Origin of the sequence: Daejeonella lutea, assembly GCF_900168015.1 — a bacterium.
Taxonomy (GTDB): Bacteria; Bacteroidota; Bacteroidia; order Sphingobacteriales; family Sphingobacteriaceae; genus Daejeonella; species Daejeonella lutea.
Genome location: NZ_FUYR01000005.1, coordinates 115,343 through 173,013 on the forward strand (window position 1 = coordinate 115,343; position 57,671 = coordinate 173,013).

Consider the following 57,671-nt stretch of genomic DNA (forward strand, 5'->3'; position numbering starts at 1 on the left):
ACATTCGATTTACCATCAGCGCTGTATGCGCTGAACACTAAATTACGTTCACCCTCAAAATTCAAATTTTCAAATGCAAATGATCCGTTTTCGTCTGCTTTTACCTGTATCATTGGCTCACCGCTTCCCTGGATTATCAGACTAACCAAAGAGCCGGGCACCGGCCCACCAAATGGACGAACTACTTTTCCTTTGATCGTTGTTCCTTTTTCTGCAGTGAATGTAGGAGATGTATTAATTAATCGGCGCCAACCCTGTGTCATCATTAGCAGATCCAAATGCTGCTCTTTCAACTCACTTCTTTGTAAAAAATAATATTGAGGGCGCTCGACATAGCCCTTCAGTACTGATGTCAACTGCAGATTTGAAACGATCGATACCTCGCTTTCTTCATCGACCTTAACAAGATCCTCATCAACAATTGCAATTGAAAAATTTGCCAGTACATCGACACCGTTTGCGTTTTTTGCATCCAGCTTGAGCGTTAATGGTTTATTTGCTTCGTAACTCGAATTAATTGGAGAAAGTGAAATATTCAGCTCCTGCTGATTATGGACAAAAGCTACTCGTTCGGCTACAGCCCTTTCATTCTCATACAAGGAAATTTCAATTATCCCCGAAAGCAGGACTTCGCGTGGAATTCGTACCACCATCGAGGATTTATTAATTGCAGTTCGGGATAATATCTGGGAATTTCCTGGCTTTCGTACCACTAAAGAAAAATTACCTCCCCCAAACAACTTTTCACTTATACGGACGCGGACTGCCAAATTCGCGCCATCACGGTTAAGGGTTAATACATAGCCCTGAAGAGAAGTCACTGGTAAAGTAATTGTCTTCTTTAAACCATTACCGGTAACTATGTGAGCCGTATAGGTCATATTGGGCATAGGATTAATTCCCACCACTCCCATACCTAAATGTGCTGTTTCAAATTCTGCTATCCGGGAATTAGATGAGTCGACAATATAGCCCGTTGCATCCAGACCAAGTCCATCGGAACCGACGACTTTAAAAGCCAGCCGTGAAGGAATATTTGCAACCAAGTTTCCGCTTTCAGGAAAAAAGGCAACGTGAAAATCCGGAGCCAGCTTTGGTATAGAAAAAGTCTTTGAAACCGTATCAGCACCGTTAATAATGCGACTTGAAATTGTGCGAGATTCATTAATCCGGTTAGTGTCAAGTTGTAGAATCACCTTTCCTGAATCATCCGTTGTACCCTTTTGTTGCCTGCCAGAAATATTATGATATACCTGGCGCCGGGCAAGAGGCTCACCTTTCAGATCCTTGAAACTCAGTTGTGCTTGTACCTCATCCCCGACCCTCTTGTAATCCACTTTAGTCTTTATGTCGGACGACAGAATGTTTACAACAGAAATTTCTTTTGTAAAGAAACCACTGTTATCGTAATTCCTCATCCAGTTGGTGTACGCCCGAATTCGATAACTTCCACTTGCCGTATTAGCTTCCAACGGAATATCTGACCAGCCAAGGCCGGCACTAAGCGGCACTTTCAATGTTCTTATGACGCGATCAGTTGGATCAATTAACTCAACATAAAGGAGTTGGCTGTTTTCCGTGAGGCGATTGTCTGCATCGACAAGATATGCTTTGAACCAAATGGTATCACTTGAATAATAGAATGGTCTGTCAAAGTGCAGATAAGCTTTTTCAATGACTTCCTGCTGCCCTGCGTTTTTAAATTTGCCCTCCGGCGATTTATTGCCGGGTTGGGAAAATCCCTGACTTTCACAGAAAAGGATAGTGAGTACGCTTAAAATAATCGGAAGTATTATGCGCATAAATTTGAGTTACAAATGGTGCGTATGTTTCGCATGCCTACCGGCCATGTCATCAACCCCTCAATTTTACTATTAAGATGCACTTTCTCCTGTTTAATTAAAAGTCAAAAATGAATTTCACCGTTATCGGTGATACACTTTAGACGTGGAATCAAACTAAGTCTGCATACGTAGCTGCATCAACCCAGCAGTGCGCTATAATACTAAATACGAAAATGAAAAGAAGATAAATTATCTAAAAAGACATAATTATTCCGAAATGATCAGGAAATAGTTTTTCTTTCCTTTTTGAGCTACGAGAAACCTATTATTAATAAGGTCGGAAGTAGTTAGCGAATGTGCCGGATCATCGACCTTTTGCTTATTCACAGAAACCCCGCCACCTGTTATCATTTTCCTCGCCTCACCTTTCGATGGAAAGACTGTAGTTTTCTCTGCCAGCAAATCAGTCACATTGATGCCTGCAGCCAACTCAGCTGTAGAGATTGTGAATTGTGGAAGACCTTCAAATACGTCAAGAACCTGTTCTTTATTTAAACCATTAAGAAACTCGAGGGAGCCTCCACCAAATAGAAATTCAGATGTTTTCAATGCTGTTTGGAGAGCTTCCTCAGAGTGGCTTCTCACGGTGATTTCTTCAGCCAGGGCTTTCTGGAGAATTCGCAAATGCGGTGCCTGATCGTGATCGGCTTCCAAATTTTCGATTTCTTGTTGAGATTTCAGTGTAAAGATCCGGATCCAGCTTTTAGCATCTGCATCGGTTGTATTCAGCCAGAATTGGTAGAACTTATATGGCGATGTTTTAGCGGGGTCGAGCCATACAGCCCCGCTTTCCGTTTTGCCGAACTTAGTTCCATCTGCCTTTTTAATCAGTTGGGTTGTAATCGCATACGCAGTGCCTGAAGCTTTACGGCGTATCATTTCCGTACCAGTTACAATATTACCCCATTGATCAGAACCACCCATTTGTACGAGGCAGTTCTTCTCCTTCCACAGATAATAAAAATCATATCCTTGAACGAGCTGGTAGCTAAATTCAGTAAAGGACATTCCGGTTTCACCTTCAAGGCGCTTTTTTACAGAGTCTTTTGCCATCATGTAGTTGACAGTAATATGTTTACCTACGTCGCGGATGAAATCCAGAAATGTAAAGTTTTTAAACCAGTCGTAATTATTAACCATTTCAGCACTTTTTGCACCGCAGTCGAAATCCAGGAATTTCTTCAGCTGGCCTTCCAGACATCTCACATTATGGTTCAAAACATCTTCCGATAGAAGATTCCGCTCAGCAGATTTTCCTGAGGGGTCACCCACCATACCGGTTGCCCCGCCTACAAGAGCAAAGGGTTTATGACCCGCCCGCTGGAAGTGAATTAGGGTCATGATTTGAGTAAGATGACCAACGTGCAGTGAATCAGCGGTGGGATCAAAACCTATATAGCCTGATGTCTGCCCTTTATTAAGTTCTTCTTCAGTCCCGGGCATTATATCATGCAGCATTCCCCGCCAGCGTAATTCTTCTACAAAATTCATCCTTGCAATATTGTTTTTCCTGCAAATATAACAGAATTGGCAAAAGCCAGGCATCGCAAAATTTTCATAAATTTATGTCAGGCGAACTTCTAAAGAGGATCACGCGTATTAGTAACAAGTCTATCCTATTACTATGAACTTCTTGTCTCATTTTTATTTTGACAGACAAACCAGCGACCCAAACATTGTGTTGGGAACTGTATTGCCTGACCTTGTAAAAAATGCCAGAAAAGATTGGAATTTACATCCACATAAGAATGAACATCTTATCACCGGTTCTTTTGAACAAGCTATCCTCACAGGATGGAAGCGTCATCTCATCGTCGACCGGCATTTTCATAATTCAGGTTTTTTCATAAAACACACCAATTCTATCCGAACGGCAATCGCTCCGGTCCTGGAACATTCGCCGGTCCGACCCTCATTCCTGGCGCACATTGCCCTGGAGATTATGCTTGACAGCATTCTGCTAACTGAAAAACTTATCGATGCTGATCTGCTGTACTCGAATCTTCGCGGATCCAACCGCCAAGCTCTTCATAATTTTCTCGAACTTAATAAGATAGACGACACACCACACTTTTTTAAGTTCTTTGATCAGTTTCTTGAAGCAAATTATCTCCATAGTTATCGTGAAACCCACAACATCATGTTTGCACTGAATCGCATCTGTATGCGTATCTGGCCCGATCCGATGAGTGAAACGCAGGTATTACAGCTTAGTTCGATTTTAATCAGCTACCATGAGAATCTGCAAAAATGCTTTATGGAAATTTTCGACGAAATAGAGAAAGTATTGGACAATTGAAATAACCAGTTACACTCCCATACCATCCGTGAAAAACGATTTTAGTATTTTTAGACCCTGAACATAACATTGTCAATTCTAAATTTTCCATTTTGTAATGTCTACTTCCCAAATCAAAGAACGTGTTGAGACCCTTGTACAAGAGCTGAACAACCATAATTATAATTATTACGTATTGGCGCAACCAACAATTTCAGATTTTGAATTCGACAAAAAACTGGAAGAGCTGGCTTCTTTGGAAAAGGCTTATCCGGAATTACAGGACCCCGATTCTCCGACCCAGAAAGTTGGAGGCGACATTACAAAACAATTTGAGACTGTAAAGCATAAATGGCCCATGCTTTCGTTGGGGAATACCTACAATGAACAGGACTTAAACGAATTTGATGAACGGGTCCGCAAAGCAATTGGCGATAACTTCGAATATGTTTGTGAATTGAAATTTGACGGACTGTCGTTAAGCCTTACCTATGAGAACGGCAGGTTACTCAGGGCTGTTACACGTGGTGATGGTACCAAAGGCGACGACGTTACAACAAATGCCAAGACAATCCAGACTATTCCAAAAAACTTAAAAGGTAACGAGTTCCCGGAAATGTTCGAGATCAGGGGCGAAGTTTTCATGCATAAACCCGCTTTTGATCGTTTGAATGCTGAACGTCTTGAAAATAACGAAGTTCCATATGCGAACCCAAGAAATTTTGCCTCCGGAACCCTTAAAATGCAGGACTCGAGCGAGGTAGCAAAACGACCGCTTGACTGTTTTCTCTACTTTCTTTATACGGATAAACGCCTTTACAACACACATTGGGAAAGTTTAGAGGCTGTTAAAAGCTGGGGATTCCATGTATGTGAGCATACCCGACTTTGCAAAAATATAAAGGAGGTTCTTGATTTCGTTCATTATTGGGAGGAAAAGAGGTTTGGTCTGAGCTATGACATTGATGGAATAGTAATTAAGGTAAACAATTACAGCCAGCAACAGGAGCTCGGATTCACGGCAAAATCCCCGCGGTGGGCTATTTCTTATAAATACAAGGCCCAGGAAGTTGAAACGATATTGGAAAAAGTAACTTACCAGGTTGGACGTACTGGGGCAGTTACTCCCGTAGCAAATCTTAAGCCGGTCTTGCTGGCCGGTACAACGGTTAAAAGGGCAACTCTCCATAATGCAAATGAGATTGTGCGACTTGATCTTCATGAAGGTGATACGGTGCTGGTAGAGAAAGGTGGTGAAATCATTCCGAAGATTATTTCGGTTAATACCATAAAGCGCAGATCTGGGGCGGCACCGATAATTTATCCGGAAGTATGTCCGGAATGCGGTAGCAATCTTATCAGGAAAGAAGGTGAAGCAGTGCACTATTGTCCCAATGATGAAGCATGCCCACCTCAGATAATTGGTAAAATGCAGCATTTTATCAGCCGCAAGGCAATGAATGTCGAAGGTTTAGGTCAGGAAACAATCGATTCCTTTTACCGAAATGGCTTATTGCAGCACATTAGCGACTTATACTCGCTTTTTGAAAAAGAAGGCCAGCTAAAAGAACTAAACCGCTTTGGAGAAAAATCAATCAAAAATATGCTTGAGGGAATCGAAAAGTCGAAACAAATGCCATTTGAAAAGGTATTGTTTGGCTTGGGAATCCGTTATGTGGGAGAGACTGTTGCAAAAAAGCTCACAGCACATTTTAAGAACATCGATAGCTTGATGAACGCCACCCTTTCGGAGTTAACTGCAGCAGACGAGATAGGTGAACGGATAGCAGAAAGTATTGTTGAATATTTTAAGGAGCCACGTCATATCGAGCAGATCGAGGTGCTTCGAAGACACGGCTTACAATTCGAAACATCTGAAACTCTAATTGAACTGCAAAGCACCAAACTTGAGGGGCTGTCCTTCATTATTTCGGGCGTTTTTGCAAACTACAGCCGCGACGAACTGAAAGATATCATTGAAGCGAATGGTGGTAAAATTTTAAGTAGTATTTCCGCAAAATTAAATTACCTGGTAGCAGGTGACAACATGGGCCCTTCTAAACTTGAAAAAGCTGTAAAGTTGAAAATCCCAATGATTTCCGATGCCGAATTACTGCAAATGCTTAAATAATGTTTGATAAAACTGCGAATTTTCACGAATCGTTTTCAAATTGCGGCTTATCCTGCTAAATTCGCAAAATAACAGTCGAATTAAAAATACCAGAATGAACAAATTTCACGGCACAGGAGTAGCAATGGTCACTCCATTTAAAGCAGACGGTTCTATTGATCATTCCGGACTAAAGAACACGATTGATTACATTATTTCCGGTGGTGTTGAATATATAGTATCACTTGGAACAACTGGAGAAGCAGCAACGCTTAGCAGTGATGAAAAGAAAGAGGTATGGGACATCACTGCCGAACACACAGCAGGAAGGATACCGCTTATTGCAGGTATTGGAGGCAACAACACTGCCGAAGTTATTCGTGACCTCAAAAAGTTTGACAATAAAGCATATGACGCTGTACTATCCGTTTCCCCTTATTACAGCAAACCTACTCAGGAAGGAATCTATCAGCATTATAAAGCGATCTCTGAAGCCTCCGATCTCCCTGTGATGATCTACAATGTTCCGGGCAGGACCAGTATGAACATCTCTGCCGACACAACCCTGCGTTTGGCCCATGACTTTAAGAATATTTTCGGTACGAAAGAAGCTTCGGGTAGCTTTGACCAATTCAACCTAATTATACGTGACAAACCGGAGGACTTCCTGATGATCTCTGGTGATGATGCTATTGCTTTACCTCTTATTTCGGCAGGTGCCGTTGGGGTGATTTCTGTAGTAGGGAATGCTTTACCGGGTATTTTATCTACCATGGTTAGGATGTGCCTGGATGGAAAATTCATTGAGGCTCAGCCGCTTCATTACAGCCTTGTGGAATTTACTCATTTGTGCTTCGCCGAAGGCAATCCTGGTGGAGTAAAAGCGGCTCTTAAGCTATTGAATATCTGCAGCGATACCTTACGTTTACCCCTTGTGAATGTTAGCGTGGAAACTGCTTCAAAAATTCAGACTGAACTACAAAAGCTAAAACTGATATAATAAAAATACCCGTCCACAGTTAGCTGAGACGGGCATTAAATTTCTTCTGCAAACTATTTCTTAGCTTTAGCCGCTTCTTTGTTTTTAGTTTCCTGAACTTCAAGACGGATAGCCTGCGCAAGGTTTTTTAGATCCTGCATACCTTTTCTTACGCGGGTACCTGCAGCGCTGTTTGCCTTGTTGTAGAATTTGTCAGCATCTGCTTCCAGTGATTCGAATAAACTTTTTGCTTCTTGGAATTTTTTCATGTTTGTACTCCTTTAGTTTTGAGGTTAGTATGATTACTATTACTAATGTAGAATGTTTTTTCTTAAAAAAGAATAATTGAAAAAAATAAAATCATGCGTTTTTAGCGTTTTTTTCCACATTTAAGCAGGTTATCCACAACAAATGTGCTTCGTAAAAATATAAAGCGTTTTATTTCAGTAGTTTACAAATCGAACATAAACAAAAAGTGCCCTTAAAGCTTGTTTAAGGGCACTTTCTTTACAGCGAGCTATCACTAGGCGTTTGCCAGATTTTTCTCTTTATAATGACCTTTTTTAAGCTTCACGGCAAGTTCACTATATGCATCCAATGTCCGATTGACATCTTCAATAGTATGTAAGGCTGTTGGGATAAGCCTTAACATGATCAATCCTTTTGGTATGACCGGGTACACAACAATCGAACAGAATATTCCATAATTCTCTCGAAGATCCATTGTAATAGCTGTAGCTTCAGATAACTCTCCTTCAAGAAAAACAGGAGTAACCATAGTATCTGTCACGCCGATATTAAAGCCACGTTCTTTCAAGCCCTTTTGAAGAGTTGTTGCAACTTCCCAAAGCTTCTCTCTCAATTCTGGTTTGCTTTTCAAAAGCTCTAAACGCTTACGAAGGCCTACTACCATTGGCATTGGAAGTGATTTTGCAAATGTCTGGGAACGCATATTGTAACGCAGGAAATTTGTAATTTCTTCCGTTGAAGCTATGAAAGCTCCGATTCCAGCCATCGACTTAGCGAAAGTTCCGAAATAAATATCAATACCTTCTATACAGCCTTGGGCTTCGTGAGTTCCCGCACCAGTATCGCCCATAGTTCCGAAACCATGTGCATCGTCTATTAAGATTCGAAAATTGAATTTTTGTTTTAGGTCGACCACTTCTTTAAGCTTACCCTGCGCACCGGACATGCCGAATACACCTTCAGTAATTACAAGAATTGCACCGCCCGTATTCTCAACCCATCTGGCAGCACGTTCAAGCTGCTTTTCAAGGCTTTCCATATCGTTATGGGAATAAACAAACCGTTTTCCCTGATGCAAACGAACACCGTCAATGATACATGCATGAGATTCAGCATCATAAACGATCACATCATGCCTGTCAACTAAAGCGTCTATAGCCGACATAATACCCTGGTAGCCATAATTAAGAAGGAATGAATCTTGCTTTCCTACAAATTCCGCAAGCTCTTTTTCCAGGGCTTCATGATTATTTGAATTACCTGACATCATCCGTGCACCCATCGGATAAGCTAATCCAAATTCTGCGGCACCTTCCGCATCAGCCTTTCTAACTTCAGGGTGATTAGCAAGGCCAAGATAATTATTAAGGCTCCACACTAAATGCTCCTTGCCCCTGAATTTCATGTGAGGAGCAATCTCACCTTCCAACTTCGGAAAAGAAAAATAACCATGCGCCATCTTTTGGTGCTGGCCCAATGGGCCCATATTTTTCGAAATTTTATCAAATAAATCCAAACCTTATATTATTAAATGTTAGCGTATCTTTCCCGCAAAGTTAAGATTTACCCGCCTGATTATCAAAAGCTAATTCAACTCGATGTAATTATAATGCCATAAAATCAAAACGCCTTTATCCTAGATGCGAATAAAGGCGTTTATGCTGACTTGGATTATGTCAATCTACATTATCATGCAGAAAAGAATTGTTGGGGCGAATCTCAGTGATTCCGTCTTCAGTGCTTAAGGTAAAACGTGATACCTGGGATTCCGAAGAATGTGGAACATCCTGTAATGACATCTGCTTGCGTTTGTAAGCTGGCTCACTTTCAAGCTCCTGCAGTCCGTTACTAGTACGAAGTTTCATGCTGAGATCCTTCAGGCGGAGAATACGCTCTTTGGATTTCCGAAGCTGCTCTTCTATTGATTCGTCAGTTTTATTTTCATCCGGGTTAGGGATTTGCTCTTCCTCAACCCAAGTTTCCATCACAGGCAATTGCTCTTCTTCCTCAGTTTTTATCTCAAATTCATCTGCCTTCATTTCAAATTCAAACGAAGGTTCAATTTTTATGCTGTCGGCCGGAATTTCGTCGTTCAATGTGTGCCGTACATAATCCGCATCAGGCTTAGTTACTTCTTCTACCTTAGGAGTACTTTGAAAATAGCCGGCAAACAAATCAACCTGGCTTTCTTCTTTCTTTAGCACTGGTTCGCCAACTTCTTCCACCTTTGGCGCTATAAAGGTGTTCTCATGTACAGGTCTAACAAGCGGCGCCTGTTCTGGAGTCAGTAAAGATACCTTCCTCACCTGACTCTTCTCAACTTCCCGCTCTTCCTTGGTTTGAAATCCTGTTGCAATAATAGTTACCGAAATTTTCTCACCCAATGCTTCATCTGAACAGTTACCCCAAATAAGATCCGCAGCTAATCCAGCTTCCTGTTGGATATAATCTGTGATGATGCTTACTTCATCCATCGTGACCTCTTTGTCACCGGAACTAATGTTCAGCAAAATATACCGTGCACCCTCAATCTCATTATCTTTTAATAATGGAGAAGCTAATGCCCCTTCCACCGCGCGTAAAGCACGATTTTCACCCTCCGCAGCGTAGCTTCCCATAATTGCTACGCCACTTTCTTTCATTACTGTGCGCACATCTTTAAAGTCAACGTTGATATAACCAGGTATGGTTATAATCTCCGCGATACCCTTTGCCGCAGTAGTCAATATATTATCGGCTTGTGCAAAGGCAGATCCAAGAGTGAGATTCCCAAAAATCTCCCGTAGCCGGTCATTGGAAATTACCAGGTAAGAGTCTACATATTTTTTAAACTCATCCAGTCCTTCTTCGGCCTGAATTTTTCTGCGTTTTCCTTCAAATGAAAAAGGAGTTGTTATAATACCCACTGTCAGGATATCCATTTCTTTTGCAGCTTTCGCAATGATTGGGCTGGCACCAGTACCCGTTCCACCACCCATCCCTGCGGTAATAAAAAGCATCTTGGTGTTGCTGCCCAGCATCCGCTTGATATCTTCGATATTTTCAATAGCGGAATTCTTTCCAACTTCAGGAATCGAACCGGCTCCCATACCTTCAGTTAGGCTAGCACCGAGTTGAACCTTGTTTGGAATCGGGCTGAGTTCCAGGGCCTGAGCATCGGTATTACAGATGATGAAATCTACACCCGTAATTCCCTGACGATACATATGGTTAACTGCGTTCCCGCCGCCGCCACCAACACCGATAACTTTAATAATCGATGATTTTTCTTTTAACATTTCAAACTGCATATCTCTTATCAGTTAGGTAAAATCTTTGTTTTGACAGTTCCTGCCGTAATATTAGCCATTTATCCACACAGGTTATCCACAATTGTTAGATATGTGGGAAACTCGCCACTTTGTGGATAATTAACGTATATAATCTTCGTCCTTGATATCGTCCTTGATGAATTTTGCTCCTGACTGCAGAATTTTTTCAAACAGTCCAAGGCTCTTTTTAGACTTGTCTGCTACAGGTGCCTTCTCTTCAGGAAGTCCGATGCGTCTGCTCGATTCTTCGATCTGCTCTGCTTTCTGAATTCCTTTAATAAGCAGTCCAATACCGGTGGCAAACATCGGGCTCTTCAATTCATCATATGTAGGCTTGGGAAGCACATCATTTTTCGCCAAATGCTCATTTGGATAGCCAACCCGACTATCTAAACCCGTCACATACTCAACGAGCTGTGGCAAATGCTTCAACTGCGCCCCACCACCCGTAATAACTATACCAGCAATCAACTTCTTCTCGTAGCCGGATGATTTGATTTCATAATAAACATGCTCGATTATTTCTTCCATCCGGGCCTGGATAACAAAAGCAAGATTTTTTACGGAGATCTCTTTAGGCTCCCTTCCGCGAAGGCCTGGCACACAAATGATCTCATTCTCTTTATTTTCTTCCGCCAGAGCAGATCCAAAACGGGTCTTCAACAACTCAGCCTGATTTCTCATTACCGAACATCCTTCTCGGATATCTTCTGTGACACTATTGCCCCCAAATGGAATAACAGCTGTATGGCGAATTATACCTTCATGGAAAATAGCAAGATCCGTAGTTCCACCACCAATGTCAACCAGCACTACGCCTGCTTCCTTTTCCTCGTCGCTCAGCACCGACTCAGAAGATGCAAGTGGTTCCAGTATTAACTCCTGGGTTTCCAAACCCGCGTTACCTACACATTTGATAATATTCTTCACAGCACTTACGTGTCCGGAAATAATATGAAAATTCGCTTCCAGACGCACACCAGCCATACCAATCGGATCCTTAATCCCCGGCTCATTATCAACGGTGAATTCTTGCGGAAGAACATGAATAATCTCTTCACCCGGTGGCATCACCAGTTTGTACATATCCTCGATCAGCTTGTCGATATCCTTTCTCTGGATCTCAGTATTCAGATCTTTTCTGGTAAGTATGCCTCTATGCTGAAGACTTTTTATGTGCTGACCCGCGATACCAACATTCACGATCTTAACATCAACATTCGACTGGGCGCTTGCCTCTTCAACAGCAAGGATTATTCCCTGCACTGTTTTTTGAATATTTGATACCACTCCGCGGGTTACACCAGCGGATTCGGCTTTTCCCATACCCAAAATTTCGATCTTACCGTGTTCGCTTCTGCGACCAACGGTAACGCAAATCTTCGTTGTACCTATATCCAGGCCTACAACTATTGGTGAATTTTTGACTGAAGCTGAGTTACTCTTGTCCATATTATGTGCATTAATTTGTTGTTGAATCTGGTTTTGATGCTAATGTGCTATCAATAGCTGCCTTTATCGTGGCGGTAGAAATAGCTGTACTGTCAATTATGTTGCGTTCACATATAATCTGGTTTGCATATTTAAGATTGATCGACTTATAAGTATCCCATCCCACTTTTGGTATTGCTTTCTTATAAAACACCAAAAGATTCCTAAATTTCGTTTCAAGTGAGTCCGCTGTTCCCAGGATAATTTTATGATCTCCTACGCGAGGCACGATTTCAATGTCACCTTTGAGGCTAACGTAAAGCTGCTCCACCTGATCATTCCATAATGTATCCTGCCTTATGAATTTCGCAGTTCTGAAAAGATCCTTTGCCAGCTGCGATGAGAGTGTATCCACATTTCCTGAAAAATCTTCATCTATCAGGCCATTGGCTACCAGAACCCTTGCTGTATAATTATCGGACATTGGGATTTTAAACCCATTTTCATCGATGTAGAAGTTCACGTTGGCCATGTTTATAATCCGGATCAAAGGTTTACGCTGGCGAATGTCAACGTGTATTACACCATCCATATCTGCGAAAACCTTGGCATATTCTATAAATGGATTTGCTTTTAACACATTTTCCAGGTTATGAATATTAATATTTTCCAGGTTCCTTCCTACCAGCGTTCCGCTGTTTCCTAGCAGAATTCTGTCAACTTCCTCGCGCTCAATAAAATTATTATTGCCTGGAAGCATGACTTTAAGATCAGTACATTTTTGCTTATCTTTTTTGACGCTGATGAAACTCATCAGGACAACCACTCCGCTTAGACACACAATCCAGCTGAAACAGTAAAAAATAAGCTTCCAATTGATCTTCTTAAGCATTCTCTAAAACCTTTTTAAGTGGATCAATTAAAGTATCTATATCCCCTGCGCCTACTGTGAGCAGAAGTTCTGGCTTCTCTTCACGAACGTAGTCAACAACCGCATGCTTAGTCAATATTTGCTTGTCTGACAAATCAATTTTTTCTAAGATCATCTCCGAATCGATGCCTGGGATAGGCAGTTCTCTTGCCGGATAAATGTCGAGCATAATTAATTCGTCCGTCATTCCCAGCACCTCTGCGAATCCGTCCGCGAAATCCCTTGTTCTCGTAAATAAATGCGGCTGAAATATGGTAGTTAGCTTCTTATCCGGGTACAATGTCTTAACAGCCTGAATGCATGCTCGAAGTTCCTCCGGATGGTGAGCATAATCGTCGATGTAAACAAAATCTTTGTTTTTAACTATATATTCGAAACGACGTTTCACACCTTTGAAATTACCTAAGGCAGCACGGATTTTATCCGGCCTAATTCCAAGTTTGAGGGCAACTTCAACAGCGGCTACAGCATTCTCAATATTATGAAGTCCTGGAAGTCCCATCTCAATATTCTCAATCACCAGGTCACTATTTTTAAAATCAAAATGAAAACTGCCATTTTCTACCCGAACATTTACAGCCTGAATATCAGCGACTGCGTTTGCTGCATAAGTCTGTCCGTTTTTCAAATCCAATCCATTTCGATACAGAAGCTTGCCCCCAGGTTTTAGTTGGGATGTAAACTGTTTAAAGGAGTCGACAAGATGACTTTTATCACCATAAATGTCTAGATGATCGGCATCCATTGACGTTACGATGGCGATATCCGGATAAAGCGTTAAGAACGAACGATCGAACTCGTCAGCCTCAACAACCATAGTATTATTTTCGCCAAATAGGACATTGCTGTTGTAATTGCTGGCAATTCCGCCAAGGAATGCTGAGCAATCATATCCACTGTCCTTCAGTACGTGCGCTATCATACTGGAAGTCGTTGTTTTTCCATGTGTACCCGCAACAGCTATGGTAAACATGCCCTTGCTAATGATACCCAGTACTTCAGACCGCTTTTTAAAAGTGAAACCACCCGCTTTGAAATGATTTAGAATCGCAGAGTCTTTCGGGATTGCAGGGGTATAGATTATTAATGTATTAGCGTCTTTTTCGTGAAAACTCACTGGGATATTATCAACTTCGTCGTGAAATACCACTGGTATACCCTCATTCATTAAGGCAGCGGTTAGAGGAGTACAAGTTTTATCATAACCACAAACAACTACCCCCCGTTTCTTGAAATATCTGGCAAGACCGCTCATTCCAATTCCGCCGATACCAATTAAATAAACCCTTTTAATGTTTTCTAACTCCATAACTCTTGTGATATCCTTAGTTAGCAATTTTTAAAACTTCATTGGCAATGACTTCGTCGGCGTCCGGCAATGCCATCAAACCAATATTTTTTGCAAGTTCAGCTTGCTTTTCCTCGTCTTTGAGCAACTTTAAAGCAGAGTTCAGCAATTCATTTTCCGCGTCCGAGTCCTTCACAAGAACAGCTGCATTCATTCTCACGAGCGCCATCGCATTTTGAGTCTGGTGATCTTCCGCCACGTTGGGAGATGGAACGAGGATCACCGGCTTTTTTATAACAAAAAGTTCCGCGATCGTCCCTGCACCGGCGCGTGATATAATTACATCAGCTGCTGCGTATGCGAAGTCCATTCTCTGTAAAAACTCTAGGACTTTAATATTCGCATGGAATTTACCTTTGAGTTGTTCATTCACTGACTGATAGTAGTATTTACCGGTTTGCCAAATGAGTTGAACGTCGTCGGCAATAACTTTATCTATTCCATCAAGCATACTTTTATTCAGCGTTCCAGCTCCCAGACTTCCTCCCGTAACCAGTATAGTTTTCTTAGATGGTGATAAATTGAAAAATTTTAATGCCTCGTCCCGCTTCCCATCAATATCCACAGTTTCTTTTCGAATTGGATTTCCCGTGATAAGTATTTTTTCCGCTGGAAAAAACTTATCCATTCCTTCAAAGGCAACACAGATTTTCCTAGCGTTTTTTCCAAGGTTTTTATTGGTTATTCCGGCATAAGAGTTTTGTTCCTGTATCAAATAAGGAATATTCATCCATGAAGAAGCGAATAATAGAGGCCCCGACGCATATCCACCAACACCCACAACAGCATTTGGTTTAAAATTCTTTATTATACTTCTCGATTTGATCAAGCTCATGATTATCTTATAAGGCAACAGGATATTTTTCACTATGGAATTTCTCTGAAACCCTTGAATATCCAGTCCTACTATTTCATAACCTGCGGCGGGAACTTTTTCCATCTCCATTCTGCCATTGGCTCCGACAAATAAAATTTCAATATCGGGAGAGATTTTTTTGAGTGCATTAGCGATGGCTACAGCAGGGAATATATGTCCGCCGGTACCTCCACCACTTATGATCACTCGCTTTCCCATATGTTATCCCATTGCGGGGATCTCCCCAACAATTACTTTTTCTTTACTTTTTTCTTTCTTTTCATCTATATCGCGGCTAACACTCAGGATAATCCCAAAAGCTACGCTTGTGAACAATATAGATGTTCCACCCATACTCACTAATGGCAAGGGAACTCCTGTTACGGGACCTAAACCAACCGCTACGGCCATGTTCGCAAAAGCTTGTATTGTCAGACTAAAGCTCAAACCTGCGGCAAGCAGCGCACCGAATGCTTTCGGGCTGTGCGTCACGATCAGGGTGCATCGGTAGAGAAATACCAGATATAAAAGGACCAGACCCACTCCCCCTACAAGACCGTACTCTTCAATAATTAATGCGAACACAAAATCAGAATATGGATGGGGAAGAAAATTACGTTGGGTACTGTTGCCGGGGCCTTTTCCAAAAACACCGCCCGTGGCTATGGCAATTTTGGATTGATTCGCCTGAAATGATTTATCAGGGTCGGCCTTTTCCGGATGCATGAATACTTCGATCCGTGACATCCAGGTGGCGCTCCGTCCCTTGCCTATTAAAACAACACTTGTAAGAATCACCAATCCGGCCAGCCCAACAATGGAGATTTGCTTAATACTTATCCTTCCTACAATGAGCAATAATATACTTACACCGAACAACATTACTGCTGTAGATAAATTTGCCGGAAGAATAAGAATGAATATTATACATACTGAGCCCATAATCGGCAAAAAGGCTTTCTTGGCATCTTTGATATTTTCCTGCTTTTTAGATAGCGTCCTGGCCAGAAACGTGATAAGGGCAAGTTTTGCTAAATCCGAGGTTTGAAAGGTTTGATTGATGATAGGAATTGTAACCCACCGGCTCGCATCATTCACGTGGTTTCCGAACAAAAGCGTGTACATCAATAAGGGTATCGTGATAATCATCAAAATCTTTGAAATCCCAGCATAATGGCGATAATCCAGCAAATGCGAAAAGTACATCAGGGCGATACCGCCTATGATCATTACCAGGTGCTTTACGAGGAATTGCTCACTCCCAACCCCCTGCTTATAAGCAAGAGTTCCCGTAGCACTATACACAGCGAGCACAGACCATACCGAAAGCAAGATCACTATCAGCCAGATCCAACGATCACCTTTAGTTTTGTTAATGAGCCTTTCCATTCTTAATTGGGACTAAAGTTCCATTACTGCTTTCTTGAATTGATTGCCTCTATCTTCGTAATTCTTAAAAAGATCAAAACTTGCACAAGCCGGGGACAACAGTACGGTATCACCTTTCTTTGCCATATGATAGGCAATTTGTACGGCCTCACTTGCTGAGAAAGTATTCACAATCACTTCAACATCATCTTCAAATGCTTCGTGAATTCGCTTATTGTCCTTTCCAAGACAAACGATCCCTTTAACTTTGCTTTTAACCAAATCTTTCAGCATGCCATAGTCATTCCCCTTATCCACACCACCAAGGATAAGTACAACTTGTGCTGGCATACTTTCCAAAGCGTACCAAGTAGAATTAACGTTTGTAGCTTTAGAATCATTAATAAAATCAATCCCGGAAATTTTTGCTACGTGCTCCAGCCGATGTTCGATATTATTGAAACTTCCCATACTGTCACGGATAGATTCGTTTCTTAATTCAAGCACTTTAGCCACTATGCCAGATGCCATAGAGTTGTAGATGTTGTGCTTGCCTTGCAGGGCTAATTCGGTAATTGACATGATTAGTGGTTCTTGGTTTTTGTGGTTTGTATTGATTGTTATTTGCTTCCCATCAAGCCAGGCACCTTCAGATAGTACCTTCTCAATTGTAAATGGATAAACTTTGGAACTGATTCCACGCTTCTCTATGCCAGACTGAATTTCAGCATCGTCGGTGCAATAAATAAACACGTCTTTTTCAGTCTGATTCTGTATGATCCGAAACTTGGAATCTGCATAATTCGACATCTTATAATCGTAGCGATCCAGGTGATCTGGTGTAATATTCAGCAATACGGATATATCAGCTTTGAATTTGTACATATTATCCAGCATAAAGCTGCTGATCTCAAGAACATAGTAATCGTATTGCTCGAACGCGACTTGTTTCGCAAAACTCTTCCCAATGTTTCCGCCGAGTCCCACATTCAGACCGGCATCTTTGAGAATATGATAGGTTAACATCGTTGTAGTCGACTTCCCATTTGACCCAGTAATGCAAATCATTTTTGCATTAGTGTATCTGCCTGCAAATTCGATTTCCGAGAGAATCGGGATATTTTTTTCTGTAAGTTTTTTTATAATTGGTGCCTTCTCAGGGATACCAGGACTTTTAACTACCTCAGTAGCAGATAGGATTTTTGCTTCAGTATGGCTCTCCTGTTCAAATGAAATCCCAGCTTCTTCAAGCTCCGTCCTGTATTTATCGGCAATAGGGCCCATATCCGATACAAAAACTTCGTACCCCTGCTTCTGCGCAAGCAAAGCTGCGCCAACACCACTTTCACCAGCACCGAGAACCACGATATATTTCTTTCCTTCCATCAACGCAGTTTTAAGGTTACAATAGTTAGGATAGCCAGCATGATCCCGACGATCCAAAATCTGGTCACGATTTTGGCTTCATGATACCCCTTCTTTTGATAGTGATGATGCAAGGGTGACATCATGAAAACACGGCGTCCTTCACCAAATCTTCGTTTGGTGTATTTGAAATAAGCCACCTGAATCACTACAGACAGGTTCTCTATCAGGAAAACACCACACAACACTGGTATCAGAAGTTCCTTACGAATCATTATAGCGAAGGCAGCAATTATTCCGCCTATAGCCAGACTGCCTGTATCGCCCATAAAGACCTGGGCTGGATAGGAGTTGTACCAAAGGAAGCCGACACAGGCACCTACAAATGCTCCTGCGAAAATTACAAGTTCCCCTGAATACGGGATATACATTATATTCAGGTAGTCTGCAAAAATCGTGTTTCCCGAAACGTATGCAAGTATTGCCAGCGTGATCCCTACAATTGCTGAAGAGCCGGTTGCGAGCCCGTCAATACCGTCGGTAAGATTTGCGCCATTTGAGACAGCAGTTACAATTATTATGACAACCAGCAAAAATACCACCAGGGAGTAACCTTCAAGACCATCGCCGATATATGTTAAGACTTTGGCGTAATCGAACTCATTATCTTTATAAAATGGAAAATTAGTCTGAGTTGATTTAACATCCTGAGTATAATAAACCTCATTGCCCCGTTTATGAACCTCAACAGGTGCGGTAGCTTGTGACAAGTTTCCAAGCTGCTCCCGAACGACTATGTCGGGATGGAAATACATGGTCCATCCGATAATTAGTGCAAGTCCCACCTGCCCCATGATCTTGAACCTTCCAGCAAGACCTTCCTTATCTTTTTTGAAGACTTTTATATAGTCATCAACAAAGCCTATTACTCCCATCCAAACAGTTGTAACCAGCATCAATATTATATAGATATTTTCAAGCCGCGCAAATAACAGGGTAGGAAGCAGGATGCCCAGAAGGATGATCAGCCCGCCCATAGTTGGTGTCCCTTGTTTTTGCATCTGTCCCTCGAGCCCAAGATTTCGAACTGATTCACCAACTTGCTTCGCTCTAAGTATCCGGATCAGCCTGCTTCCGTACACGGTAGTGAGGAACAGCGATAAGATAACTGCCATCCCTGTCCGGAATGAAATGAACTGGAATAATCCAGCCCCAGGGATATCGTATTGCCGATCCAGCCAGGTAAACAGGTAGTATAACATTAGCTCATCAGGGTTAAAATTTCAGTTAAAATCTGTTTGTCATCGAAAGGATGTTTAACACCGGCAGTTTCCTGGTATTTCTCATGGCCTTTCCCGGCAACGAGGATAATATCTCCCGGTTTAGCCAGGTGGCACGCTGTTCTTATTGCCTCTTTTCTATCTATGATTGAGATTGCCTTTTTCTTATTTTGGGGCATGACTCCGGCTTCCATATCGTGAATGATCTGTTCAGGAGATTCACTCCTTGGATTATCTGAGGTTAGGATCACCTTGTTACTCCAGTCGCAGGCCACCTGAGCCATCACCGGACGCTTGGTTTTATCCCGGTCTCCACCACATCCTATTACAGTAATCACCTGTTCGGTACCGGTCCGAATATCCTGAATGGTTTGAAGAACATTCTGAACCGCATCAGGGGTATGGGCATAATCAACAATACCAATAATTCCCGTCGGAGAAACTAGATAATCAAATCTGCCTTCGGCACCGCTCAATCGGGAAAGTGATATTAATACCCTCGCTCTATCTTGCTCAAGCAACATTGCTGTTGAGTACACTGCCAGTAAATTGTATGCATTGAAACTGCCTACCATTTTAAACCAAACTTCCTCACCATCGATGTTGAGAAGCAGGCCACTAAAATGATTTTCGATGATCTTAGCTTTGAAATCTGCGATATTTTTTAACCCGTAAGTTTTTTTATGACCCCGGCTATTTTGCAGCATCACTATTCCATTTTTATCATCAATGTTTGTCAAGGCAAACGCACTGCTTTCCAAAGAATCAAAGAATGCCTTTTTTGCCTTTAGATATGCGTCAAAAGTTTGATGGAAATCCAGGTGATCATGGGTGAGGTTTGTAAAAATACCCCCGGTAAATTGCAAACCCGTGATCCGATGTTGAGCGACAGCATGCGAGCTGACCTCCATAAAACAATAATCACATCCGCTATTGATCATGTCGTTGAGCAAGTTATTCAGCGAAATAGGATCGGGTGTAGTGTGTGTAGCGGGTACAATTACATCATTAATCTGGTTTTGAACAGTAGAAAGCAGTCCGCATTTGTATCCCAGATCACGAAATAATTGAAAAAGCAAGGTCGCAACTGTTGTTTTTCCATTAGTGCCGGTCACCCCTACCAGTTTAAGCTTGGAAGATGGATGATCAAAGAAGTTTGCTGAGATTATTCCAAGTGATTTTGCAGAATCTTCTACAAGAAAATAACTCACTCCTTCCTGTAGAGCATCTGGAAATTTCTCACAGATAATTGCCTTCGCACCTTGAGTTATCGCCGTATCTATAAACTGATGACCATCAGATAAAGTCCCCCGGACAGCAACAAATAATGATCCTAGTTCAGCTTTCCTCGAATCGAAACATATCGAAGTAACCTCCAGACTCGTTGAGCCGGATACTTGTTTCAGCGAAACACCATATAATATGTCCTTTAGTACCTTCATCAGTTAAGCTCTAATACTATTGGATAACCCTTTCCCACTCTGGTACCTGCAGCAATAGATTGCTTCATGACCTTTCCGCTACCTCTCACAATTGGCCTTAACCCCGAATTGCCTAATACATACAATGCATCTTTCAGGCCCATGCCACTTACGTCGGGAACTGATCCTTCAACAATCCTTATTTCCGCATTGACGACTCCTTTGTTTGTATCTACGGTAACATTCTCTGAATTAGCAGCGAACAAAGTTTTAACTCCAAATGCCTTGTATATTCTTTGAGTAGCTTTTTTCTCTCCTGCCTTCGCTGATGGCATTTTTACGTTGCCCGCCAACTTTTGATCTTTCATGGAATCATACATATTGATGTCGGCAGCATATACCCTGTCAGCTATTTCACGGAATACGGGGCCACTTACCTGAGCTCCATAATAACCGTTCTTCGGATCGTTAATCACTACAATCAATGAGTACTTCGGATTTTCAGCCGGGAAATAACCACAAAAGGATGCCTGATATTGTCTTTTTGCTTTATATCCTTTATTGCCATCCGCAACCTGAGCTGTCCCAGACTTACCTGCAACTGTGTAGAACGGGCTCTTGATAACAGTCTTACCTGTTCCATTTGTTATAACGCCCTCAAGCATGGCTCTGATCTTACTAAGAGTTTCATCGGAACAAATTTTTTCGTTAATAACGCGTGCTTTAAACTGCTCTACGGTATTACCAAGGCGCTTGATTTCTTTAACAAAAATGGGTGCTATATACTTCCCGTCATTTGCAATTGCATTGTAGAAGGACAGCATTTTTAAAGGTGTAAGCTGCATCTCGTAACCATAAGCCATTTGTGGCAAGGTCATATTCTTATTCCAGCTCCTGTTATTTGGATTCTTAACTACAGGCTTAGCCTCGCCTGGAATCTGCAATTGCAGCTTTTCCTGAAGATTCCACCTGTATAAATGATCTGTAAACTTAGATTGATTTGACTTATAGGCTGAGTTTACCAGTTGGGCAATAGCAGCATTTGATGACTCTTCGAATGCTCTTTTTACGGTCACTGTTCCTATACTGCCGTGCGAATCAGTTATAACTTTGCCGGGGATTGGATATGTGCCAGTTCCAACCATCGTATTTGTATCTACCTTTTTATCCTCAAGCAGCGCCATATACGAAGCTACCTTGAAAGTCGATCCCGGGTCCTGGTTCCCAGCAATGGCGTAATTAAATTTTTCTTTGTAAACACCTTCACTTTCCTTACTGAAATTTGCTATGGCCCGGATTTCGCCAGTTGCAACCTCCATTAAAACGACTGTACCGTGATCTGCATTACTCAGGATCAACTGTTTTTTCAAGGCCCTTTGAGCTACATCCTGCATATTGACATCAATAGTTGATATGATGTCAGCTCCCTCTTTTGGTGCTATTTCTATATCCTGATTTACAGGCATCCAAATCCCTCCAGCGATTCGCTGCACCAATCTCTTTCCACTCTCCCCGTCAATATAGGATCCGTAAGCTCCCTCAAGCCCGACAGGTTGGACGTTATTGTTTTTATATCCTATAGTACGTGCTGCCAAACTTTGGAATGGCATGATTCTCTTATTTTGCTGCACGGCGATCAATCCTCCTTTGTACCTGCCCATGTTGAAAACAGGAAATTTCCTGATCGCTTTCAACTCCTGGTGAGTCACATTACGTTTGAGAAGCAAATAACGCGCCCTGTCTGCCCTCGCGTTCCTTAACATTCGTGAATACTGCTTGGTTGATTTATCGCCAAAAAAAGTAGACAACTTGGCCGCCAGCGAATCGATTTTCTCGTAAAACACTTCGTCCTTTTCGATACCTCCGGCCATTAAATCCATCCGAACCTCATATTCAGGAACTGAAGTTGCCAGCAAACTTTTCCCATCTGCCGCATAAATATTTCCTCGCGCAGCTTCAACATTTGCAAACCGCGTAGAAAGGCTGTCAGCCATTGATCTCCACTTAGCTCCTTCGACAATCTGAACGTGAAAAAGCTTAAACAAAACCGCGAACGCAAAAAGCACTATAAGCCCAAAAGCTATGTACACGCGTAATATTATGTCGGTTCTGATATTCACCTTGTCTTTGTTGAAAAAATGCCTTTATCTTTATTATTCAAATTCGCCCTCTGCTATCACAATCTTCTTTGGAGGTTCAACCGGCTCTTGCAAGCCCAATGTATCCACTTCCTTCGCTACTTCAGTCTGGGTGCTTTTCATCATAAGATCTGCTTTCAAGGTCTTATAATCCCAGCTTAACTCTTTGACTTCCTTACCAAGCCTATCAATATCACGAATGTTATTTTCAGCAAAATGACGATTGCCTATGTAGATCATCCCGAGAAAAGCTATGAATATGATAAATGGTAACATATCCGTCGCTGCCTCCTTTGATATCACTCCCTCGGTAAACATCATTGTAAAGAAGTTGCGGGGAAGCTCAGCTTTCTCCTTCGGTTCAGGCTGCACTTCCCTTTCAACTTCACCCTCCTCAGTAGTTTCGTTTTTAAATTGGTTACTCATATTTCACAAGTCTCCTAACTTAATTCTTCACAGCTATCCTTAGTTTCGCACTTCTGGCGCGATTATTTTCCTTAACCTCTCGTTCCGAAGCGACTATAGCCTTCCTTGTTAAGCTTTCAAGAGGTTTAATTGCATTTCCAAAAAAGTCCTTATCAACTTCACCGTGAAATTTTCCCTTTGCAATAAAATTTTTAACCAGCCTATCTTCAAGGGAGTGGTACGACATCACCACCAGCCGACCTTCACTTCTTAAAACATCAACCGACTGTTCAAGAAATTCTTTTAAGGCTTCGAGCTCTTGATTTACCTCAATTCTCAGCGCCTGAAAAACCTGCGCGAGATACTTATTCTCTTTGCCTTTAGGAATTAATCCCCCAATCGCATTTTTCAGATCGGCGACAGTGTGTATTGCCTTGTTTAATCGAACAGTAACGATCGTACGGGCCAATGACCTGGCATTCTTTATTTCCCCGTAAATACCAAAAATTCGATGCAACTGTTCTTCTGAGTAAGTGTTTACCACTTCTTTAGCTGTAAGCGCGCCAGCTTGATCCATTCTCATATCCAGATCAGCATCAAAGCGAATGGAGAACCCCCGTTCTGGCTGATCAAATTGGTGCGATGAAACACCTAGATCAGCCAGAATGCCGTCTGCAGAAATGGCGCCCTGCAAACGGCAATTGTTTTTCAAATAGCGGAAGTTCTGATCAATAAAGGTTAATCGATCATCTTTGGGTAAATTCTTCTGTGCGTCAGCATCCTGATCGAAGGCAAGCAGCCTTCCTTCTGGCCCGAGGCGTTTTAGTATTTCGCGGGAATGCCCGCCGCCGCCAAAAGTTACGTCGACGTATATCCCATCAGGTTTTATATTTAAAGCTTCAATGCATTCTTGGAGCATAACCGGTTGGTGATATTCAGTCATCAAGCCCCCTTCCGGAATTGCCCATAACCTCCTCAGCAAGATTTGCGAAATTCTCAGGTTCGTTATCCATTTGAGCGTCATAAGCCTCTTTAGCCCATACTTCAATTTTATTCAACTGGCACGACAAAACAACCTCCGTTGTGATACCAGCATATTCCATCAGTCCTTTAGGAAAAAGTATTCGATTGGCCGAATCAAGTGATAATTCCGTTGCCCCACGAGTGAAATAACGAACGAAATCACGTCTCTTTTTCTCGTACAAATTCAATTTACTGAGCTCTCCGGTAATCTTATCCCATTCTTTTTTGGTATAAATTACCAGATGCTTTTCAAAGCCCCTATTGATCACAAGCCCCTCACGCTCAGCTTCAGGAAGCTGCTTCTTCAGGCTGGATGGTATCATCATCCTGCCCTTAGCATCAAGTTTACAATCAAATTCTCCTAAAAAATGGGACATTACAGCACTTCACTCATTAATTCAAGAGTAAAAGTAAATAACTTACCACTTTTTACCACTATCTCCCACAAAAAAAGTTTTCCACAGTTTTTAAGCGAAATTTTGAGATAATTATAAGCCGTTGGCAGCATCTTCATAAGGATGTTTTTTACGATTACCGTCCTGAGCCTTAATTGATTTAAGTGCCCTGCTTGTGACGATGAGGGCATTTATCAACGTTGAAATCAACTATCATAATGAATAAGCTTTTTTCGTTAAAACTCAATTATTCTCAATGTCGTATATTGCCCTGGTGAGAAACCACCATATCGTGTAATTATCAAGAAACGTTATGACTACGCAATTTCCGACTCCAGCAAACGAACTGGACCGAATTCTAACCCTTTCCGATTTTAATGTTGACTACTCGAACTTTGATGATCAGTTCAAAGATTTGGCAAAACTTGCTGCAAGCGTTGCTGGTACAGAAATTTCATTAGTCGGATTAATCGATTCCTACACGCAATGGATTATTTCGGGACATGGAATGGAAATACAGCAGACTCCCCGCGAGGAAACAGTTTGCCAGTATACTATCATGGAGGAGGATCATCTAGAAATAGAGAATCTTTCAATGGACTCAAGGTTCCAGGAAAAGCCGTTTGTAACGAAAGATCCTAACCTCCGCTATTATTATGGCATTCCGCTGAAATCAGAGGGTCACAATATCGGTACCCTGTGTCTGCTTGACAGAAGTGCAAAAAAACTGGCTCCTGAAAAAACAGAGCTATTGAAAATAATTGCTGAAGAGATCGTAAATCGACTCAAGACCTACAAGACAATAGAATTACTCAGGCACAAAGTTACCGAAGTAACCGATACAAAAAACAAGGTCGTTCATGATATTCGCGGGCCGCTTGGAGGAATAATCGGCTTGGCTCAGATCATCAGTGAACAGGGGAAAGACAATAATATGGATGAAGTTCTAGAATTTATAAACTTAATTCATAAAAGCGGGAATTCAATCTTGGAGCTTGCTGATGAGATTCTAAGTGCTGAAAAGAAAACTACAGTAAAGGTGAAGGGCGACGAATTAAACCTAAGGGTCTTCAGAGAGAAACTAGAAAAACTATACGTCCCACAAGCAAAAATAAAAGGTATAAAGTTCACTGTTTCAATTAGCCCTGAAACCGAAACAGTTCCATTTCCAAAAAATAAATTGCTGCAGATAACCGGGAACCTTATCTCAAATGCCATTAAATTCACACCTCAGGGAGGGAATGTCCAAGTAAATCTCGTTTTGACTGCACGGGAGAACCCCAATGTTCTAAGAATTTCTGTAACAGATTCCGGCAGCGGACTCACTCAAAGTCAAATTGATAACATCATAGAAGGCACTTCAACTTCAACGGAAGGTACAGATGGCGAGGCAGGGTATGGATTTGGACTCGCTTTAGTCAAACATTTGATAGATGGCCTAAGAGGGTCCTTCAACATCACTTCAGACCAAGCGGGGGCAACCTTTGAAGTGATTTTACCACAATAGGAACTTATTTCTGCTGTTTTATTAAATTTTCCAAGGCCTGTAGATGCCTTTTAAATGCATGCTTACCTTGCTCAGTTGCTGAATATTGTGTATTCGGTTTTCTCCCGATAAATGATTTAACAACACTAATGTACTCCTCTTTTTCCAGGGCCTTCAGGTGTGAAGCAAGGTTTCCGTCAGTGACCTGCAGCAAATCTTTCAATGAATTAAAGTCATAGCTGGTATTCACTGAGAGTACACTCATGATCTGGAGCCTTATCCTATTTTCAAAGGCCTTATCAAATTGTTCCAGAGAGATCTTCACCTATCGTATTTAAAATGCATAATACTGCCGTAAATAATGTGCAGGAAGCCAAATCCAATCGTCCATAAAATGAGGCCATGGCCAGGAATTATCAGCGCAAGCAAACCTAGCAAAATCTCACAAATGCCTAGCCATTTTACGTCTATATATGTATAATGACTGCCGGCAAATAAGGCAAGACCGTAAAAAATAAGACATCCGGGAGCTACAAGTATATATTCTGATTTGAAAAGCATAATCAGAACAAAAAGGCCCCCGGTTATTAGTGGCACTCCGCTGGCAGCCAGCAGACGCCTGCTCACGGGATTCCACACATTCTCATTCACACTTTTAGCCTTACGGATAGTTAACCAGCAAGCCGTGACAACGGAAAAGAACAATACCGCAAGGGCAATCATGAACAATTGCCAAAAGATCAAAGGCTTTTCGAAAGGCCCTGCACCGGAATCAGTCCCCAGTGCGCTATGAATAAGAAAATATCCCAATCCTGATCCAGCGAGTGCATAAATACCGGCTAAAATGCCTGACAAGCCGCTCAGTGAAATAAACTTTGACGACCGCTCCATCAGATTTCTAATTGAGCTTAGTTCAGCGTAAACATCTTTTTCTTTCATACAAAAGTACTTTGTCACTAAAAGTACAAGAATATTAGTTGTATCAGAAAATAAATTACTGAAATTAGCCGGACGGACGAGTTAAATCAGCAATTTCTTGTGAGTTCGTCTCCGATTTTTCGAATTAATTTATGTCCTTTTACGATCTAACAAAAGAACAGCGGATAGATACTGTGGCTAGGAGTGAGATTGTGGCATCCCAAAACACTTACGGGTGTTTTACCCCTAGGTTTAACTCTCAGAATTTATGGCCTTGACTCCTGGAAGTTCTTTTCCTTCCATGTATTCAAGCAATGCACCACCGCCGGTAGAAACATAACTCACATCATCATTGAAACCGAATTTAGCTACTGCTGCAGCTGAATCACCGCCACCTATGAGAGAGAATGCCCCATTCTTTGTCGCGTCCACCACTGCTTCAGCAACTGCTTTAGTACCTTCCTGAAATTTCTCCATTTCAAAAACACCCATGGGCCCGTTCCAAAGAATTGTTTTTGATTCCTTAATCACTTTCACGAATGATTTTATGGATTCAGGACCAATATCCAGACCCATCCAGCCATCCTTAATATTATCATTTTTGGATTTCCCTGTTTTCGCGTCTTCAGAAAATGCATCCGCGATGATCGAATCTACAGGCAATAAAAGGTTTACTTTCTTCTTCTTAGCTTTCGCTATTAGTTCGACTGCAAGATCAAGTTTATCATCTTCGACAAGCGATTTGCCGATCTTTCCACCCTGCGCTTTCGCAAACGTATAAGCCATACCACCACCAATAATTAAATTATCGACTTTCTTAAGCAGCTGATCTATCAACTCGATTTTATCAGAAACTTTAGCCCCTCCCATTATTGCTGTAAACGGCTTCTCGGCATGATTGAGGATTTTTTCTGCATTTGCAAGCTCACCCGCCATCAGGTAACCGAAATATTTAGCCTCCGGGAAGAATTTTGCAATAATGGCTGTAGAAGCATGTGCCCGGTGAGCCGTTCCGAAGGCATCATTCACATACACATCACCAAGTAATGCAAGTTTTTTTGCAAACGATTCATCACCTTTCTCCTCTTCTTTGTAGAATCTTAAATTTTCGAGAAGCAAAACCTCCCCTGCTTTTAAATTTTCCGAAAAACTTTTGGCTTCTTTACCGATACAATCTTCTGCAAACTTCACCTCTCTATTGAGTAGCAGTGATAGATGCTTTATCACGTGACTTAATGAATATTTCTTTACAGGACCATCTTTCGGCCTGCCCAGGTGCGACATTAAAATCACTGATCCACCATCCTTAAGTATCTTCTCAATCGTAGGGATTGCACCCATTATTCTATTGTCATCAGTTATATTAAAGTGCTCGTCCAGAGGAACATTAAAATCAACTCGTACTAGTGCTTTCTTACCTGAAAAATTAATGTAATCGATTGTCTTCATATTTTATTTTCTAATACCCGATGGGTTATTTTTTAGCTTTAATTGATTTTAAGGTACATTACTCTATGAGGACCAATTTTTGGCAGCTCAAATTCATCTGATATAAATTCAAATCCAATCCCCTGATAAAATTTATAGGCAATCTTCCTTGAGTTACACCACAAATAATTTACTCCTTGTCCTTTGAGGTAAACAATAGAAAAATTTAAAAGTTGGTTACCAATACCTTTTCTCTGAAAGTCAGGGTGAGTCACCATCCCTCGTAACTGATATCCCTGACCAACGAAACCTTCCCGGACCTGCCTGTGAAACGTGGCAACACTTACAATGTTTTCGTTTACAAAATACCCTACATGGAACGTTCCTTCATCCTCATCGCCGTCAAAACGACATAGATTTCTATCAAGACCCCATCTTAATTCTGCGCTCCGCAAGTCCAGAGTCTGATCAGTTGTAATGAATTTTATCATTAAGCCGGCCTAATTATCTTGCATTGAGTAGCGCTATTTTGACTACCAGATCGGCAAGGCGATTTGAATATCCTGATTCATTATCATACCATCCTACAACTTTCACCAGATCTCCCACAACTGAAGTAAGTTCAGAATCAAAAATGCATGAATGGGGGTTGTCGAGAATATCTACTGATACTATTGGATCTGATGTATACTCTAAAACACCTTTTAGAAACCCCTCAGACGCATTTTGAAAGGCCACGTTAATGTCCTGAGCGGTGGGAACAGTTTTTAAAATACATGTAAAATCTGTTAATGATCCGTTCAAGACCGGTACTCTAATTCCTGCACCTCCCAATTTACCGTCGAGATGCGGAAAGATATTGGTAATAGCCTTTGCCGCTCCGGTGGTAGTTGGAATTATCGATGCGGAGGCTGCTCTTGCTCTTCTAAGGTCGCGATGAGGAGCATCATGTAGATTTTGATCCCCCGTCATCGAGTGAACAGTTGTAATGTATCCAGTAACCACACCCCAGTTGTCGTCCAAAACCTTAACCATGGCTGCAACATTATTTGTTGTGCATGATGCATTTGAGATAATCGGAGAATTGAGATCAACCAAATCGTCATTTACTCCCAACACTACGGTTGGCAGATCCCTGTCTCCTGATGGTGCAGACAATAAAACCTGCTTTGCCCCCGCCTGAAGATGGGCAGATGCAAGTTCTCCAGTGGTAAATTTACCGGTGGATTCGATTACAAGATCAACAGACAAATCTTTCCACGGAAGCTTCGACGGATCATTTTCAGAAAATACACGTATCGATCTCCCATTAACATTCAGGCCGTTTTCACTGACGCTGATTTTCCCGTTAAAACCACGATGAACGGAGTCATATTTAAAAAGATGGGCCAGGGTAGCAGTATCTGTAAGGTCGTTAATTGCAACAACTTCGATTCCTGTTTTTTCAAGTAAAGCACGAAGGGTAATCCTGCCAATACGCCCAAAACCATTTATTGCAACTTTCATATATTATTAACAAGTGCCCAAAGTTATCACATTGGGCGATAAACCTTCAGTAAAATTGCATCGGCCCGAAACAATCTTCGTTATTAGAGGTTTGAGTTTAGAATAATCACGTTTCATTCGCAATATTTTTATAAGTTTATCCCACACCTCCAGTTTGATTAATAGCTCTCATGCCGCAATACAAAAATGATTTTAATTGTTGATGATACCCCAGAGAACTTATTTTCTCTGAAGAAAATACTTGAGTTACATGGCTTTTCAGTTGACACCGCCTTATCCGGCGAAGAGGCGCTGAAAAAAATATTAAAGAATTCATATTTCCTGATCATTCTTGATGTGCAGATGCCAGGAATGGATGGTTTCGAGGTCGCTGAAACAATCTCCGGTTACAGTAAAACAAAAGATATCCCTATTATTTTTCTTTCCGCCGTAAATACTGACAAGAAATTTATCACAAAAGGATATGCGTCTGGCGGACTTGATTATGTGACAAAGCCCTTTGATCCGGACATATTGCTCCTAAAAGTGAAGACCTTTTACCGGCTTTATCAGCAAAATCAGGAACTTACTAAGATTCAGTCGGCTCTCCTGACCGAAATTGAATCCAGGAAGGAGGCTGAAAACAAAAAGGATGAATTCATTAGTATCGCCAGCCACGAGCTCAAAACACCCCTGACAAGTATTATTGGTTATGTTCAGCTCCTTCAACGCTCCCTGAAGAAATACGAAGACAAAGCAGTTGACAATTATTTAGGAAGGACGAACTTACAATTAGGAAAACTGGAAAATCTCATTGGCGACTTACTGGATATCTCGAAAATCGAAAATGGTAAAATCGAATTCAATAAAATAGAATTTGATTTCAATGCAATGCTGCAAAGTGCGATCGATACCGTTCAGCAAACACAGGACTGTATCATCATTCAGAAAAAAACCGTCGAGGCACAAGTTTTTGGCGATGAAATGCGGATTGAGCAGGTAATAATTAATTATCTAACAAATGCGATAAAATATTCGCCGGATTGCAAAGAGGTTCATGTCGAAACTTCCATCAACGGGAATAAAGAAATACAATTCAAAGTGCGGGATTTCGGAATTGGAATCCCCAAAGAGATGCAGTCACAGCTATTTGAAAAATTCTACAGGGTAGAAGGGTCTGCTACACGCTTTCAGGGTCTGGGAATCGGCCTGTATATCTGCTCAGAAATCATAAAACGCCATGATGGAACTTGTGGAGTTGTCAGCTCACCTGGAAAAGGATCTGAATTCTGGTTCAGAATTCCACTAAACTCATCCAATATGTCAAGTTCAGAGAAAATTTAAATAACTCTATGAGATCTACATTTAAAAGAAACATTCAGATTGGCTTTGGCTTATCACTTCTGGTTTTAATTCTTAGTTCCGCAGCGTCATTTATCAGTATCAGGGCTCTTCTCAACAGCTCTAAACTGGTAAATCATACAAATCAGGTAATTCAGGGACTTGATGAAATTATGGCGATAATGCGTGACGCAGAAACCGCCCAGCGGGGTTATTTGCTTTCGGGCGACGAAAATTTCCTGGAGCGTTATAACGGCGTTACCGAAAATGCAATGGCTGCATGGACAAAGGTTAAAATTCTGGTCGCTGACAACCCGGTTCAGCAAAAAAACTGCGATCACCTTAAACAGCTGCTAACAAGACGAATTTTCTTTATGAAACGACTTGTAGAAATGAGGAGAGCCGATGATCCTATTAACATAACATTTCTTGAAGAGGGTAAAAACATGATGGATGAGTTGCGCATACACTCCGCCGCAATGAAAACCACCGAAGAAAACCTCCTTGCAGAACGGACAGCCGCAATGAACAGATTTGCATCATACACTCCTGTTCTCATAATCATTGCAGCTATACTATCCCTGCTTATTACCATCTTCTTTTACTTAAAGGTCAGTAACGATTTCGCCGAGAAAACTAAGCTTCAGAAGGATCTGGAAGCAAAAGACTTGGAAATCCGCAACAGAATTGCAATAATTCAGGATATCGCTGATAAAATATCCGGCGGAGACTACAAAATTCGGGTTAACGACACCGAAAAGGATGATCTGGGCAGCCTTTCATTCGCATTGAATAAAATGGCAGAGTCACTCGATGCATCGTTTACTCAACTCCGTCATAAAGAGTGGCTTCAGGGGGGTATTGCGCGACTAAATGAAATAATGGTCGGAGAAAAGAATATAGACCAGCTAACAAATGACACGATTCAATTTATTGCAGAATTTACCAATAGCCAGGTGGCTGCATTTTACATGCTGGAAGACGAAAAGCTGAAACTAGCCGGAAGTTTTGCAATTGACAATCAAGCGAAAAGGCAATACGTAAATCTTGGGGAGGGTGTGGTTGGACAATGTGCACAAACCGGCAGACCAGTAGTAATTAACAATATCCCTGCAGAAAATATTATTATCAGTTTTGCATTTGGAGACGTGAAGCCTGCCAGCATTGCTGCAATTCCAGTTTATCATGATTATCGAATGGTAGGCGTTATCGAGCTTGGGGCATTGAACGAAATTTCAGAAAGCATTCTTGAATTTATGTCATCAGTGGTGAATAACATTGGAATTGCGCTCTATACTTCTCAGATAAGAAAAATGCAGCAGGAACTTCTTGAGGAGACACAAGCCCAGGCCGAAGAATTGCAAACTCAACACAGTGAGTTGGAAAACCTTAATACGGAACTCGAGACTCAAACCCAAAAGATCCAGGCATCAGAAGAAGAATTGAGAGTTCAGCAGGAAGAATTGCTTCAAAGTAATCAGGAGCTTGAAGAACGCAGCAGGCTTCTCGAAGAAAAAAATCAAATCATTGTTGAACGGAACCTTGATATCCAACAAAAAGCAGAGCAACTGGAGCTAAGCACTAAATACAAGTCCGAATTCCTGGCGAACATGTCGCATGAACTTCGCACACCGCTAAATTCTATTCTGCTACTATCAAGACTTATGTCTGAAAACAAAGATCTCGATAAAGAACAAGTTGAATATGCTCAGGTCATTCAAAGCGCCGGACAAGGCCTGCTAAGTCTCATTGATGAGATTCTCGATCTTTCAAAGATTGAATCCGGAAAGATGGATCTTGAATTACGTTCTGTGACTTTAAAGGAGATCACCAATGACTTAAGATCATTATTCGATCCACTTGCCCGGGAAAAAGGCATTGATCTACAATTAATCATAGAACCCTCAGCTCCGGAGCTGATTGTCACGGATAAGTTAAGACTCGAACAAATTTTAAAAAATCTGCTATCCAATGCCTTGAAGTTCACGTCAAAAGGGTCGATAAAATTAAATATTTCACAGCCGGACAATTCAAACTTGATACAGTTTAGTGTTAAAGATACCGGCATTGGGATTCCGAAAGAAAAACAGCAGCAGGTGTTTGAAGCATTCCAACAGGCCGATGGGTCTACGCGCCGAAAATTCGGCGGAACCGGCTTAGGTTTGTCGATCAGCCGCGAACTTTCAAAGTTACTGGGCGGCGAGATACGGCTGTTCAGCAAACCTGGTGAAGGCAGTGATTTTACCGTCTACATTCCCTCGACAAAGAATAACATTAGTATTAAATTACCAGCACCAGTACTTGTTACTGAAGACGAACCTAAGATTAAAGTTCCCGAGCGCTTTAGAGCTGAGGTAATTCCTAATGAAATTGAAGATGATAGAAATAATTTGAAAGATGATGACAAGATCATTCTGATTGTAGAGGATGACACGGTTTTCGCCAAAGCTCTCCTCGACTATACCAGGAAACAGAATTACAAGGGTGTTGTTGCTGTCCGCGGTGATCAGGGACTGGAAATGGCCGCGTTGTATAAGCCAATAGCAATTCTCCTTGACATTCAGCTCCCCGTAAAAGACGGCTGGGAAGTAATGGAAGAATTAAAGTCTAACCCGTCTACCCGCCATATCCCGGTGCACATCATGTCTTCTATGGAGGTTAAAAAAGAAAGTCTGATGAAGGGGGCAGTTGATTTTATCAATAAACCAATTGCCCTTGATGACATGAATCAAATCTTCAAAAAACTTGAAGAAGCTTTGAGCCGGCATCCAAAGAAAGTGATGATCATTGAAGAAAATCCCAAACATGCCAAGGCCTTGGGTTATTTCCTCAGCAACTTCAACATCAATTCCGAGATCAGCGGAACGGTAAGTGAGGGTATAAATTTGCTCAACAAGAACGAAGTAGACTGTGTGATTCTTGACATGGGTATTCCAGATCAAAATGCTTATGAAACCCTTGAGCTAGTCAAATCTAGCCCGGGCTTGGAAAATCTCCCTATTATCATTTTCACTGGGAAAAACCTTTCAAAGGGCGAAGAGAATAAAATCAAGCAGTATGCAGATTCTATTGTGGTCAAAACTGCGCACTCCTACCAACGAATTTTAGATGAGGTTGGATTATTCCTTCACGTTGTCGAGGATAATAAAAAAGCCAAAAACCCAACACGAACAAAGACGCTGGGAGGTATGGATGAAGTGCTTAAGGGAAAAACCGTCCTAATTGCTGATGATGATGTCCGAAATATCTTTTCATTAACAAAGGCGCTTGAAAAACACAACATGCAAGTAGTTTCCGCCATTGACGGAAAGGAAGCATTAAAAATATTGGATGAGAATCCGCTGGTCGATATCGTACTAATGGACATGATGATGCCAGAGATGGACGGGTATGAGTCCACTACCCGAATCAGGCGAAATCCTAAGTACAAACAACTGCCCATACTGGCTGTTACTGCAAAAGCAATGATGGGCGACCGGGAGAAATGTATAAAAGCTGGAGCCTCGGATTATATATCGAAACCGGTTGATATCGACCAGCTTATTTCACTCCTCAGAGTTTGGCTGTATGACAAATAACATTAAAAGATAATACTGTAGAAGGAATGGCTTCAAAGAAGAAAGTTCTAATTATAGACGACGACAGCCGGAATATTTTTGCTTTATCCGCCGTATTAAAAGCACGGGGTTTTCAGTGTGTATCAGCTTCGGGAGCAATCGAAGGCATAGGCTTGTTAACCAGCGACCCCGAGATTGGTATAGTCCTGATGGATATGATGATGCCAGAAATGGATGGGTATGAAGCCATAGACCAGATCAGGAGTAATCAGGAAATTGCAGGCATTCCTATTATCGCGGTTACCGCTCAGGCAATGGTAGGTGATAGAGAAAAAACACTTGCGGCAGGAGCGGATAATTATGCATCGAAACCAATTGATGTCGATTACCTCACCGCCATTTTGAACGAACATTTAAATTAATTTGGGTGCAGGAAAGTGCGATAAGAGACGAAGAAATTGAGATCCTTTTGAACGATCTTCTGGAATTATACGGCTATGATTTTACCAACTATTCCAAAGCCTCGATAAAACGCAGGATAAACAGGCTCTATAGTTTGGATAAATTTCCAAGTTTCGCCGAATTTAGATATCATTTAAGAAATGATGCTCCTTACAGTAAACGTTTTGTAGAACAAATCACAGTAAACGTAACCGAAATGTTCCGTGATCCGGGATTCTATAAGGCATTACGTGAACAAGTTTTCCCTCACCTCGGCACCTACCCGTTCATAAGGATTTGGCTTGCAGGCTGTTCTACCGGCGAAGAGGCCTATTCGGTTGCCATTGTGCTTAAGGAATTAAATTTGTTTGACAAGTCATTGCTGTATGCCACCGACATTAATCCCGAGGTGTTAGAGAAAGCCGAAAAAGGTATGTTTCCACTAAGCCAGATGAAACAGTACTCCGAAAATTATATCCTATCCGGCGGCAAACACGAGTTCTCAAGTTATTATTCGGCAAACTACAATCTTGCAAAATTCGATGAAAGCCTGAGATCGAAAATGATATTTTCAACTCACAACCTGGTTTCCGATCATTCCTTCAACCAATTTCAACTGATTTTATGCAGAAACGTACTAATCTATTTTGACAAAGATCTCCAGGCAAAGGTTTTCAATTTGTTCGACCAAAGCCTTGAAAATTTAGGATTCCTTGCTCTTGGAACCAAGGAAACATTACGTTTCTCTTCCATAGCTTCAAATTTCAGGCAACTAAATTCCGAAAAGATATGGCGGAAAGTATAAATAAATCCCGTATTGACTTGTTAGTTATTGGTGGTTCTGCTGGAAGCCTTGAGGTAATCTTAAAAGCATTTCCTCAATTGACAACTGACCTTCCATTTGCAATTATTCTTGTTCTTCACCGGAAACAAAATACCGATACAACTCTTATCGACCTGCTTTCTGCAAAAACGAAAATAACTGTGATAGAGGCAAATGAAAAAGAACTCATAAAAGCTGGTTGTATTTATGTCGCTCCTGCAGATTATCATTTGTTGATTGAAAATGATCACACACTTTCACTCGACTATTCCGAAAAAGTCAATTTCTCCCGGCCATGCATCGATATAACCTTTCAGACTGCGGCTGAAACTTATAAAGATAGGTTAGCATGCCTGCTCATGTCAGGTGCCAGTGCCGACGGAGTTGAAGGGCTTGAACTAGTGAAAACACTCCAGGGCATAACTGCTGTACAAGACCCAAAAACTGCGGAGGTATCCTACATGCCTCAAAAGGCACTCGACAAAATGGAGGTCGATTACATTGTCGAAACTGATAAGGTATTTGACTTTATAAACATGCTTGCAAAATCAAGTGAACTGACAGCTTGAAGGCGAAACATTGTTTCCTGTTAGTTGTTGATAAAACATGAATAACGAAAGCGAAAAACCGGAAAATTTCCTTCCGCAGGATTCCAAAAGGAAAAATGTAAAAAATCCAAAAGACGACAATGAGGCTGTCGTGAAAGCGAAGGACAAAATTTACACAAAAGATGAAGCGGAGTTCGATAATCCTTCCAAAAGGCGCGAGACCGACGAACAACCGGTAAATTCAGTAAAAATACCGGCAAAGGACTAAAAACGAATATCTATGCCTTTTATGGCATTACGCTATTTAGGAAGATTTCCTGTTCCGCCATTATTTAGTTCTGGAAACCGACTTCTTCTTCTTTTCAGCTTTTAAGAAACTTAACAAGATTTTCTCATCGTGGTTGAGTCCATTCTCACCGGCAATCTTTGATGATCTTGACAATTTTTTCAGGTAAGGTAAAAGACTGCCATTTTCGTACTCATCAAGTAAGGCTGGGAAAACGTAAGATTTTTTACATATCGCTCTGGTGTTACCGAGTTTCGCCGCAACCTGATCAATCGCTGTAACAATGATTTTTTTCTTCAGGGTTGCATTTTCCGGATAATCAAATTCTGCAAGATGTTTCATTGTGTGCATGGTTCCGGCCCATGTACGAAAGTCTTTAGCTGTAAAGTCGCAGCAACTGATTTCCTTGATATAATTATTCACTTTCCCCGAATCGATAGACTTTCTGTCTCCATCAGCAGTGTAATACTGAAAGAGTTCCTGACCCGGAATGTCGCGGCACTTTTTAACCAACCTCGCGAGGCTTCTGTCAGAAATATCAATATCATGCAGAACACCTTTTTTGCCTTTAAAACTCAGTCTCAACGAATTCCCATTGATTTTAACATGTTTATCTCTGAGCGTTGTGAGTCCATAAGACCCATATAATTGCTTGTAAGATTCATTCCCGATTCGAATCAAAGTTTTTTGCATCATATTCACCGATATGGCAAGTACTTTACGTTCGTCAAGCTCTTTTCTTCTGAGGTCTTTGGCTATATTTTTCCGGAATTCTGGGAGTTTGTTCCCGAATTCAAGCAGACGAAAGTATTTTGTTTCATTCCGGTGCCGTGCCCAATCGTGATGGTACTTGTATTGCTTTCGACCAGCCGCATCAATACCAGTTGCCTGAAGGTGGGCATTTTTTTTTTCAGCGATCCAAACTTCCGTCCACGCCGGAGGAATAACCAACTTCTTTATTCGATCAAGAATCTTTTCATCTGTTACTTTATTGCCTTTTTTATCAAAGTAGACGAATTCATTTCCGTATTTCTTTCTGCTTATTCCGGCACTTGAATCGCTCGCATATATCAAGCCGGTCTCTTCCAGGGTTTCTTGCTCTGATGTCATGATGTTAAAAGGGAAAAAAGAGAAAATTGTTTAGAACGCACGCATTTTGTAGGATTTTGTCATCATGACGACAAATACCTTGTCGACTCAATAAAAAATTATTGGTCTAGATGGTAAAGTTTAGCTATTGATGACCTTCCAGAGAAGGTCTTTCAGCTCAAGCAATCCCTTTTGGGCTACAGATGAGATGAAAAGAACTGGCAGATCAGGGAGATCAGCCTTCATCTCAGAAATTAGCTCGTCGTCAAGCATATCTGATTTACTTATTGCCAGCACTCTAGGCTTTTGCATAAGTTCCGGGTTATATTGCTCCAGTTCGTTGAGCAGAATAGAATACTCTTCTTTGATGGTGCGGCTTGTATCAGATGGCACAAGGAATAAAAGAACTGAATTACGCTCGATGTGTCTTAAGAAGCGAATGCCTAGGCCCTTGCCTTTGGACGCACCTTCGATGATTCCTGGTATATCAGCCATCACAAATGACTTACTATTCCGATAGGAAACTATTCCAAGATTTGGAACAAGCGTGGTAAATGCATAATCAGCTATTTCAGGCTTTGCTGCTGACACCACGGAAAGCAATGTCGATTTACCAGCATTTGGAAATCCAACAAGTCCAACATCAGCAAGGATTTTTAATTCGAGAACCATCCATTCCTCCTTACCGGGCTCACCCGGCTGAGAATACCTCGGAGTTTGTTTAGTAGAAGTTTTGAAATGCCAGTTTCCTAATCCCCCGCGACCCCCGGAAGTTAATATCTTCGTCTCTCCATCTTTGGTGATCTCAAATAATACTTCCCCTGTTTCAGCGTTTCTGGCAATAGTTCCAAGAGGTACTTCCAGTATTTCATCTTCTCCTGTTCTGCCGGATCGTTGCCCACTGGAACCAGGCAAACCATTTTCGGCAATAATATGCTTTCTGTATTTAAGGTGAAGAAGTGTCCAGAGCTGGCTGTTTCCTTTTAAGATGATATGACCTCCACGCCCTCCATCCCCGCCATCAGGTCCCCCTTTTGACGTTAAAATATCTCGGTGCAAATGGGATGACCCCGCTCCGCCATGACCTGATCGGCAGCAGATCTTTACGTAATCAACAAAATTTGAACTCTGAGACATTGTTTATTTATTTAACAGAGAGCAAAATGCATGCTAATTAAAGAAGAAAGGATGCAATTTAGGGTACCCTGGTTTATTAAAAGGTATCTACAACCTTGCAGATAGATCCGAATATTTCATCGACGGTACCAATACCATTAATGCTCGTAAATTTATCCTGATCTTTATAGTAGTTGGCTACAGGTGCTGTTTTAGAATTATATTCAACAATACGTTTGCGTATCACTTCAGGATTAGCATCATCCGGGCGCCCAGAATCCTTACCCCGGTTTAAAAGGCGCTTCTCCAGTTCCTCGTTGTCAACTACCAGAGCAACCATCCCGGAAATTGCAGCAGACTTGCTTTTTAAAAGTTCATCCAAGGCTTCCGCCTGCGCAACAGTCCTAGGAAAACCATCAAAGATAAACCCTGTGGCATCCTTATTAGAATCAAGCTTATTACTGATCATTCCGATAACAACCTGATCGGGAACCAGGATACCCTGATCCATCAATTTCTTTGCTTCCAGACCTAATTCAGTGCCTTGTGTAATTTCACTTCTTAAGATATCGCCCGTTGATAAATGAACCAGATTGTATTTTTGAATTAACTTCTCGGATTGAGTTCCTTTACCAGCGCCCGGAGGGCCAAACAATACTAAGTTCAGCATTCGAATGATCTAAATTTCATTCCTTCTGGTATCACCAGTACGGAATGGGTGACAAGAATAGGTTTATTTTAAATTTTAAAAGCCTTTCCGTGTGATGGTCGAAAAGGCTTTTTACTATGTGCACCTGAAGGGAGTCGAACCCCTAACCTCCTGATCCGTAGTCAGGTGCTCTATCCAATTAAGCTACAGGTGCCTTTTTTAACGGACTGCAAAAATATGCTTTCTTTTCAAACTACCATAAGTTTTTTGAAAATAGTAGTGATTTTTCTCTCACTCGCTCAGCAACATTGATTCTCTATTGATTTATAGCATCGCGAATCGCGTTAAAATCCGGCAAGTCGCCTGCTGATTCCAACACCTCAGCATATTGAACTGTATGGTTTTCGTCTAAAACGAACGCAGCCCTCTTGGCTACTCCCTTTAAATGAAATACAAATTCATCATAATAGGCTCCATAAGCCTGCGACACTTCCTTATTAAAATCAGAAAGCAGAGGGAATTGATAATTATTTTCTTCTTTGAACTTTGCGAGTGTAAACGGCGAATCAACAGAGATCGCGACGACCTCTGCACCAAGATCGTTGTAGTAGCCGAAAGTGTCGCGCATGGTACAAAGTTGTGTGGTGCAAACTCCTGTAAATGCCATGGGAAAGAAATGTATAACGACCTTCTTGCCTTTGTAATCCTCTAATGAAGTTTCCTTCAAATCGGAACTAAATAATTTAAACACGGGAGCCTGTTGCCCTGTAGATAATGTCATAATGATGCTTATTTTCTGTAAATATTAAAATTCATGAAATGTTTTACTACTACATCTGTCACAGCTTACTGATCAGGTGGTGTTTCGTCTAAACTGTTCGTCCAAAATCCGAATTCCCTCTTCGAAGGATTTGGGTTGATAGCCCAGTTCATGAATAGCCTTATCTAAAATAAATCCTGTTTTCTTCGGTCTCTTTGCCGCCTGATTTAGGCTTTCGGCCGAAATGGGATTGATCAATGATTTATCCAGTTCGTAAAAATCAGCTACCCGCTCCACAATTTCGAGGATACTCATCAAATCTTTGCCTGAGGTATTGTAAACACCTTGAGCTTCCTTTTTAACCGCAAGGATACAGGCCAGCGCAAGATCTTCGGCCAAAGTCGGCATCCTCCACTGATCGTTTACAACGTTGATCGGGAGCCCTTTCTCCAGCGCCCCTTTGGCCCAAAGCACTATATTGCTTCTGCTCATGTCGCTGACAATGCCATAAACAATGATGGTACGTAGGATTGTCCACCGCCCCTTGGAAAGCTTCAACAATTCCTCGGCCTGAAGTTTTGTTTCTCCATAATAACTCAGTGGGTTCGGCTCCGCATCCTCAGCGTAAGGACCGTCTTCTCCATCGAAAATAAAATCAGTGGAAATATGGATCAAATGGACATCATTTTTCTCACAAACTGAACTCATGGTAGCCACGGCATCCACATTAAGTGATTTGCAAATACTTCGCTCGGCTTCACATGTATCGACATTAGTCATTGCCGCGGTATTAATCACCGCATCAGGTCTGTATTTTTCGATTAGTTCGCTTAGGCGCCCACCATCACGAATGTCAAACTCTTCATAAATATATCCAGACTTGACAGGATGCCGGTTCTCTCCTACTGCCGTGGCAATGAGTTCAATCTCTTCGTCAAGCAAGCTAATATCAGTTAGTTTCTGACCTAATAAGCCATTACTACCGGTCACTAAAATTCTTTTCATTAATAACTTACTTAAATGAACTTCCAGCGAAATGAAGACGCTGAATTCAATTACTCAAAGAAACCGAAATTTATTTAAATCGATAATTAAATTCTATGGCGCAGATAGAGGAAAAGATTTACCAATGAATATGGATAAATAAAAGAAAGAGCTCCCTCTTTAAGGAAACTCTTCCGGTATTATAAAGGTTAATAATAGTAAGCAAGGACCTGTCCGATGCTTAAACGGCTTTTTGGGATTATGCTCTGCTATTATTATTACGAGTGATCGCAATGATAATAACGATAAATAAAGCTACTCCTACTACCCAAACCCATGGTTGTCCATACCACACTGCGTCGCCGCCGGTATTGACGTCTACTTCTACTTTTTCCGGAACCGACTGAGCAAAGGATTTAACAGATGCTAAGAAAATACTTAATGTTGCTACAAGTGATAAAATAGCTTTCTGAAATATAGAAAGTGATTTAAGTTGATTGTTTGTTTTCATGACGTTTTGATTTAGTTTTTCGTTTGATATTACTTACTACAATCAATTTAAGTTTTGGTTTTACTGGGTGTTAACACCCACAATTAATCTGGCGAAATTCAACTCTTTTGTATCTCCGGATCAATCCCTAAACCTTTTAAAAAAAACTAAGCAAAATATTGTATAAAAATTCTCAATTAAGTATTTGATTTACGGTGATAAAGAGTATTTTTGCAGACCAAAAAACACCCTTCAAAAAGGGCGTAAATTGTTGATTTAATAAAGTTTTACAAAAATTATATGCCAAACTCTGGAAAAATAGCACAGATCATCGGACCTGTAGTCGACGTTAGCTTCACTGACAATGCACACTTACCTAAAATTTACGATGCTCTTGAAATCGTAAAGGATAACGGTCAAAAGATCGTTCTTGAAGTTCAGCAACACCTTGGTGAAGATCGCGTGAGAGCGGTTGCGATGGATTCAACCGATGGTTTAGTTCGTGGAATGAGCGTAACTGACACAGGCGCTGCTATTAAAATGCCGGTTGGCGATAAAATCAAAGGACGTTTGTTTAACGTCGTTGGCCAGGCTATCGATGGTATCGATGATATCGATAACAAAGATGGTTACCCTATTCACAATACACCGCCAAAATTTGATGAGCTTTCAACTGAAACAGAAGTTCTGTTTACAGGTATTAAAGTTATTGACTTGTTAGAGCCTTATGCAAAAGGTGGAAAGATCGGTTTATTTGGTGGAGCGGGTGTTGGAAAAACAGTTCTTATCATGGAACTTGTAAATAACATCGCTAAAGCTTACTCAGGGTTATCTGTATTTGCTGGTGTTGGAGAGCGTACGCGTGAAGGAAATGACCTTTTGCGTGAGTTTATCGAATCTGGTGTTATTAACTATGGAGATGCGTTTAAGCACTCTATGGAAGAAGGCGGATGGGATTTGGCATCTGTTGATAAAGAAGCATTAAAAGACTCGAAAGCTACTTTGGTATTCGGACAAATGAATGAGCCTCCTGGTGCACGTGCACGTGTGGCTTTGTCTGGACTAACAGTAGCTGAATATTTCCGTGATGGTGATGGAGAAGGACAAGGAAAGGACATCCTTTTCTTCGTAGATAACATTTTCCGTTTCACTCAGGCAGGTTCTGAAGTATCTGCTCTTCTTGGACGGATGCCATCAGCGGTAGGTTACCAGCCAACTCTTGCAACTGAGATGGGATTGATGCAGGAGCGTATCACCTCGACTAAGCGTGGTTCAATTACATCAGTTCAGGCGGTGTATGTTCCTGCGGATGATTTGACTGACCCCGCACCGGCTACAACCTTTGCCCACCTTGATGCTACTACTGTACTTTCACGTAAAATTGCTGAGCTTGGTATCTACCCGGCTGTGGATCCTCTAGATTCAACATCACGAATTCTGAATGCTGCAACTCTAGGTGATGAGCACTACGGCACAGCACAACGGGTTAAAGAAATTTTACAGCGTTATAAAGAACTTCAGGACATCATTGCCATCTTAGGTATGGATGAGCTTTCTGAAGAAGATAAGTTAGTAGTCGGACGTGCACGTCGTGTTCAGCGTTTTCTTTCTCAGCCATTCTTTGTTGCTGAACAGTTCACTGGGCTGAAAGGTGTACTGGTTGACATTAAAGATACTATTAAAGGTTTCAACATGATTATGGATGGTGAAGTTGATGAATATCCTGAGGCAGCTTTTAACCTTGTTGGAACAATTGAAGATGCTATCGAGAAAGGTAAAAAGTTATTAGCAGAAGCGAACGCATAAGAAGGCTTTAGATATTAGGCATTAGGTCAATCTTAATGCCTAAAACCTAACGCCTAAAACCTACAAAAATGAAACTAGAAATTTTAACTCCCGATAAAAAGGTATTTGAAGGCGAAGTAAGATCCGTAACTGTACCTGGTACGATGGGATCTTTCGAAGTACTTAAAGACCACGCTCCTATCGTTTCGACACTGGAAGATGGAAAGGTGATCATTCGAACCGGCAGTACAGAAGAAACCATACTAATAAAAGGTGGCGTAATCGAAGTAATTAATAATAATATTATGGTACTTGCTGAGGGAGCTCAGACTACCTGATTTAAACAACAAATAAAAAGCCCCTTAGGTCTATGATCTAAGGGGCTTTTTATTGTCTATTAAGTGCCATATTTTTCACAGTAACCCAATTTTCAGGCAGAATTCACGCAACATGCTATGCAAGCATAGTTTTTTGAACTGAGAACCGAAAACGGTTTTAGTCTAGTGATCGAAATAATAATCAATAATTGTCTAATTATGCGGAATATTATTCCGCATAATTTGTTTTTGCAGTATCTTATTCTTAATTAAAAAAAATATTTTAACTCTTGCTATAAATAAATGAAGGGGTTAAATTGAGATATTAATAAAAACACGATAAGATGACCGTTTTTAGAATGAATAGTTTAATAGAAAATTGCTTTAAACCAAAGGTGGTAAATAACCTATTCGTCCTTAATATTTTGTTTACAGTCATTCTCATTCCCTCTTAATAGGCGAAAGTTTTAACACACTTAAAATCCGACGCCTTCTTCTAACAGAAAAGGCTTTTTTTTTAAGTAAAGAATATAAAAAACGTACGAAAAAGTACAGCAGGCAAAATGCCACCGGGAACAAAATAGAATTAAAGACTAAATGGAACTAAATAAATACAGCAAGACCGTAACTCAAGATCCGACACAACCGGCCTCGCAGGCTATGCTGCACGGAATTGGGTTGACGAAAGCAGATCTGGCAAAGGCTCAGGTTGGTATTGTGAGTATGGGCTACGATGGAAATACCTGCAATATGCATCTAAACGATCTTGCTCAGGTTGTCAAAAAAGGTGTATGGAGTAATGACCTTGTGGGCCTGACGTTCCATACAATAGGTATCAGCGACGGAATTACAAACGGCACTGAGGGAATGCGCTTCTCCTTAGTTTCAAGAGATCTGATTGCAGATTCTATAGAAACTGTATGTGGAGGTCATTATTATGATAGTTTGATTGCCTTACCCGGATGCGACAAAAATATGCCTGGAGCAATAATGGCTATGGGAAGGCTGAACCGACCGGCTATTATGGTTTACGGAGGGAGTATTCATTCTGGAAATTATAAAGGGCAGTCCCTTAATATAGTTTCAGCGTTCGAAGCTTTAGGTCAGAAGATTGCCGGCAACCTGAACGAGGAAGATTTCCAAGGTATTATCGAACATGCTTGTCCCGGCGCCGGCGCCTGCGGGGGAATGTACACTGCTAACACCATGGCCTCAGCGATCGAAGCATTGGGAATGAGCCTCCCGTACAGTTCATCATACCCTGCATTAAGCCAGGAGAAGAAAGACGAATGTTTAGAAGCGGGTAAATATATCCGCATTCTGCTTGAAAAAGATATAAAACCAAAAGATATCATGACAGAAAAAGCATTTCATAATGCTATTGTAACTGTTATGGTCTTGGGGGGTTCAACAAATGCAGTGCTTCACCTTATTGCAATGGCAAAGTCTGTTGGTATTAAGCTTGAACTTGCAAACTTCCAGAAAGTGAGTGATGAAACTTCCGTTATCGCTGACTTAAAGCCGAGCGGTAAATATATGATGGAGGATGTCCACAACATCGGCGGAATGCCAGCAGTATTAAAATACTTGCTGAGCAAAGGCCTGGTACATGGAGATTGTCTTACAGTAACCGGCAAAACTCTTGCAGAAAATGTGGCTGATGCCGTTGACCTGAACTTCGAAACCCAGGATGTTATTCTGCCCTACGAAAACCCCGTTAAAAAAACTGGCCACTTACAAATGCTTTATGGTAATCTGGCACCTCAGGGGTCTGTAGCAAAGATTAGCGGCAAAGAAGGAGAAAAGTTCACGGGGCCTGCAAGGGTTTTCGACGGAGAATTTGAGCTGATCGCAGGTATTAATAGCGGAAAAGTGAAAGCAGGAGATGTTGTTGTAATTCGATATGTCGGTCCAAAAGGGGGGCCGGGAATGTCGGAGATGCTAAAACCCACTTCAGCGATCTTTGGTGCAGGCCTGGGCTCGTCAGTAGCCCTCATAACAGATGGACGTTTTTCTGGCGGAACTCACGGTTTTGTCGTCGGTCATATTACACCTGAAGCATTTGAAGGCGGAAATATCGGTCTCGTGAAAGACAATGACATTATTGAACTGGACGCAGTAAAAAATTCGATAAACCTGATGATCTCAGATGATGAAATGGCCAGCAGAAGAGCGCTATGGAAACAACCAGAGCCTCCTGTCAAGAATGGTGTATTATTCAAATATTTCAGACAAGTAAAAAACGCAAGCGAGGGCTGCGTTACAGACGAAGCATAAAAAAGAACCTGTCGTGGAAACGTACAAACGGTTCAGACAAAACTTAAAGATATTATTATGGAAATAGCGCAACAGGAATTAGCCAAATCAGCCGAAACTAAAACAGTTGAAGTTTCAGGTTCTGTAGCTTTACTGGAAGCATTGATAACCGAGGGTACCGAAGTTATATTCGGTTATCCGGGTGGAGCAATCATGCCAATCTATGATGCTTTATATGACTATAAAGAGAAACTCAACCACATACTAGTCAGACATGAACAGGGTGGCATCCACGCCGGCCAGGGATTTGCGCGCACTTCGGGAAAAGTAGGTGTTGTTTTCGCAACCAGCGGGCCTGGAGCTACTAATCTTGTGACTGGCCTGGCTGATGCAATGATCGACAGCACGCCTTTGGTTTGTATTACAGGTCAGGTGTTTGCTCATCTTCTGGGTACGGATGCGTTTCAGGAAACAGATGTTATCAATATAACTACACCCGTAACGAAGTGGAATTATCAGGTAACTGATGCTACTGAAATCCCGGAGGTAATCAGCAAAGCTTTTTACATCGCGAGAAGTGGAAGGCCCGGACCGGTCTTGATCGATATTACAAAAAACGCGCAAATCCAGAAATTCGATTTCGCGGGATATACACCTTGTAATCATATTCGTAGCTACCGTCCGAAGCCGATCGTCCGTAAAGAATATATTCAAAAGGCCGCCGACCTGATAAACTCTGCAAAGAAGCCTTTTGTTCTTTGGGGACAGGGTGTAATTCTTGGTGAAGCGGAAAAGGAATTCAAGGCTTTCGTTGAAAAAAGCGGGATACCTTCGGCATGGACTATTCTGGGTGCAGGCGCAATACCAACTGATCATCCTTTGAATGTAGGAATGCTTGGGATGCATGGCAACTACGGTCCGAACGTTCTTACCAACGAGTGTGATGTGCTTATCGCGATCGGAATGAGATTCGACGACCGAGTTACCGGCCGCCTTGATAAATATGCAAAACAGGCTAAAGTAGTTCACCTGGACATCGATCCATCAGAGATAGATAAAAACGTACAGACAACGGTACCCGTTTGGGGAGATTGTAAGGAAACGTTGCCTGCACTTACTGAGCTTATTGAGGGAAAATCATATCCCGAATGGCTTGCTAAATTTAAGGACTACGCAAGCAAAGAAGTTGAAGCTGTTATCAATGCCGAGATTCATCCTGGATCGGGAGAGCTTACAATGGGAGAAGTAATTCACCAGTTGAATCAGCTTACAAACGGCGATGCAGTTATTGTAACGGATGTTGGTCAGCACCAAATGGTGGCCTGCCGGTATGCAAAGTTAAATCAGACCCGCAGCAATGTAACCAGCGGAGGTCTTGGCACCATGGGCTTTGCTTTACCAGCTGCCATTGGTGCTAAGTTCGGTGCACCTGAACGAACAGTCGTTGCTGTAATTGGAGACGGGGGTTTTCAAATGACCCTACAGGAACTCGGAACGATAATGCAAAGCGGAATTGATGTAAAGATTCTGATCCTAAACAATCGCTTCTTAGGTATGGTCCGTCAATGGCAGGAGCTATTTAATGAGCACCGCTATTCATTCGTTGATATTGCCAGCCCAGATTTTGTTGCTCTTGCTGCAGCCTATGGGATCGCTGGTAAAACAGTTTCAGAGCGTGAAAACCTGAACGATTCGCTTAAAGCAATGATCGATCACAAAGGATCATTCCTGCTGGAAGTAATGGTAACTAAAGAAAATAATGTATTCCCAATGGTACCACAAGGATGCAGTGTGGCAGAGATCAGGCTTAAATAAGCTGAATAAAAGAGACTAATATGAGCACTCAGAAAAATACAGAAATATATCCGGCTAAACAGGAATTTAACATTACGGTTTACACGGAAAATCAAATCGGCCTTCTCAACCGGATCGCGATCATTTTCACCCGAAGGAAAATAAATATAGATAGTTTAAACACTTCCCCGTCAGAGATTGAAAGTATTCATCGCTTCAACATCGTGGTAAACGAAACGGAGGACGTGGTTAGAAAGTTATCCCGTCAGATAGAAAAGCAGGTGGAAGTACTCAAGGTATACTTCAACACCAATGAGGATGTCATCTGGCAGGAACTAGCCTTATATAAAGTGCCTACTGATATCATTGCGGAAAAAGCAAGCGTGGAACGCTTACTTCGCGAAAATGGCGCCCGTGCGGTGGTGATCCGTAAAGATTACACGGTATTCGAGACTACAGGTCACCGTGAAGAAACCGATGCACTGATAAAAATTCTCCAGCCATTTGGTTTAATTGAATTTGTAAGAAGTGCACGTGTGGCTATCATCAAAGACAGCGATGGATTCAATAGAAAATTACGCGAATTCGAAAGATTAGAGCCCGGAGAAGAGGTCTCAGAAAATGAGTATCTGAACAACGGTCAGAAGATCTTCACTATGTAGAAGACAATAACAAGAAATCATAAACAAGCAACACAACAAAAGTAAAAACAAACAATATGGCAACAATCAATTTCGGTGGAGTTAATGAAGAAGTAGTAACCCGCGAAGAATTCCCTTTAGACAAAGCACGTGAAGTCTTAAAAGATGAAACCGTAGCAATTATTGGTTACGGTGTTCAGGGGCCGGGACAGGCATTAAATCTGCGCGACAATGGTATCAACGTTATCATCGGCCAGCGTAAGGATTCAAAAACCTGGGACAAAGCTATTGCTGATGGATGGGTTCCCGGTGAAACACTTTTCGAAATCGAAGAGGCTGCTGAAAAAGGCACTATCATTCAATATCTTTTATCGGATGCTGGTCAGATAGCGCTTTGGCCTACCATCAAAAAATACTTAACTCCGGGAAAAGCCCTTTATTTTTCTCACGGATTTGGTATTACTTACAAAGACCAAACGGGTATTGTTCCTCCTGCAGATGTAGATGTAATTCTTGTTGCTCCTAAGGGTTCAGGAACTTCACTTCGTCGTTTGTTCCTTGCCGGAAAAGGCTTGAACTCTTCGTTTGCAATCCACCAGGATGCAACAGGAAAAGGAAGAACCCGCGCGATTGCATTAGGTATTGGCGTTGGATCCGGATACTTGTTTGAGACAGATTTCCGAAAGGAAGTATTCTCTGACCTTACAGGCGAACGTGGTACTCTGATGGGCGCTATTGCTGGAATCTTCGAAGCGCAGTATAACACCCTTCGGAATAACGGTCACTCCCCTTCTGAAGCATTTAATGAAACAGTAGAAGAGCTTACACAAAGCTTGATGCCGCTGGTAGCAGAAAACGGAATGGATTGGATGTACGCAAATTGTTCAACTACTGCACAACGTGGTGCTTTGGATTGGAAAGGAAAATTCCGTGATGCAACTCAGCCAGTATTCGACGAGCTATACAAAAGTGTTGCTTCAGGAAAAGAAGCTGAGCGCACAATCAAATTAAACAGCGAACCGGATTACCGTGTGAAACTCGAGGCTGAACTTAAAACAGTTCGCGATAGTGAAATATGGCAGGCTGGTCAGGCGGTAAGAAGCTTGAGACCGGAGAATCAACCGGAGAAGTAATAAGTTTTAGCTGCCTGCGCACAGGCAGGAATCCTAAGTTGTAAGTTATAAGTTTCTAGACGCCGTCCGGACACTTAAAACTTACAACTTATAACCTCCAACTCAAAAATGGCACTTACACTGTTCGATAAAATTTGGAATGAGCATATAGTAAGCAGGAGTTCTGGCTTCCCTGATACGTTATTTATTGATACACATTTCATCAATAAATTAACCAGCCCGCGAGCTTTTGATTCCCTTCGCAAGCGCAATATGCCGGTTTTCCGTCCGAAGCAAACAGTGCCCATAAGTGAGCCGGAATACACTGCGCATATTCCACTGAGCGATTTGGAACGATTCCATTTAGATTTACTTAACAGAAATTGCAGCGACTTTGGAATTGAAGCATCAGGGCAGCAGCGAAATTTTGATGGTAGCCTGATAGGTTTTCCGGGACAAACTATCGTTTGTGATCCTGACAACACAGATAACCTTGGGGCTTTAGGAGTTATTGCACTTGGTGTCCATGAAGGCCAGGTAGAGCAAGTTCTCGCAACACAGTGTCTGTTGAAGCAAAAGCCGAAAAGAATGAAGATTGAGGTAAATGGTAAGCTGGAAAAAGGCCTTGGATCAAAAGATATCAACCATTATTTAATTGCTGAAATTTCTTCTGATGGTGCTAGTGGTTATTTTATTGAGTTTAGTGGTGATACCATCTTAAACCTTGATATGGACGGGCGTATGGCAATCTGCAATATGAGCCGGGAAATTGGTGCTATTGGGGGCATTATGGCCCCGGACGCATTAACATTTGATTATTTGAGGGACTTAGGTTTGATTTCCGCAAACGTTTTGGAACAGTACCCTGAAGGCTGGAAATACTTATTTTCCGACGAAGCTTCAGTATTTGATGAAGTCCTCGAATTTGATGCTGAAGATATTAGGCCAGGCAATTATGGCATCGGCCTCTCAAAACTAATGAACAATAAAGCCCAGGAGAGTGTAAGTCAATCGTCATTTGACGACAAGGGCTTAATCGAAGGACATAATGATACAGACTACATCTTGAGCCAGCAGGATATGATCGAAGAATTTGAAAGAGTAAAGACTAATAAGAACTTAATGGTTTAATCCATTACAATAGGGTTCAGTGAACACCTGAACCTACATTAAAAAAAGATATGTTACACGACCCAAACCGAATTTACATTTTTGACACCACGCTCCGCGATGGAGAACAGGTACCAGGATGCCAGTTATCAACTATTGAAAAAATAGAAATAGGCAAGGCTCTGGAGAACCTTGGTGTTGATGTTATCGAAGCGGGTTTCCCCATTTCGAGCCCGGGAGATTTTCAGAGCGTGCTCGAGTTGTCGAAGGCTGTTCGGGAGCCAATAATCTGCGCCTTAACCCGTGCAAATAAAGGAGATATTGATTGCGCTGCTGAAGCCCTGAAATTTGCAAAACATCCGCGAATCCACACAGGTATAGGAAGCTCTGATATGCATATTAAATACAAGTTCAACAGTACCAGGGAAGCAATCCTTGAGCGTGCTGTCGAAGCTGTAAAATATGCGAAAAGCTTTGTAGAGGATATTGAATTCTACGCAGAAGACGCAGGCCGGGCGGATAATGAATATTTAGCTAAAATGGTGGAAGCGGTTATTGCAGCAGGTGCCACAGTAGTAAATATCCCTGACACAAACGGATATTGTCTTCCTGAACAATATGGGTCAAAGATCCTTTACCTGAAGGAGAACGTCAAAAATATAGATCAGGCAATTATATCTGTACACTGTCATAATGATCTTGGACTTGCTACTGCAAACAGTATTGCCGGGATCGAGAATGGTGCCCGCCAGGTTGAGTGCACAATAAACGGTATTGGTGAACGAGCAGGTAATACTTCTCTCGAAGAAGTGGTGATGATCCTTAAAACACACCGTACACTGAACTACCATCACAGAGTTAATAGCAAACATTTATATGAGCTGAGTGGCATGGTCAGCAGAATGATGCGCATGCCGGTTCAGCCTAACAAGGCGATTGTCGGGAAAAATGCATTTGCTCACAGTTCTGGTATCCACCAGGATGGCGTTTTGAAACATCGTGAAACCTATGAGATCATCAATCCTGAAGATGTAGGTATCGATCAGTCGGAGATCATTCTGACTGCTCGCAGCGGGCGCCATGCATTGAAACATCACCTGGAACGTTTGGGATATAGCGTCGATCGGATCGATCTTGATCAGGTATATGAGCGCTTTCTTGTTCTTGCTGATGGCAAAAAAGAAATCAAAGACGATGACATTCTCTTCTTGATGGGTAATGAAACTCAGCAGAATTACAAAAATGGTTTAGCCATCAATTCGCTGCAGGTTGTCACTGGTGATCAGTCGGCCCCTGAAGCAACCATCGATCTTAATTACAACGGTAAAGATCATAAGGCAACCGCCACTGGTAACGGTCCGGTAGACGCAACGATCAAAGCCATTGAAAAGATTATAGGACGCAATTTTAATATTAAAGAATTCAACATTCACGCGATTCATAGTGGAAGCGATGATGTGAGCAAGGTTGATATGCGCGTTACCGATGAAGGAAAATCTTATATGGGATATGGTTTCAGCACAGACATTGTAAGGGCTTCGGCAAATGCATATCTGGATGCGCTGAACAAATTCGTTTAAACGGACAAAGAACAAATACTAAGACAATAGATACGTTAAAACGGGCGTCAGCTACTTACAACGTATAACTTATAACGTATAACTTAAAAAAAAATGAGCAAGACATTATTTGACAAGGTGTGGGACACTCACGTGGTCCGTAAGATAGAAGGGGGCCCCGACGTGTTATTTATTGATCGTCACCTTATCCATGAAGTTACAAGTCCGGTAGCTTTTCTAGGATTAAAAAGCCGAGGCATCAGAGTTTTATACCCGGAGCGTACTTTCGCTACCGCCGATCACAATACTCCAACATGGAACCAACATTTACCGGTTGCCGATCCGCTTTCAGCTAACCAGTTAAAAGCACTGGAATCCAATTCAAATGAATATGGGATCAGTCACTGGGGATTAGGTCATCAAAAAAATGGTATCGTTCATGTTGTTGGACCGGAATATGGTATTACCCAGCCAGGGGCAACAATCGTTTGCGGCGATTCACACACTTCAACACATGGCGCCTTTGGTGCTATAGCCTTTGGCATTGGTACATCTGAAGTTGAAATGGTTCTTTCAACTCAATGTATTATGCAGCCGAAACCTCAAAAAATGAGGATCAATATTAACGGCAAGCTCGGCAAAGGAGTGACTCCAAAAGACGTTGCTTTATTCATTATATCTCAGCTATCTACTTCGGGAGCAACCGGATATTTTGTTGAATATGCAGGCGATGTTTTTGAAAACATGACAATGGAAGGCCGCATGACGGTCTGTAACCTAAGTATTGAGATGGGCGCTCGCGGTGGCATGATCGCTCCAGACCAGACTACTATAGACTACGTTAAAGGCCGTGAATTCAGTCCGAAAGGGGAAGCATGGGATCGTGCACTGGCATACTATAAAACATTGAAAACTGATCCTGATGCCGTATTCGATAAGGAATATACATTCGATGGTTCGGCAATTGAACCGATGATCACATACGGAACCAACCCGGGAATGGGTATGGGAATTTCTCACAATATCCCTGACGCCGAAGATGTGGAAGGTGGCGTTGCTACCTATGAGAAATCTTTGAACTATATGGGTTTTCATGAAGGAGATTCAATGATCGGCAAGCAGGTGGACTTCGTTTTCGTAGGAAGTTGTACAAATGGCCGGATCGAAGATTTCAGAGCATTCGCTTCCATCGTGAAAGGCAGGAAAAAAGCCGATCATGTGACTGCCTGGCTAGTCCCTGGGTCGCACATCGTTGAAGCTCAGATCAAAGAGGAAGGTCTACTGGATATTTTCAACGAAGCAGGATTTGTGTTACGCCAGCCTGGGTGTTCTGCGTGTCTTGCCATGAATGACGACAAGATCCCTGCAGGAAAATATGCAGTTAGTACTTCAAACAGAAACTTTGAAGGACGACAAGGCCCGGGATCACGTACCATGCTTGCTAGCCCATTGGTTGCAGCTGCAGCCGCAGTGACCGGAGTTGTCACCGATCCAAGAGATCTTATAGAAGAATTAGTTTAATCTAGCGGTTCAATCCGCCTAACGATATTAAAATGGCATACGATAAATTCACAGTATTACGAAGTACAGCAGTTCCGTTGGCAATAGAGAATGTAGATACGGATCAGCTTATCCCCGCAAGGTTTTTGAAAGCAACTGAACGCGTTGGCTTTGGAGATAATCTTTTCCGCGACTGGCGGTATAATGCAGATAACACTCCAAAAGCAGATTTCGTATTAAACAATCCACTTTATAGTGGTAAGATCCTCGTAGGAGGAAAGAATTTTGGATCAGGTTCATCCCGGGAACATGCAGCCTGGGCTGTATATGATTACGGCTTCCGGTGTGTAGTCTCCAGCTTTTTTGCTGACATTTTCAAAAATAACTGCCTGAACATTGGAGTCCTTCCCGTACAGGTTAGTCCGGAGTTTGCCGATAAAATCTTTAAAGCAATTGAAGCAGATCCGAAAACTGAAATTGAAGTTAATCTTCCCGAGCAAACGATTACACTCCTTTCAACAGGTGAAAATGAGAAGTTTGATATCAGTTCTTACAAAAAAGATAACATGCTTAACGGCTTTGACGATATAGATTATCTTCAAAACATCAAGGGTGAGATCCAGGAATTTGCGGCGAACCTCCCATTATAACAATGTCATTTAGATTAGCGCAAAAAGGGTGAAAAGGAAAATTGAAATAATGGACACGACTCTCCGGGATGGGGAACAAACATCCGGAGTTTCCTTTTCCATTTCGGAAAAGCTGACCATAACTCAGCTGTTACTGGCAGAGCTTAATGTCGATCGGGTGGAGGTTGCTTCAGCAAGAGTCTCTGATGGGGAATTTGCTTCTGTAAAAGCAATAATGGACTGGGCCGGGACAAACGGTTATACTAATAATATAGAGGTCTTATCGTTTGTCGACAATGGCGTTTCTATTGATTGGATGAATAAGGCTGGTGTGAGGGTTCAAAATCTTCTGACAAAGGGATCGATGAATCACTTAACCCATCAGTTGAAGAAAACTCCTGAGCAACACTTTTCTGAGATTGCCGAGGTGATTGCTTCCGCTAAGTCGTTTGGGATTGCCACAAATGTATATCTGGAAGACTGGAGTAATGGGATGAGAAATTCGCCAGATTATGTGTATCAATACATTGATTTCATTTCGACACAGCCTGTGCTGAGAGTAATGCTTCCGGATACACTGGGTGTTCTTACACCCTGTGAGACTTTTAGTTTTATAGACGTTCTCAGAAAACGCTATCCTAAGCTGCATTTTGACTTCCACGCTCATAACGACTATGATCTCGGTAACGCCAATATCATGGAGGCGATAAAGGCTGGTATAAACGGCCTGCACCTAACCGTAAATGGCATGGGTGAGCGTGCTGGTAACGCCTCGATGTCGAGCGCTGTGGCTGTGATCAATGATTTTATTCCAGATGTCGAAACTTCGATTAAAGAATCCTATATCTATACGGTAAGCAAGCTGGTCGAAACCTTCTCGGGGGTTCGAATCCCGGCAAACAAACCTATTGTAGGGGAGAATGTTTTCACTCAAACAGCAGGTATCCATGCCGATGGTGACAATAAAAATAACCTGTACTTCAACGACCTGTTACCCGAGCGATTTGGCCGGAAACGAACTTATGCTCTGGGAAAAACATCCGGTAAAGCGAATATTGAGAAAAACCTGCAGGAACTTGGCTTGAAATTAAGCGACGAAGATTTGAAAAAGGTAACCCAAAGGGTTATAGAACTCGGCGACAAAAAAGAAACCGTAACGAAAGAAGATCTGCCTTACATAATTTCAGATGTGTTAGATAGCAATACCTATGCTGATAAAGTGATCGTTGAATCATATGTATTGACGCATTCGAAAGGTTTACGTCCTTCGGCAACAATTTCCGTTCGTATTGATGGCGAGATCTTTGAAGAAAACGCTCAGGGTGATGGCCAGTTCGATGCATTTATGAAAGCTCTTACTAAAGTTTATACCAAAAAGGAACTTTGCCTGCCAAAACTGATTGACTATGCTGTCCGCATCGCACCCGGAAGTAATTCTGATGCGCTATGTGAAACGATCATCACCTGGGAGACTCCTTCTAAAAAATTTATAACCCGCGGATTAGATTCAGATCAAACTGTTTGTGCGATCAAATCAACGCAGAAAATGCTTAATATAATTTAGTTGGTTCATTGACGGCTATTAGTGGTTAAATTGGCGTACCATGCGTCTAGTTCACTCATTCCGGCAACCATCAACAACCAAAGACTTACAACTAACAACCGAAAACTTACGACGGATAACGTACAACTTATAAACATATGAAATTAAATATAGCCTTACTAGCAGGAGACGGAATTGGTCCGGAAGTAATTGAGCAGGCAGTAAAAGTATCCGATGCGATAGCTGCGAAATTTGGACATGAAATTACCTGGACACCTGCTATTACTGGTGCTTGTGCAATTGACGAAGTGGGTGAACCCTACCCTGATTCAACTCACGAGATTTGCATGGCTGCCGATGCCATTTTATTCGGAGCGATTGGTCACCCTAAATATGACAATGACCCGAAAGCACCTGTTCGCCCGGAACAGGGCTTGCTGAAAATGAGAAAGAAATTGGGACTATTCGCAAATGTTCGCCCAACATTTACTTTCCCGTCATTAATTGATAATTCGCCTTTGAAAAGAGAGCGTATCGAAGGAACCGATCTCATCATCCTAAGGGAGCTTACAGGAGGAATTTATTTTGGCGAACGCGGTAGAAAAGATAATGGGAATACCGCTTTTGACACTTGTACCTATACCCGCGATGAGATCATACGCCTGGCAAAACTAGGTTTTGAAATGGCCATGACCCGCAGCAAAAAGTTATGTTGTGTGGATAAAGCTAATGTTCTGGAAAGTTCAAGGCTTTGGAGAGAAACTGTCCAGGATATGGAAAAGGATTATCCTGAAGTAACAGTGAGCTATGAATTTGTAGACGCTGTAGCAATGCGCCTGGTTCAATGGCCAAGTTCATATGATGTCTTAATTACTGAAAATCTGTTTGGAGATATACTTACCGATGAAGCTTCTGTAATTTCCGGCTCGATGGGATTGATGCCGTCGGCGTCGATCGGTCTCCATACCAGCCTATTTGAGCCAATTCACGGCTCATACCCGCAGGCAGCTGGAAAAGATATTGCAAACCCGCTGGCGACGGTACTTTCAGCAGCTATGATGTTTGAGGACGCATTCGGATTAAAGGAAGAAGCAGAATTAATAAGATCAGTTGTTAATCAGTCATTGGCTGAAGGCGTGGTGACTGAGGATCTATCAGGGGATAAGAAGGCGTATAGGACGAGTGAAGTTGGAGACTGGCTGGCGAATAAGATTAAGTAGGGCTTTTGTCTGGACCAGTATTTTGTCTGGACTAGGATGAGTAAGATGGTAGGATGATAGGATCTCGGTCTT

Annotated in this window: 50 protein-coding genes and 1 tRNA gene (1 of these 51 cut by a window edge); 22 read left to right on the forward strand and 29 right to left on the reverse strand. The window is 41.8% G+C overall.

The window, feature by feature from the left end:
• A protein-coding gene (locus B5X60_RS16510) for an MG2 domain-containing protein (protein WP_079703834.1) crosses the window boundary here: on the reverse strand, positions 1 to 1,802 show its 5' portion. It extends 835 nt beyond the left edge of the window; 1,802 of the gene's 2,637 nt are visible here — the first part of the coding sequence; it begins with the start codon at positions 1,800 to 1,802; its stop codon lies off the left edge, out of view.
• A gap of 249 nt (positions 1,803 to 2,051) precedes the next feature.
• Positions 2,052 to 3,335, reverse strand: a complete 1,284-nt coding sequence (gene tyrS / locus B5X60_RS16515) for a tyrosine--tRNA ligase (RefSeq protein WP_079703835.1) — start codon at positions 3,333 to 3,335, stop codon at positions 2,052 to 2,054.
• 133 nt (positions 3,336 to 3,468) lie between these two features.
• On the opposite strand from tyrS, the gene B5X60_RS16520 reads away from it, so the two are divergent.
• The 3 genes from B5X60_RS16520 (at position 3,469) to dapA (ending at position 7,232) form a co-directional block, all read left to right on the forward strand.
• Complete coding sequence (locus tag B5X60_RS16520) at positions 3,469 to 4,143, forward strand: ACP phosphodiesterase (RefSeq protein ID WP_079703836.1); 675 nt, start codon at positions 3,469 to 3,471, stop codon at positions 4,141 to 4,143.
• A 97-nt stretch (positions 4,144 to 4,240) separates the two neighbouring features.
• Complete coding sequence (ligA, locus tag B5X60_RS16525; protein WP_079703837.1) at positions 4,241 to 6,253, forward strand: NAD-dependent DNA ligase LigA; 2,013 nt, start codon at positions 4,241 to 4,243, stop codon at positions 6,251 to 6,253.
• Between the two features lie 94 nt (positions 6,254 to 6,347).
• Complete coding sequence (dapA, locus tag B5X60_RS16530) at positions 6,348 to 7,232, forward strand: 4-hydroxy-tetrahydrodipicolinate synthase (protein WP_079703838.1); 885 nt, start codon at positions 6,348 to 6,350, stop codon at positions 7,230 to 7,232.
• Between the two features lie 53 nt (positions 7,233 to 7,285).
• On the opposite strand, the gene B5X60_RS16535 is transcribed toward dapA, so the two are convergent.
• The 15 genes from B5X60_RS16535 to mraZ all read right to left on the reverse strand — a co-directional run bounded on the left by B5X60_RS16535 (position 7,286) and on the right by mraZ (position 24,714).
• Positions 7,286 to 7,480, reverse strand: a complete 195-nt coding sequence (locus B5X60_RS16535; protein ID WP_079703839.1) for a histone H1 — start codon at positions 7,478 to 7,480, stop codon at positions 7,286 to 7,288.
• Between the two features lie 254 nt (positions 7,481 to 7,734).
• Positions 7,735 to 8,976, reverse strand: a complete 1,242-nt coding sequence (locus tag B5X60_RS16540; RefSeq protein ID WP_079703840.1) for an aminotransferase class I/II-fold pyridoxal phosphate-dependent enzyme — start codon at positions 8,974 to 8,976, stop codon at positions 7,735 to 7,737.
• A gap of 160 nt (positions 8,977 to 9,136) precedes the next feature.
• Positions 9,137 to 10,750, reverse strand: a complete 1,614-nt coding sequence (gene ftsZ, locus B5X60_RS16545) for a cell division protein FtsZ (RefSeq protein ID WP_079703841.1) — start codon at positions 10,748 to 10,750, stop codon at positions 9,137 to 9,139.
• Positions 10,751 to 10,870: 120 nt separating this feature from the next.
• Positions 10,871 to 12,223: a cell division protein FtsA gene (gene ftsA / locus B5X60_RS16550; RefSeq protein ID WP_079703842.1), complete on the reverse strand. Its 1,353-nt coding sequence runs from the start codon at positions 12,221 to 12,223 to the stop codon at positions 10,871 to 10,873.
• Between the two features lie 10 nt (positions 12,224 to 12,233).
• The gene (locus B5X60_RS16555) at positions 12,234 to 13,094 is read right to left on the reverse strand and encodes a cell division protein FtsQ/DivIB (protein ID WP_079703843.1); all 861 of its coding nucleotides are present in this window, start codon (positions 13,092 to 13,094) and stop codon (positions 12,234 to 12,236) included.
• A complete protein-coding gene (murC, locus tag B5X60_RS16560) occupies positions 13,087 to 14,442 on the reverse strand; it encodes a UDP-N-acetylmuramate--L-alanine ligase (RefSeq protein WP_079703844.1) in 1,356 nt (451 codons plus the stop codon). The genes B5X60_RS16555 and murC overlap by 8 nt, the downstream gene beginning before the upstream one ends.
• A 16-nt stretch (positions 14,443 to 14,458) precedes the next feature.
• Entirely contained in the window at positions 14,459 to 15,556 is a 1,098-nt protein-coding gene (murG, locus tag B5X60_RS16565; RefSeq protein ID WP_079703845.1) for an undecaprenyldiphospho-muramoylpentapeptide beta-N-acetylglucosaminyltransferase, read from the reverse strand.
• A gap of 3 nt (positions 15,557 to 15,559) precedes the next feature.
• A complete protein-coding gene (locus B5X60_RS16570) occupies positions 15,560 to 16,726 on the reverse strand; it encodes an FtsW/RodA/SpoVE family cell cycle protein (protein ID WP_079703846.1) in 1,167 nt (388 codons plus the stop codon).
• A gap of 12 nt (positions 16,727 to 16,738) precedes the next feature.
• The gene (gene murD, locus B5X60_RS16575; RefSeq protein ID WP_079703847.1) at positions 16,739 to 18,091 is read right to left on the reverse strand and encodes a UDP-N-acetylmuramoyl-L-alanine--D-glutamate ligase; all 1,353 of its coding nucleotides are present in this window, start codon (positions 18,089 to 18,091) and stop codon (positions 16,739 to 16,741) included.
• Positions 18,091 to 19,332: a phospho-N-acetylmuramoyl-pentapeptide-transferase gene (gene mraY / locus B5X60_RS16580; protein ID WP_079703848.1), complete on the reverse strand. Its 1,242-nt coding sequence runs from the start codon at positions 19,330 to 19,332 to the stop codon at positions 18,091 to 18,093. The genes murD and mraY overlap by 1 nt, the downstream gene beginning before the upstream one ends.
• Positions 19,332 to 20,792 carry a UDP-N-acetylmuramoyl-L-alanyl-D-glutamate--2,6-diaminopimelate ligase gene (locus B5X60_RS16585; protein ID WP_079703849.1) on the reverse strand — a complete coding sequence of 487 codons (1,461 nt, stop codon included), beginning with the start codon at positions 20,790 to 20,792 and terminating at the stop codon, positions 19,332 to 19,334. The genes mraY and B5X60_RS16585 overlap by 1 nt, the downstream gene beginning before the upstream one ends.
• On the reverse strand, positions 20,792 to 22,891 hold the full coding sequence (locus B5X60_RS16590; RefSeq protein WP_079703850.1) for a penicillin-binding protein: 2,100 nt from the start codon (positions 22,889 to 22,891) through the stop codon (positions 20,792 to 20,794). The genes B5X60_RS16585 and B5X60_RS16590 overlap by 1 nt, the downstream gene beginning before the upstream one ends.
• Before the next feature lie 33 nt (positions 22,892 to 22,924).
• Entirely contained in the window at positions 22,925 to 23,335 is a 411-nt protein-coding gene (locus B5X60_RS16595) for an FtsL-like putative cell division protein (protein ID WP_079703851.1), read from the reverse strand.
• Between the two features lie 19 nt (positions 23,336 to 23,354).
• Entirely contained in the window at positions 23,355 to 24,257 is a 903-nt protein-coding gene (rsmH, locus tag B5X60_RS16600) for a 16S rRNA (cytosine(1402)-N(4))-methyltransferase RsmH (protein ID WP_079703852.1), read from the reverse strand.
• The gene (gene mraZ, locus B5X60_RS16605; RefSeq protein ID WP_079703853.1) at positions 24,250 to 24,714 is read right to left on the reverse strand and encodes a division/cell wall cluster transcriptional repressor MraZ; all 465 of its coding nucleotides are present in this window, start codon (positions 24,712 to 24,714) and stop codon (positions 24,250 to 24,252) included. Before mraZ ends, rsmH begins: the two co-directional genes overlap by 8 nt.
• A 331-nt stretch (positions 24,715 to 25,045) precedes the next feature.
• Here mraZ and B5X60_RS16615 point away from each other — a divergent pair, with 331 nt between their 5' ends.
• A complete protein-coding gene (locus B5X60_RS16615; protein WP_079703855.1) occupies positions 25,046 to 26,239 on the forward strand; it encodes a GAF domain-containing sensor histidine kinase in 1,194 nt (397 codons plus the stop codon).
• Positions 26,240 to 26,243: 4 nt separating this feature from the next.
• Here B5X60_RS16615 and B5X60_RS16620 read toward each other — a convergent pair whose 3' ends face one another.
• The 5 genes from B5X60_RS16620 to gap form a co-directional block, all read right to left on the reverse strand.
• On the reverse strand, positions 26,244 to 26,543 hold the full coding sequence (locus B5X60_RS16620; RefSeq protein ID WP_079703856.1) for a winged helix-turn-helix domain-containing protein: 300 nt from the start codon (positions 26,541 to 26,543) through the stop codon (positions 26,244 to 26,246).
• A complete protein-coding gene (locus tag B5X60_RS16625; protein WP_079703857.1) occupies positions 26,540 to 27,157 on the reverse strand; it encodes a hypothetical protein in 618 nt (205 codons plus the stop codon). The genes B5X60_RS16620 and B5X60_RS16625 overlap by 4 nt, the downstream gene beginning before the upstream one ends.
• A 231-nt stretch (positions 27,158 to 27,388) precedes the next feature.
• A complete protein-coding gene (locus B5X60_RS16630) occupies positions 27,389 to 28,585 on the reverse strand; it encodes a phosphoglycerate kinase (protein ID WP_079703858.1) in 1,197 nt (398 codons plus the stop codon).
• A 38-nt stretch (positions 28,586 to 28,623) separates the two neighbouring features.
• A complete protein-coding gene (locus B5X60_RS16635) occupies positions 28,624 to 29,055 on the reverse strand; it encodes a GNAT family N-acetyltransferase (RefSeq protein WP_079703859.1) in 432 nt (143 codons plus the stop codon).
• Positions 29,056 to 29,068: 13 nt separating this feature from the next.
• Positions 29,069 to 30,070 carry a type I glyceraldehyde-3-phosphate dehydrogenase gene (gene gap / locus B5X60_RS16640; RefSeq protein WP_079703860.1) on the reverse strand — a complete coding sequence of 334 codons (1,002 nt, stop codon included), beginning with the start codon at positions 30,068 to 30,070 and terminating at the stop codon, positions 29,069 to 29,071.
• Positions 30,071 to 30,256: 186 nt separating this feature from the next.
• On the opposite strand from gap, the gene B5X60_RS16645 reads away from it, so the two are divergent.
• Genes B5X60_RS16645 through B5X60_RS16670 form a run of 6 tightly spaced genes read left to right on the forward strand, consistent with a single transcriptional unit; the run spans position 30,257 to position 37,027 of the window.
• Entirely contained in the window at positions 30,257 to 31,393 is a 1,137-nt protein-coding gene (locus tag B5X60_RS16645; protein ID WP_079703861.1) for an ATP-binding response regulator, read from the forward strand.
• Positions 31,394 to 31,401: 8 nt separating this feature from the next.
• Entirely contained in the window at positions 31,402 to 34,968 is a 3,567-nt protein-coding gene (locus tag B5X60_RS16650) for a response regulator (RefSeq protein WP_079703862.1), read from the forward strand.
• Positions 34,969 to 34,994: 26 nt separating this feature from the next.
• The gene (locus tag B5X60_RS16655; protein WP_079703863.1) at positions 34,995 to 35,369 is read left to right on the forward strand and encodes a response regulator; all 375 of its coding nucleotides are present in this window, start codon (positions 34,995 to 34,997) and stop codon (positions 35,367 to 35,369) included.
• Positions 35,369 to 36,193: a CheR family methyltransferase gene (locus B5X60_RS16660; RefSeq protein ID WP_407641471.1), complete on the forward strand. Its 825-nt coding sequence runs from the start codon at positions 35,369 to 35,371 to the stop codon at positions 36,191 to 36,193. The genes B5X60_RS16655 and B5X60_RS16660 overlap by 1 nt, the downstream gene beginning before the upstream one ends.
• On the forward strand, positions 36,178 to 36,780 hold the full coding sequence (locus tag B5X60_RS16665) for a chemotaxis protein CheB (protein ID WP_079703865.1): 603 nt from the start codon (positions 36,178 to 36,180) through the stop codon (positions 36,778 to 36,780). Before B5X60_RS16660 ends, B5X60_RS16665 begins: the two co-directional genes overlap by 16 nt.
• Before the next feature lie 37 nt (positions 36,781 to 36,817).
• A complete protein-coding gene (locus tag B5X60_RS16670; RefSeq protein WP_079703866.1) occupies positions 36,818 to 37,027 on the forward strand; it encodes a hypothetical protein in 210 nt (69 codons plus the stop codon).
• 60 nt (positions 37,028 to 37,087) lie between these two features.
• Here the strand turns inward: B5X60_RS16670 and B5X60_RS16675 are convergent, their stop codons facing one another.
• The 7 genes from B5X60_RS16675 to B5X60_RS16705 form a co-directional block, all read right to left on the reverse strand.
• The gene (locus B5X60_RS16675; protein WP_079703867.1) at positions 37,088 to 38,155 is read right to left on the reverse strand and encodes a DNA topoisomerase IB; all 1,068 of its coding nucleotides are present in this window, start codon (positions 38,153 to 38,155) and stop codon (positions 37,088 to 37,090) included.
• Between the two features lie 120 nt (positions 38,156 to 38,275).
• Positions 38,276 to 39,271, reverse strand: coding sequence for a GTPase ObgE (obgE, locus tag B5X60_RS16680; RefSeq protein WP_079703868.1), 996 nt, complete (start codon positions 39,269 to 39,271; stop codon positions 38,276 to 38,278).
• Between the two features lie 76 nt (positions 39,272 to 39,347).
• Entirely contained in the window at positions 39,348 to 39,920 is a 573-nt protein-coding gene (locus tag B5X60_RS16685) for an adenylate kinase (protein WP_079703869.1), read from the reverse strand.
• 119 nt (positions 39,921 to 40,039) lie between these two features.
• A tRNA-Arg gene (locus B5X60_RS16690) sits at positions 40,040 to 40,113 on the reverse strand.
• 102 nt (positions 40,114 to 40,215) lie between these two features.
• Positions 40,216 to 40,680, reverse strand: coding sequence for a redoxin domain-containing protein (locus B5X60_RS16695; RefSeq protein WP_079703870.1), 465 nt, complete (start codon positions 40,678 to 40,680; stop codon positions 40,216 to 40,218).
• A gap of 72 nt (positions 40,681 to 40,752) precedes the next feature.
• A complete protein-coding gene (locus B5X60_RS16700) occupies positions 40,753 to 41,664 on the reverse strand; it encodes an SDR family oxidoreductase (RefSeq protein WP_079703871.1) in 912 nt (303 codons plus the stop codon).
• A 238-nt stretch (positions 41,665 to 41,902) separates the two neighbouring features.
• Complete coding sequence (locus tag B5X60_RS16705; protein ID WP_079703872.1) at positions 41,903 to 42,154, reverse strand: hypothetical protein; 252 nt, start codon at positions 42,152 to 42,154, stop codon at positions 41,903 to 41,905.
• A 279-nt stretch (positions 42,155 to 42,433) separates the two neighbouring features.
• Between B5X60_RS16705 and atpD the strand changes: the two genes are divergently transcribed.
• From atpD to leuB, 12 genes are all read left to right on the forward strand, one after another.
• Positions 42,434 to 43,939, forward strand: coding sequence for a F0F1 ATP synthase subunit beta (gene atpD / locus B5X60_RS16710; RefSeq protein ID WP_079703873.1), 1,506 nt, complete (start codon positions 42,434 to 42,436; stop codon positions 43,937 to 43,939).
• A gap of 68 nt (positions 43,940 to 44,007) precedes the next feature.
• Complete coding sequence (atpC, locus tag B5X60_RS16715) at positions 44,008 to 44,256, forward strand: ATP synthase F1 subunit epsilon (protein ID WP_079703874.1); 249 nt, start codon at positions 44,008 to 44,010, stop codon at positions 44,254 to 44,256.
• A gap of 576 nt (positions 44,257 to 44,832) precedes the next feature.
• Positions 44,833 to 46,512: a dihydroxy-acid dehydratase gene (gene ilvD, locus B5X60_RS16720; protein ID WP_079703875.1), complete on the forward strand. Its 1,680-nt coding sequence runs from the start codon at positions 44,833 to 44,835 to the stop codon at positions 46,510 to 46,512.
• A 57-nt stretch (positions 46,513 to 46,569) separates the two neighbouring features.
• Positions 46,570 to 48,306 (forward strand): biosynthetic-type acetolactate synthase large subunit, encoded by a 1,737-nt coding sequence (ilvB, locus tag B5X60_RS16725; RefSeq protein ID WP_079703876.1) that lies wholly within the window; start codon positions 46,570 to 46,572, stop codon positions 48,304 to 48,306.
• Between the two features lie 20 nt (positions 48,307 to 48,326).
• Positions 48,327 to 48,947 (forward strand): acetolactate synthase small subunit, encoded by a 621-nt coding sequence (gene ilvN / locus B5X60_RS16730; protein ID WP_079703877.1) that lies wholly within the window; start codon positions 48,327 to 48,329, stop codon positions 48,945 to 48,947.
• Positions 48,948 to 49,003: 56 nt separating this feature from the next.
• Positions 49,004 to 50,059: a ketol-acid reductoisomerase gene (ilvC, locus tag B5X60_RS16735; RefSeq protein WP_079703878.1), complete on the forward strand. Its 1,056-nt coding sequence runs from the start codon at positions 49,004 to 49,006 to the stop codon at positions 50,057 to 50,059.
• Positions 50,060 to 50,167: 108 nt separating this feature from the next.
• On the forward strand, positions 50,168 to 51,169 hold the full coding sequence (locus B5X60_RS16740; protein ID WP_079703879.1) for an aconitase family protein: 1,002 nt from the start codon (positions 50,168 to 50,170) through the stop codon (positions 51,167 to 51,169).
• 50 nt (positions 51,170 to 51,219) lie between these two features.
• Positions 51,220 to 52,728 carry a 2-isopropylmalate synthase gene (locus tag B5X60_RS16745; RefSeq protein WP_079703880.1) on the forward strand — a complete coding sequence of 503 codons (1,509 nt, stop codon included), beginning with the start codon at positions 51,220 to 51,222 and terminating at the stop codon, positions 52,726 to 52,728.
• Between the two features lie 93 nt (positions 52,729 to 52,821).
• On the forward strand, positions 52,822 to 54,228 hold the full coding sequence (leuC, locus tag B5X60_RS16750) for a 3-isopropylmalate dehydratase large subunit (protein WP_079703881.1): 1,407 nt from the start codon (positions 52,822 to 52,824) through the stop codon (positions 54,226 to 54,228).
• A 32-nt stretch (positions 54,229 to 54,260) separates the two neighbouring features.
• A complete protein-coding gene (leuD, locus tag B5X60_RS16755) occupies positions 54,261 to 54,857 on the forward strand; it encodes a 3-isopropylmalate dehydratase small subunit (RefSeq protein ID WP_079703882.1) in 597 nt (198 codons plus the stop codon).
• A gap of 49 nt (positions 54,858 to 54,906) precedes the next feature.
• Entirely contained in the window at positions 54,907 to 56,400 is a 1,494-nt protein-coding gene (locus tag B5X60_RS16760) for an alpha-isopropylmalate synthase regulatory domain-containing protein (RefSeq protein WP_079703883.1), read from the forward strand.
• Positions 56,401 to 56,537: 137 nt separating this feature from the next.
• Positions 56,538 to 57,599, forward strand: a complete 1,062-nt coding sequence (leuB, locus tag B5X60_RS16765; protein ID WP_079703884.1) for a 3-isopropylmalate dehydrogenase — start codon at positions 56,538 to 56,540, stop codon at positions 57,597 to 57,599.
• Positions 57,600 to 57,671 lie beyond the last annotated feature (72 nt).

Bases quoted from the DNA above. Each gene is read 5' to 3' on its own strand.
- tyrS (WP_079703835.1), bottom strand. From the start codon at position 3,335: ATGAATTTTGTAGAAGAATTACGCTGGCGGGGAATGCTGCATGATATA.
- B5X60_RS16520 (WP_079703836.1), top strand. From the start codon at position 3,469: ATGAACTTCTTGTCTCATTTTTATTTTGACAGACAAACCAGCGACCCA.
- ligA (WP_079703837.1), top strand. From the start codon at position 4,241: ATGTCTACTTCCCAAATCAAAGAACGTGTTGAGACCCTTGTACAAGAG.
- dapA (WP_079703838.1), top strand. From the start codon at position 6,348: ATGAACAAATTTCACGGCACAGGAGTAGCAATGGTCACTCCATTTAAA.
- B5X60_RS16535 (WP_079703839.1), bottom strand. From the start codon at position 7,480: ATGAAAAAATTCCAAGAAGCAAAAAGTTTATTCGAATCACTGGAAGCA.
- ftsZ (WP_079703841.1), bottom strand. From the start codon at position 10,750: ATGCAGTTTGAAATGTTAAAAGAAAAATCATCGATTATTAAAGTTATC.
- ftsA (WP_079703842.1), bottom strand. From the start codon at position 12,223: ATGGACAAGAGTAACTCAGCTTCAGTCAAAAATTCACCAATAGTTGTA.
- B5X60_RS16555 (WP_079703843.1), bottom strand. From the start codon at position 13,094: ATGCTTAAGAAGATCAATTGGAAGCTTATTTTTTACTGTTTCAGCTGG.
- murC (WP_079703844.1), bottom strand. From the start codon at position 14,442: ATGGAGTTAGAAAACATTAAAAGGGTTTATTTAATTGGTATCGGCGGA.
- murG (WP_079703845.1), bottom strand. From the start codon at position 15,556: ATGGGAAAGCGAGTGATCATAAGTGGTGGAGGTACCGGCGGACATATA.
- B5X60_RS16570 (WP_079703846.1), bottom strand. From the start codon at position 16,726: ATGGAAAGGCTCATTAACAAAACTAAAGGTGATCGTTGGATCTGGCTG.
- murD (WP_079703847.1), bottom strand. From the start codon at position 18,091: ATGGAAGGAAAGAAATATATCGTGGTTCTCGGTGCTGGTGAAAGTGGT.
- mraY (WP_079703848.1), bottom strand. From the start codon at position 19,332: ATGTTATACTACCTGTTTACCTGGCTGGATCGGCAATACGATATCCCT.
- B5X60_RS16585 (WP_079703849.1), bottom strand. From the start codon at position 20,792: ATGAAGGTACTAAAGGACATATTATATGGTGTTTCGCTGAAACAAGTA.
- B5X60_RS16595 (WP_079703851.1), bottom strand. From the start codon at position 23,335: ATGAGTAACCAATTTAAAAACGAAACTACTGAGGAGGGTGAAGTTGAA.
- rsmH (WP_079703852.1), bottom strand. From the start codon at position 24,257: ATGACTGAATATCACCAACCGGTTATGCTCCAAGAATGCATTGAAGCT.
- mraZ (WP_079703853.1), bottom strand. From the start codon at position 24,714: ATGTCCCATTTTTTAGGAGAATTTGATTGTAAACTTGATGCTAAGGGC.
- B5X60_RS16615 (WP_079703855.1), top strand. From the start codon at position 25,046: ATGACTACGCAATTTCCGACTCCAGCAAACGAACTGGACCGAATTCTA.
- B5X60_RS16625 (WP_079703857.1), bottom strand. From the start codon at position 27,157: ATGAAAGAAAAAGATGTTTACGCTGAACTAAGCTCAATTAGAAATCTG.
- B5X60_RS16630 (WP_079703858.1), bottom strand. From the start codon at position 28,585: ATGAAGACAATCGATTACATTAATTTTTCAGGTAAGAAAGCACTAGTA.
- B5X60_RS16635 (WP_079703859.1), bottom strand. From the start codon at position 29,055: ATGATAAAATTCATTACAACTGATCAGACTCTGGACTTGCGGAGCGCA.
- gap (WP_079703860.1), bottom strand. From the start codon at position 30,070: ATGAAAGTTGCAATAAATGGTTTTGGGCGTATTGGCAGGATTACCCTT.
- B5X60_RS16645 (WP_079703861.1), top strand. From the start codon at position 30,257: ATGATTTTAATTGTTGATGATACCCCAGAGAACTTATTTTCTCTGAAG.
- B5X60_RS16650 (WP_079703862.1), top strand. From the start codon at position 31,402: ATGAGATCTACATTTAAAAGAAACATTCAGATTGGCTTTGGCTTATCA.
- B5X60_RS16655 (WP_079703863.1), top strand. From the start codon at position 34,995: ATGGCTTCAAAGAAGAAAGTTCTAATTATAGACGACGACAGCCGGAAT.
- B5X60_RS16665 (WP_079703865.1), top strand. From the start codon at position 36,178: ATGGCGGAAAGTATAAATAAATCCCGTATTGACTTGTTAGTTATTGGT.
- B5X60_RS16670 (WP_079703866.1), top strand. From the start codon at position 36,818: ATGAATAACGAAAGCGAAAAACCGGAAAATTTCCTTCCGCAGGATTCC.
- B5X60_RS16675 (WP_079703867.1), bottom strand. From the start codon at position 38,155: ATGACATCAGAGCAAGAAACCCTGGAAGAGACCGGCTTGATATATGCG.
- obgE (WP_079703868.1), bottom strand. From the start codon at position 39,271: ATGTCTCAGAGTTCAAATTTTGTTGATTACGTAAAGATCTGCTGCCGA.
- B5X60_RS16685 (WP_079703869.1), bottom strand. From the start codon at position 39,920: ATGCTGAACTTAGTATTGTTTGGCCCTCCGGGCGCTGGTAAAGGAACT.
- B5X60_RS16695 (WP_079703870.1), bottom strand. From the start codon at position 40,680: ATGACATTATCTACAGGGCAACAGGCTCCCGTGTTTAAATTATTTAGT.
- B5X60_RS16700 (WP_079703871.1), bottom strand. From the start codon at position 41,664: ATGAAAAGAATTTTAGTGACCGGTAGTAATGGCTTATTAGGTCAGAAA.
- B5X60_RS16705 (WP_079703872.1), bottom strand. From the start codon at position 42,154: ATGAAAACAAACAATCAACTTAAATCACTTTCTATATTTCAGAAAGCT.
- atpD (WP_079703873.1), top strand. From the start codon at position 42,434: ATGCCAAACTCTGGAAAAATAGCACAGATCATCGGACCTGTAGTCGAC.
- atpC (WP_079703874.1), top strand. From the start codon at position 44,008: ATGAAACTAGAAATTTTAACTCCCGATAAAAAGGTATTTGAAGGCGAA.
- ilvD (WP_079703875.1), top strand. From the start codon at position 44,833: ATGGAACTAAATAAATACAGCAAGACCGTAACTCAAGATCCGACACAA.
- ilvB (WP_079703876.1), top strand. From the start codon at position 46,570: ATGGAAATAGCGCAACAGGAATTAGCCAAATCAGCCGAAACTAAAACA.
- ilvN (WP_079703877.1), top strand. From the start codon at position 48,327: ATGAGCACTCAGAAAAATACAGAAATATATCCGGCTAAACAGGAATTT.
- ilvC (WP_079703878.1), top strand. From the start codon at position 49,004: ATGGCAACAATCAATTTCGGTGGAGTTAATGAAGAAGTAGTAACCCGC.
- B5X60_RS16740 (WP_079703879.1), top strand. From the start codon at position 50,168: ATGGCACTTACACTGTTCGATAAAATTTGGAATGAGCATATAGTAAGC.
- B5X60_RS16745 (WP_079703880.1), top strand. From the start codon at position 51,220: ATGTTACACGACCCAAACCGAATTTACATTTTTGACACCACGCTCCGC.
- leuC (WP_079703881.1), top strand. From the start codon at position 52,822: ATGAGCAAGACATTATTTGACAAGGTGTGGGACACTCACGTGGTCCGT.
- leuD (WP_079703882.1), top strand. From the start codon at position 54,261: ATGGCATACGATAAATTCACAGTATTACGAAGTACAGCAGTTCCGTTG.
- B5X60_RS16760 (WP_079703883.1), top strand. From the start codon at position 54,907: ATGGACACGACTCTCCGGGATGGGGAACAAACATCCGGAGTTTCCTTT.
- leuB (WP_079703884.1), top strand. From the start codon at position 56,538: ATGAAATTAAATATAGCCTTACTAGCAGGAGACGGAATTGGTCCGGAA.